This window comes from Pseudomonas sp. RIT-PI-S (assembly GCF_025642975.1).
GTDB lineage: Bacteria > Pseudomonadota > Gammaproteobacteria > Pseudomonadales > Pseudomonadaceae > Aquipseudomonas.
This window is the reverse complement of sequence record NZ_JANZKJ010000016.1, coordinates 1-57,671: the sequence shown is the minus strand read 5'-3', so window position 1 is coordinate 57,671 and position 57,671 is coordinate 1. Positions and strand designations below refer to the sequence as shown.

Here is a 57,671-nt window from a genome sequence, read left to right as displayed (position 1 = left end):
CGCCCGTAACCAAGGCGACGCGCTGGTGCATTCGACCCGCAAGATGGTCAGCGAAGCAGGCGACAAAGTGACCGCTGAAGAAAAAACGGCGATCGAGACCGCTGTTTCGGCACTGGAAGCGGCTGTGAAGGGCGACGACAAGGCCGCGATCGAAGCGCGTATCGAAGAGCTGTCCAAGGTCACCGGGCCGGTAGCGCAGAAGATGTATGCCGATGCCGATAAGCCAGAGGCTGCTGGTCAGCAGGCAGGCGAAGAAGCGCCTAAGCACGACGACGTGGTCGACGCTGAGTTCGAAGAAGTGAAAGAGACCAAGTAACTACTGCTTGTGATCGGCCGGTTTCCTGCGAGAGCGTGGTGACTGGTAGCATGTCGCCGCGCGGGGGCCTTGGTCCCCGCGTTGGCGTGTTTGGGATACAGGAATTTCAAGCACCTGGTTTGCCGGGTGCTCCGGCTGGTTCAGGGTGTGAAAAAACCATATGGCTAAGCGTGATTATTACGAGGTACTAGGGGTAGAGCGGGGCGCGAGCGAAGCCGACCTGAAGAAGGCGTATCGCCGCCTGGCGATGAAGCATCACCCCGACCGCAACCCGGGTGACAAGGCCGCGGAAGAGAGCTTCAAGGAGGCCAACGAGGCCTATGAAGTGCTCTCCGATGCCAGCAAGCGCGCTGCTTACGACCAGTACGGCCATGCCGGTGTAGATCCACAGATGGGCGGCGGCGGGCCAGGTTTTGGCGGTGCCAATTTCTCCGACATCTTTGGTGATGTGTTCAGCGACTTCTTCGGTGGAGGTCGTGGCGGCAGCCGAGGCGGCGCCCAGCGTGGGAGCGACCTGCGCTACACCCTGGAGCTGGACCTCGAAGAGGCGGTGCGCGGCACCACCGTCAGCATTCGCGTGCCTACCCTGGTCAATTGCAAGGTCTGCGAGGGCAGCGGCGCGAAAAAAGGCTCTGCGCCTATCACTTGCCCCACTTGCGCCGGCATCGGCCAGGTGCGCATGCAGCAAGGCTTCTTCTCGGTACAACAAACCTGCCCGCGCTGCCATGGCCAGGGCAAGGTGATTTCCGACCCCTGCGACGCGTGTCACGGCGAAGGTCGCGTGGAAGAATTCAAGACGCTTTCGGTCAAGGTGCCGCCAGGGGTGGACACCGGCGACCGTATTCGCCTGTCTGGCGAAGGCGAGGCGGGTGCGCAGGGCGGCCCAACGGGTGACCTCTATGTGGTGATCAATGTGCGTGAGCACTCGATCTTCCAGCGTGATGGCAAGAACCTGTACTGCGAAGTGCCCATCAGCTTCACGGACGCAGCCCTCGGCGGCGAACTGGAAGTGCCCACCCTCGATGGACGGGTCAAGTTGAAAATCCCGGATGGCACCCAGACCGGTAAGCAGTTCCGCTTGCGCGGGAAAGGCGTGGCCCCGGTTCGCGGCGGCGCCCCTGGCGATCTGTTGTGCCGGGTGGCGGTGGAAACGCCGGTCAACCTCGACCGTCGGCAACGGGAACTGCTCGAGGAGTTCCGTGCTTCGTTGGAAGGCAACACCACGAACTCGCCCAAGGCAAGCGGCTGGTTCGAGGGCATGAAGCGCTTCTTTGGCGACCTCTGAAGCGAACGATCAAAAGGATTCACGGATGCGACGTATAGCTGTGATGGGTGCCGCCGGCCGCATGGGGAAAACCCTGGTCGAAGCGGTGCAGCAAACCCCTGGCGCGGGGCTTACCGCGGCCATTGACCGGCCCGATAGCACCTTGATAGGCGCCGATGCGGGTGAGCTGGCTGCCCTGGGGCGGATCGGCGTGCCGGTCTCCGGGGACCTGGCCAAAGTGGCAGAAGAGTTCGACGTGCTGATCGACTTCACCCATCCGTCGGTCACCCTGAAAAATCTGGCGTTCTGCCGCAAGGCTGGCAAGGCAATGATCATCGGGACCACCGGCTTCAGCACCGAGGAAAAGGAGCGCCTGGCCGAAGCCGGCAAGGAAATCCCGATCGTGTTCGCGGCGAATTTCAGCGTGGGCGTGAACTTGTGCCTGAAGTTGCTCGACACCGCCGCGCGCGTGCTCGGCGACGAGGTGGATATCGAGATCATGGAAGCGCACCACCGCCACAAGGTCGACGCGCCCTCGGGTACCGCGCTGCGCATGGGAGAAGTGGTGGCCAATGCCCTGGGTCGTGATCTTCAGCAGGTGGCCGTCTACGGTCGGGAAGGCCAGACTGGCGCCCGTGACCGTCAGACCATCGGCTTCGCGACCGTGCGCGCGGGCGATGTGGTGGGCGACCATACCGTGCTGTTCGCCGCCGACGGCGAGCGCGTGGAAATCACCCACAAGGCCTCTAGCCGCATGACCTTCGCCAAGGGCGCGGTGCGTGCCGCGATGTGGCTCGATGGCCGCGCCGCGGGGCTGTATGACATGCAGGATGTGCTCGACTTGCGTTGAGCAGCCTGACCGCCTTGAATTTAAAGCGTTCAGGTGGTGGACCAAAATGTCGCTTTTCTGTAAGCTACAGCTTTAGTGTGTCCACTAAAAGCGCGCAGATAATTCGACGAAGAAGCGGGGCGACGTGTCAATACGTCTCTCCGCTTTTTTACAACCTGCGATCGCCCTTTCAGGCTTGATTTATCGGAGGTCTTCTTGACTAAGCCAGCCATACTCGCCCTTGCCGACGGCAGCATCTTTCGCGGTGAAGCGATCGGAGCCGACGGCCAGACCGTCGGAGAGGTGGTGTTCAACACCGCAATGACCGGCTATCAGGAAATCCTTACCGACCCTTCCTATGCCCAGCAGATCGTCACCCTGACCTACCCGCACATTGGCAACACGGGCACCACCGCGCTCGACGCCGAGGCCGACCGTGTGTGGTCCGCGGGCCTGGTGATTCGCGACCTGCCGCTGGTGGCCAGTAACTGGCGCAACACCCAATCCCTCTCCGATTACCTAAAGGCCAACGGTGTGGTCGCCATCGCGGGCATCGATACCCGCCGGCTGACCCGTCTGTTGCGTGAAAAAGGCGCCCAGAACGGCTGCATCCTCGCCGGTGACGACATCTCCGAAGAGGCAGCCATCGCCGCTGCCCGCGGCTTCCCTGGCCTGAAGGGCATGGACCTGGCCAAGGAAGTGAGCACCAAGGATTCGTACCAATGGCGTGAGGGTGTGTGGGCGCTGGCGACCGACACCCATGCCATTCTCAAGGACGAAGAGCTCCCTTATCACGTAGTGGCCTATGACTACGGGGTGAAGCTGAACATCCTGCGCATGCTGGTCGCCCGTGGCTGCCGCCTGACCGTGGTCCCGGCGCAGACGCCGGCCAGCGAAGTGCTCGCGCTCAAGCCCGACGGTGTGTTCCTGTCCAACGGACCTGGCGATCCCGAGCCCTGCGACTACGCGATCAAGGCTATCCAGGAAATCCTCGAAACGCCCACCCCGGTGTTCGGCATCTGCCTGGGCCACCAGCTTTTGGCCCTGGCCGCCGGTGCCCGCACCGTCAAGATGGAAACCGGGCACCACGGTGCCAACCACCCGGTCCAGGACCTGGACACCGGCGTGGTAATGATCACCAGCCAGAACCACGGGTTCGCGGTAGACGAAAGCACCCTGCCGGGCAATGTGCGGGCCATCCACAAGTCGCTGTTCGATGGCACCTTGCAGGGCATCGAGCTGACCGACAAGGACGCGTTCAGCTTCCAGGGCCACCCAGAAGCGAGCCCGGGCCCGACCGACGTCGCGCCGCTGTTCGACCGCTTCATCGACGCCATGGCCAAGCGCCGCTAACTGCCAACTGCCTGGCCTGCGCGGCCGGGCCCGGGCGGCCTGGCGCCGCCCTTGAATGTTCGAGGTGGCTCGCCCCGCCGGGCCCGCCGACCGATCCGCGGATTTGAGTGACAACCATGCCAAAACGTACAGACATCAAAAGCATCCTGATCCTCGGCGCAGGGCCGATCGTCATCGGCCAGGCGTGCGAGTTCGACTACTCCGGCGCACAAGCCTGCAAGGCGCTGCGTGAAGAGGGCTACCGGGTCATCCTGGTGAACTCCAACCCCGCCACCATCATGACCGACCCGGCCATGGCCGATGCCACCTACATCGAGCCGATCAAGTGGCAGACCGTCGCCAAGATCATCGAGGCTGAGCGCCCAGACGCCCTGCTGCCGACCATGGGCGGCCAGACCGCGCTCAACTGCGCGCTGGACCTGGAGCGCGAAGGCGTGCTGGAGAAGTTCGGCGTTGAAATGATCGGCGCCAATGCCGACACCATCGACAAGGCTGAAGACCGCTCGCGGTTCGACAAGGCCATGAAGGCCATCGGGCTGGCCTGCCCGCGCTCCGGTATCGCCCACAGCATGGAAGAAGCCAACGCCGTGCTGGAAACCCTCGGCTTCCCTTGCATCATCCGCCCATCGTTCACCATGGGCGGCACCGGCGGCGGCATCGCTTACAACCGCGAAGAGTTCGAAGAAATCTGCGCCCGCGGCCTGGACCTGTCGCCGACCAAGGAACTGCTGATCGACGAGTCGTTGATTGGCTGGAAAGAATACGAAATGGAAGTTGTCCGCGACAAAAAGGACAACTGCATCATCGTCTGCTCCATCGAGAACTTCGACCCGATGGGCGTGCACACCGGCGACTCGATCACCGTCGCCCCAGCACAGACGCTGACCGACAAGGAATACCAGATCATGCGCAACGCCTCGCTGGCGGTGCTGCGTGAGATCGGCGTGGAAACCGGCGGCTCCAACGTGCAGTTCGGTATCTGCCCAAACACCGGCCGCATGGTCGTGATCGAGATGAACCCGCGGGTTTCGCGTTCATCAGCACTGGCCTCCAAGGCCACTGGCTTCCCGATTGCCAAGGTCGCGGCCAAGCTGGCGGTGGGTTACACCCTCGATGAACTGCAAAACGACATCACCGGCGGCAAAACCCCGGCCTCGTTCGAGCCGTCCATCGACTACGTGGTCACCAAGCTGCCACGCTTCGCCTTCGAGAAGTTCGCCAAGGCCGACGCCCGCCTGACCACCCAGATGAAATCCGTGGGTGAAGTCATGGCCATCGGCCGAACCTTCCAGGAGTCCTTGCAGAAGGCCCTGCGCGGCCTCGAAGTGGGCGTGTGCGGGCTGGACCCGAAAGTCGAGCCGAGCAACCCGGAATTCCACAGCATCCTCAAGCGTGAGCTGACCGTGCCTGGTGCCGAGCGCATCTGGTACGTGGCCGATGCCTTCCGCGCCGGCATGACCTGTGACGAAATCTTCGCCCTGACCAGCATCGACCACTGGTTCCTGGTACAGATCGAAGACCTGATCAAGGAAGAAGAGAAGGTCAAGACGCTGGGCCTTGCCGATATCGACAAGAACCTGATGTTCCGCCTCAAGCGCAAGGGCTTCTCGGACCAGCGCCTGGCCAAGCTGCTGGGGGTCACCGACAAAAACCTGCGTCGTCATCGCCACAAGCTGGAAATCTTCCCGGTTTACAAACGCGTCGACACGTGTGCTGCAGAGTTCGCCACCGATACCGCCTACCTCTATTCCACCTATGAGGAAGAGTGTGAGGCCAACCCGTCCGATCGCGACAAGATCATGATCCTCGGTGGCGGCCCCAATCGCATCGGCCAGGGCATCGAGTTCGACTATTGCTGCGTGCACGCGGCCCTCGCCCTGCGCGACGATGGCTATGAAACCATCATGGTCAACTGCAACCCGGAAACCGTTTCCACCGACTACGACACCTCTGACCGCTTATACTTCGAACCGCTGACCCTCGAAGACGTGCTGGAAGTGGTGCGGGTAGAGAAGCCTAAAGGCGTTATCGTGCAGTACGGCGGCCAAACCCCGCTCAAACTCGCCCGCGCCCTGGAAGAAGCTGGCGTGCCGATCATCGGCACCAGCCCGGACTCCATCGACCGCGCCGAAGACCGCGAACGCTTCCAGCAGATGGTTCAGCGCTTGAACCTGCTGCAGCCGCCAAACGCGACCGTGCGCAGCGAAGAAGAAGCCATCCGTGCTGCCGGCTCGATCGGCTACCCGCTGGTAGTGCGCCCTTCCTATGTATTGGGCGGCCGGGCAATGGAGATCGTCTACGAGCTCGATGAGCTCAAGCGCTACCTGCGTGAAGCAGTGCAGGTATCCAACGACAGCCCGGTCCTGCTGGATCACTTCCTCAACTGCGCCATCGAAATGGATGTGGATGCGGTCTGTGACGGCACCGACGTGGTGATCGGCGCCATTATGCAGCACATCGAGCAAGCCGGCGTTCACTCTGGCGACTCGGCCTGTTCGCTGCCGCCGTACTCGCTGCCCGACCACGTGCAGAACGAAGTGCGCGAGCAGGTCAAGAAGATGGCCCTGGAATTGGGTGTCGTGGGCCTGATGAACGTTCAGCTGGCGTTGCAGGGCGACAAGATCTACGTGATCGAGGTCAACCCGCGCGCTTCGCGTACCGTGCCGTTCGTGTCCAAGTGCATCGGCACCTCGCTGGCGATGATCGCGGCGCGTGTGATGGCCGGCAAAACCTTGAAAGAGCTCGGCTTCACCAAAGAAATCATCCCCAACTTCTATAGCGTTAAAGAAGCGGTGTTCCCGTTCGCCAAGTTCCCTGGCGTTGACCCGATCCTCGGCCCAGAAATGAAATCCACCGGGGAAGTGATGGGTGTGGGCGACACCTTTGGCGAGGCTTTCGCCAAGGCGCAAATGGGGGCGAGCGAAGTATTGCCCACCGGCGGCACCGCTTTCATCAGCGTGCGCGATGACGATAAGCCCTTTGTGGCCAGCGTTGCTCGCCAGCTGATCGAGCTCGGTTTCGAGGTCGTGGCAACCAGCGGCACCGCCAAGGTGATCGAGGCGGCCGGGCTGAAGGTGCGTCGCGTGAACAAGGTGACCGAGGGCCGCCCACACGTGGTGGACATGATCAAGAACGATGAAGTGACCTTGATCATCAACACCACCGAGGGCCGCCAGTCCATTGCCGATTCGTACTCGATTCGCCGCAACGCCTTGCAGCACAAGATTTATTGCACCACCACCATCGCCGCGGGCGAAGCCATTTGCGAGGCACTCAAGTTCGGCCCTGAGAAGACAGTGCGCCGCTTGCAGGATCTACACGCAGGACTCAACGCATGATCAAATACCCAATGACCGTCCAGGGCGCGCGCGCCCTGGAGGAAGAACACGCACACCTGACCAAGGTTGTTCGGCCCAAGCTGAGCCAGGACATCGGCACTGCCCGTGAACTGGGAGACCTGAAGGAAAACGCCGAGTATCACGCTGCACGCGAACAGCAAGGCATGGTGGAGGCGCGCATCCGTGACATCGAAGGTCGCCTGCAGAATGCGGTGGTCATCGATGTGACCACCATCGAACCGACCGGCAAAGTGATCTTCGGTACCACCGTGGAGATCGCCAACACCGAGACCGACGAGCGGCTCAAGTATCAGATCGTGGGAGAAGACGAGGCTGACATCAAGGCCGGGAAGATCTCCGTAGGCTCTCCAATCGCCCGTGCTTTGGTGGGTAAAGAGGAAGGCGACATCGTCGTGGTGAAGACCCCGAGCGGCCCCGTCGAATACGAGATCGTTCAGGTAGAGCACCTCTGACCTTATAGCGGCCGGCCTTACCTGGGGTCGGCTGCTCCGCTATCGCCGAGCTAGCTCGTGGCAGGCCTTGAATCGGTATTGCGCCTGGTCGCGAGTCAGCCCGGCCGCTGGGGCATTAGGCAAGCCGGCTATGAGCGTATGGCTTGCCCCTGCCGATAGCGGGATCAGTGGAAGCGGTGAATATTGGACAGCTGCTTGTTGGGCTGAGGATTGCGCCGATAAACCAAGGCCATCTTGCCGATTACCTGCACCAGCTCCGCGCGGCCCGCTTGGCACAGGCTGGAAATCATCTCCAGGCGCTCCTCGCGATCCAGGATGTTGACCTTTATCTTGATCAGCTCATGATCGGCCAGGGCGCGCTCCAGCTCGGCCGCCACACCTTCGGTAATGCCATTGTCGGCGACGATCAATACCGGCTTTAAGTGGTGACCGATGGATTTGTATTGCTTTTTCTGCTCTGCATTGAGCGGCATAATCTGACCCTTTGATTGAAACCGTATGAAACGGCGGCCATTTTACCCGAGCGCCTGGTGCTAAGCCCAGCGACACGCAACGCCGCCCCATCCAGAGGTGCCCAGTGGCCCGTTCCAAGACAAGCCATAATTGGCTGAAAGAACATTTCAACGACCCCTACGTGAAGATGGCGCAGAAGGATGGCTATCGTTCGCGGGCCAGCTACAAGCTGCTTGAAATCCAGGAAAAAGACCGGCTCATTCGCCCCGGTATGTCCGTCATCGACCTGGGCGCGGCTCCCGGTGGCTGGTCTCAGGTCACCAGCCGGTTGATCGGCGGCCAGGGGCGGCTGATCGCATCGGACATCCTGGAAATGGACAGCATCCCCGATGTGACCTTCATCCAGGGGGACTTCACCCAGGAGGCTGTGCTTGCGCGGATTCTCGAAGCGGTCGGCAGTGACGAGGTAGACCTTGTTATTTCCGACATGGCCCCCAATATGAGTGGATTGAGCGCGGTGGACATGCCGCGGGCGATGTTTCTATGCGAACTCGCCTTGGACCTCGCTGGCCGGGTATTGAAACCGGGCGGCGATTTCTTGATCAAGATCTTCCAGGGCGAGGGGTTCGACACCTACCTCAAGACCGTTCGGCAGATGTTCGACAAGGTTCAAATGCGTAAACCGTTATCGTCACGGGATCGTTCCCGCGAGCAATACCTTCTGGCACGCGGATTCAAAGGCTGACGGCTACACTCAAGGCGCGCTTGCAGTAGCCGATAGGTTTTTTCAAATGGTGGTCGCCGTGAAGCATAAGCGAGTATTACGCAGTCAAAAGTTTCACAAAGCGTTACAAGCGGCGTCTGCGCATGCCTAGGGTTGTGTAGTAAGTTAGGCCGATGGACATCATACGAAGCCTGGCGCTAGGTCTCAGAGACTGGCTTCAGAGGGTAGCGAATTGAACGATATGGCAAAAAATCTCATCCTGTGGCTGATCATCGCCGCCGTTCTCGTGACGGTGATGAACAATTTCTCCAGCCCAAACGAGCCGCAAACCCTCAATTACTCCGATTTCATCCAGCAGGTGAAGGACGGCAAGATTGAGCGCGTGCAGGTGGACGGCTACGTCATCACCGGCAAGCGCAACGACGGTGACAACTTCAAGACCATTCGCCCAGCGATTCAGGACAACGGCCTGATCGGCGACCTGGTGGACAATCACGTTGTCATCGAAGGCAAGCAGCCTGAGCAGCAGAGCATCTGGACGCAACTACTGGTCGCCAGCTTCCCAATCCTTGTGATCATCGCCGTGTTCATGTTCTTCATGCGGCAGATGCAAGGTGGTGCGGGTGGCAAGGGTGGGCCGATGAGCTTTGGCAAGAGCAAGGCCCGGCTATTATCTGAAGACCAGGTGAAAACCACCCTGGCCGACGTCGCTGGCTGCGACGAGGCCAAGGAAGAAGTGGGCGAGCTGGTCGAATTCCTTCGCGATCCGGGCAAGTTCCAGCGCCTGGGTGGGCGCATTCCTCGCGGCGTGCTGATGGTTGGCCCACCTGGCACGGGTAAGACCTTGCTCGCGAAGGCCATCGCAGGTGAGGCGAAGGTCCCGTTCTTCACCATCTCGGGTTCGGACTTCGTCGAGATGTTCGTTGGCGTGGGCGCCAGCCGTGTACGCGACATGTTCGAGCAAGCCAAGAAGCACGCCCCTTGCATTATCTTCATCGATGAAATCGACGCCGTCGGTCGTCATCGTGGTGCTGGTATGGGGGGTGGCCACGACGAGCGCGAGCAAACCCTTAACCAGTTGCTGGTTGAAATGGATGGCTTCGAGATGAATGACGGCATCATCGTCATCGCCGCGACCAACCGCCCCGATGTGCTGGACCCAGCGCTGCTGCGCCCTGGTCGCTTCGATCGCCAGGTTGTGGTCGGCCTGCCAGACATCCGTGGCCGTGAGCAGATCCTCAAGGTCCATATGCGCAAGGTTCCGGTCAGCGAAGACGTCAATGCCGATGTGATTGCTCGTGGCACTCCGGGCTTCTCCGGCGCCGACCTGGCCAACCTGGTCAACGAAGCGTCGCTATTCGCTGCCCGCGCTGGAAAGCGTATCGTCGAAATGCGCGAATTCGAGCTGGCGAAAGACAAGATCATGATGGGTGCCGAGCGCAAGACCATGGTCATGTCGGACAAGGAGAAGCGCAACACTGCCTATCATGAAGCCGGTCACGCTATCGTGGGTCGCATCGTTCCTGAGCATGATCCGGTGTACAAGGTTTCCATCATTCCGCGCGGTCGTGCCTTGGGCGTGACGATGTTCCTCCCGGAAGAAGATCGTTACAGTCTGTCCAAGCGTGCCCTGGTCAGCCAGATCTGCTCGCTATACGGGGGTCGGATCGCCGAAGAGATGACTCTGGGCTTCGATGGCGTTACCACTGGCGCGTCCAACGACATCATGCGTGCCAGCCAGATCGCTCGAAACATGGTTACCAAGTGGGGGCTGTCGGAGAAGATGGGGCCGCTGATGTATGCCGAGGAAGAGGGTGAAGTGTTCCTCGGCCGCGGTGGTGGCTCGCAGAATGGCAGCGTCTCTGGTGAAACCGCCAAGATGATCGACTCCGAAGTTCGCAGCATCATTGATCACTGCTACACCACGGCCAAGCAGATCCTTGCCGATAACCGCGATAAGCTCGATGTCATGGCCGATGCCCTGATGAAGTACGAAACCATCGACGCCGACCAGATCGAGGACATCATGGCCGGGCGGCCGGTACGTGAACCTCGTGACTGGACTGGCGGCTCGGGCTCTTCGGGCACTGCGGCCAAGGGCAACGAACGCCCCGAAGCACCTATCGGTGGCCCCGCCGCTCAACACTAAGGCCTCGCATGAGTTCCTCGCTACACACGACCCGGTTGCCTTGCGGCAACCGGGTTCTTGATTTATCCAGTACCCACGTGATGGGTATTCTCAACGTTACCCCAGATTCTTTCTCCGACGGTGGCCGCTTCAAAGGGCTGGAGCGTGCGCTGGCCCATGCCCGCGGCATGGTTGAAGCAGGGGCCAACCTTATCGACGTTGGGGGTGAATCCACCCGGCCAGGTGCACTGCCTGTTTCGTTACAGGAGGAGTTGGACCGGGTTTGCCCGGTTGTAGAGGCGATCGCCTCGGAATTGAACGTCATCATCTCGGTGGATACCTCTACCCCCGAGGTCATGCTTGAGTGCGCCGGCCTGGGCATGGGGCTGATCAACGACGTGCGTGCATTGCAGCGTGCCGGTGCGCTAGAGGCCGCAGCGCAGACGGACGCCGCGGTTTGCCTGATGCACATGCTGGGCGAACCGGGCGATATGCAAAAAAATCCCCAGTACACCGATCTTGTCGGTGAAGTGACCGATTTTCTCGCGAACCGAATGCTCGCCTGTCAGAATGCAGGCATCGATGCGTCGCGGATTATCCTCGACCCAGGCTTCGGCTTTGCCAAAACTCATGCGCACAATTTGAGCCTGTTTAGGCGCCTAGAAGCGCTTGATGCGCTGGGTCGGCCGCTGTTGGTGGGAGTTTCTCGCAAGAGTATCGTCGGCCAAACCCTGGGCAAGCCGATTGACGATCGCCTCGCCGGCAGCCTGGCGCTGGCTGCTATGGCCATGTTCAAGGGCGCGAAGATCCTGCGCGTGCACGATGTTGCTGAAACTGTGGACGTGGTGCGCATGATTGCGGCGGTCAACGCGGCGGAATAAGAACGAACGGAGCACTTATGAGCAAAAAGTATTTTGGCACCGATGGCATTCGTGGCCGGGTCGGTCAGTACCCTATTACCCCCGATTTCATGCTCAAGCTTGGTTGGGCCGCGGGCATGGCATTCCGCAAGATGGGAGCCTGCAGGGTGTTGGTAGGCAAAGACACTCGTATCTCCGGTTACATGTTCGAGTCTGCGCTGGAAGCTGGCCTCTCGGCTGCTGGCGCGGACGTGCTGCTGTTGGGCCCGATGCCTACGCCCGCCATTGCCTACCTCACGCGTACCTTCCACGCCGAGGCGGGGATCGTTATTAGTGCTTCGCATAACCCGCACCACGACAACGGCATTAAGTTCTTTTCGGGGCAAGGCACCAAGCTTGCCGACGACATCGAACTGATGATCGAGGAGTTGATGGACCAGCCCATGACCGTGGCGGAGTCCGGCAGCCTGGGCAAGGTGTCGCGCATTAACGACGCGGCCGGCCGCTATATCGAGTTCTGCAAAAGCAGCGTACCTACCAGTACGGATTTCGCTGGGCTTAAGTTGGTGGTGGATTGCGCCCACGGCGCAACCTACAAAGTGGCTCCCAATGTATTTCGCGAGCTGGGGGCCCAGGTGACTGTCATCTCGGCCCAGCCAGATGGTCTCAATATCAATGAAAGCTGCGGCTCGACCCACATGGAGGCTTTGCAGGCGGCAGTATTGCTGGGCCATGCCGACATGGGCATAGCGTTCGATGGCGATGGTGACCGCGTGCTGATGGTCGATCATACCGGCGCCATCGTCGACGGCGACGAACTCCTGTTCATCATCGCCCGCGACCTTAAAGAGCGCGGGCGCCTCGAAGGCGGCGTAGTTGGTACGTTGATGAGTAACCTGGGGCTGGAGCTGGCCTTGCAAGACCAGGATATTCCTTTCACCCGCGCCAAGGTCGGCGATCGTTACGTCATCGCGGAGATGGCCGAACGCAACTGGCCCCTCGGTGGGGAAAATTCCGGCCACATCGTTTGTTCGCAGCACACCACTACGGGCGACGCGATCATCGCCGCGCTGCAAGTGCTGCTGGCGCTCAAGCGTCGTGGAGAGACGCTCTCCCAGGCTCGGCATGGCCTGCGTAAATGTCCGCAGGTGCTGATCAATGTACGCTTCGGTGGCGGTCATGACCCGGTCGAGCATCCTGCGGTGGAGCAAGCCTGCCAGCGCGTAACCGAGGCCATGGGAGGGCGTGGTCGGGTACTGTTGCGCAAGTCGGGTACCGAGCCGCTGGTCCGGGTTATGGTCGAGGGCGATGAAGAAGCTCAGGTGCGTCGTTACGCAGACGAGCTGGCCAAGCTTGTAGAGGAAGTTTGTGCATGAATGATTCGCCGAAGGCTTGCCACCCGCATTTGTTATGGGTAACATCTGCGCCCACTTTGACCGACGAGGTAAAGCATGCGTCGCTTGATGGTAGCTGGTAACTGGAAAATGAACGGTACCCGCTCCAGCGTGGCGGAGCTGCTCAAGGGGTTGAAAAGTCAGGAGTTTTCAGCGACAGTAGAGGTCGCGATTTTCCCGACATTCCTCCACGTCAGCGAAGCGGTTGAAGCGTTGCGAGAGGTGAGCATTGCGGTCGGTGCGCAGAACGTCGCGACCCAGTCTGGGCCTGGTGCCTTGACCGGTGAAGTGGCAGCGAGCCAGCTGGTTGATGTCGGTTGTTCTCTTGTCCTTATCGGGCACTCGGAACGCAGGCAGATTATCGGCGAGGACGAAAGCGTACTGGTAGCCAAGTTCAAAGCCGCGCAGGAAGCTGGGCTTACCCCGGTGCTCTGTGTAGGCGAAACTCTCGAGGATCGTGAGGCCGAGCGCACCTTTGATGTTGTTGGAGCGCAGCTTGACAGCGTCATCGACTCGCTTGGGGTAGAGGTTTTCTCCCGCGCAGTTATTGCTTATGAGCCGGTTTGGGCGATTGGCACAGGTTTGACCGCAACGCCCGAACAGGCGCAGGAAGTGCACAAGGCCATCCGCGCCAGGCTGGCGGCCAGTAATTCCGAAGTTGCACAAAGCGTGCGACTTTTGTACGGCGGCAGCGTAAAGGCGGCCAACGCGGCTGAGCTGTTCCGTATGCCGGATATCGACGGGGGGCTGATTGGTGGTGCCGCCTTGAATGCAGATGAGTTCGGTGCGATCTGTCGCGCCGCGGGAAGCTGACAAGATGCTGGAAAACGTCGTAGTAGTGTTTCATCTGTTGGGCGCACTTGGGGTAGTTGTACTCGTGCTGCTGCAACAGGGGAAAGGTGCTGAAGCAGGTGCATCTTTCGGCGCAGGAGCTTCAAATACTGTGTTCGGAAGCCAAGGTTCCGCTACCTTTCTGAGTAAGTTTACTGGTATACTCGCTGCATGTTTCTTCTTGACCAGCTTAGGGTTAGGTTACTTTGCTAAAGAAAAGGCTCACCAGTTGAGTCAAGCAGGTCTTCCTAATCCAGCGGTTCTAGAAGTGCCACAGCAAAAGCCGGCAGCAGATGATGTTCCGGTGCTTCAAGAGCATAAAAGCGGCGTGAACACTACTGATGTTCCTCCGGCTCAAGAGCAGAAGTAACAGGGTTTCAAAGAGTTTTGCCGAGGTGGTGGAATTGGTAGACACGCAACCTTGAGGTGGTTGTGCCCATAGGGTGTAGGGGTTCGAGTCCCCTTCTCGGTACCAACATACAAGAAGCCCGCATTTTGTGCGGGCTTTCTTGTTCTAGTGCTGTTGATTGACCGTTCAGGTCCGAAGCCGTATACTTTCGGGCCAGCTATGTCGCGGGGTGGAGCAGTCTGGTAGCTCGTCGGGCTCATAACCCGAAGGTCGTTGGTTCAAATCCAGCCCCCGCAACCAGTTTCAGCGGAGCCCCTGTTCAGGGGCTTTTTGTTAGCTGATCAGCACATGACGTCGCCTTCCGGCGACGTTTCCAGGGTGGGCGTTTCGCCCATTTTTTATTTGCACAGCATGCACGAGGGGGTTCAGGTGTCGAGCAAGCTAGAACAGTTGCAGGCCTTACTGGCCCCAGTGGTCGAGGCGCTTGGCTATCAATGTTGGGGTATAGAGTACATATCCCAGGGCCGCCACTCACTGCTGCGTATTTTTATCGATAAGGAAGGCGGGGTACTGGTAGACGACTGCGAGATCGTCAGCCGGCAGGTCAGTGGGGTGCTCGATGTTGAAGACCCTATTGCCGTGGAGTACACCCTTGAAGTTTCCTCCCCAGGCATGGATCGCCCGTTGTTCACGCTTGAGCAGTTCGCTGCCCACGCTGGCGACCAGGTGAAAATCAAGTTGCGCACGCCCTTTGAAGGCCGGCGCAATTTTCAGGGCCTGCTTCGCGGTGTGGAAGAACAGGATGTGGTGGTCCAGGTCGATGACCATGAATTCTTGTTGCCGATCGATTCAATCGATAAAGCAAACATTATTCCCAGTTTTGACTGAGACGTTTCGGGTTCCGCGCGAATAGCGGATCCAAAGGCTTGCGAAAGGCGAGGCGTACGATGAGTAAAGAAGTACTGCTGGTTGTTGAATCGGTATCCAATGAAAAAGGCGTGCCGGCGGGCGTAATATTTGAAGCGCTGGAAATCGCCCTGGCTACCGCGACTAAAAAGCGGTTCGAGGACGAAGTGGATCTGCGGGTGGAAATCAACCGCCATACCGGGAACTACGAAACCTTCCGGCGCTGGACCGTTGTCGAGGACGAAAACTTCGATGACCCTGCCATCCAGCTGGCCGTTGACCAGGCTCAGGCGCGCAAGCCCGATTCCGTCGCCGGCGACATCATCGAAGAGAAGATCGACTCGATCGAATTCGGCCGCATCGCAGCACAAACCGCCAAGCAGGTAATCGTGCAGAAAGTGCGCGAAGCCGAACGTGCTCAGGTTGTCGATGCTTACCGTGAAAAAGTCGGGGAGATCATCTCCGGCACCGTAAAGAAAGTTACCCGCGACAACGTGATCGTAGACCTTGGCAACAATGCCGAGGCATTGCTGGCGCGTGAAGACATCATCTCTCGCGAAACCTTCCGGGTCGGCGTGCGCGTTCGTGCGCTGCTCAAGGAAATCCGCAGTGAAAACCGCGGGCCGCAGTTGATCCTGTCTCGTACGGCGCCGGAAATGCTCATTGAGCTGTTCCGCATCGAAGTGCCAGAAATCGCCGAAGGGCTGATCGAAGTCATGGGCGCTTCGCGTGATCCAGGCTCTCGAGCAAAAATTGCCGTTCGCTCCAAGGACAAACGCATCGACCCTCAGGGCGCTTGCATCGGTATGCGCGGTTCCCGCGTACAAGCGGTGTCCGGTGAATTGGGTGGCGAGCGCGTGGATATCGTCCTGTGGGATGACAACCCTGCACAGTTCGTCATCAATGCGATGTCCCCGGCGGAAGTCGCGGCAATCATCGTTGATGAAGACGCGCATGCCATGGATATCGCCGTTGCGGCTGACAATCTCGCCCAGGCCATCGGCCGCGGCGGGCAGAACGTTCGCCTGGCCAGCCAGCTGACGGGCTGGACGCTCAACGTCATGACCGAGTCGGATATCCAGGCTAAACAACAGGCCGAAACCGGCGACATCCTGCGCAATTTCGTCGAGCAACTCGAAGTCGACGAAGAGCTTGCCCAGGTGCTGGTGGACGAAGGTTTCACCAGCCTGGAAGAAATCGCCTACGTGCCTTTGGAAGAAATGCTCAACATCGACGGGTTCGATGAAGAGATCGTCAATGAGCTTCGTGCTCGGGCCAAGGATCGCCTGTTGACCGCAGCCATCGCATCCGAGGAGAAGCTTGCCGACGCCCAACCGGCTGAAGACCTGCTTTCCCTCGACGGTATGGATGCAGACCTTGCGAAGGAACTGGCGGTACGCGGTGTGGTTAACCGCGAAGACCTGGCCGAGCAGTCTATTGACGATTTGCTCGACATCGACGGCATCGACCAAGAGCGTGCCGGCAAGTTGATCATGGCCGCCCGAGCCCATTGGTTCGAGTAACTGGCGCGGCCTGAGGAGAGAAGTGCATGACGCAAGTCACGGTGAAAGAACTGGCCCAAGAGGTCGCCGCACCGGTGGAGCGCCTGTTGCAACAGATGCGTGAGGCGGGGTTGCCGCATACCGACGCTGGCCAGGTTGTGACCGATACCGAAAAACAAGCGCTGTTGGCGCACCTGAAAAGCAGTCACAAGGCAAAAGTGGAAGAACCCCGCAAGATTACCCTGCAGCGCAAGACCACCAGCACATTGCGGGTGGCCGGCAGCAAGACCATCAGCGTCGAGGTCCGTAAGAAGAAGACCTTCGTCAAGCGCAGCCCTGAAGAGATCGAGGCCGAACAGCGCCGCGAACTCGAAGAGCGTCGTGCCGCTGAGAACGCCGCACGGGAAAAATCCGAGGAGCAGGCACGCCTGCGCGCCGAAGAGGAAGCTCGTAAGGCAGCTCCAGCTGGTGGCGCTACCAGCGCCGCGCCTGCCTCGGCAGCCGAGCCCGTGGCCGCGCCGTCCACCTACGTCGAGCCTGTGGCCGCCCCTGAGCGCCCCGCCGTTCCGACCCAAACGGTCGAAGTGCGCAAGCGCGACGACGCGCGTCGTCCGGATAAACCCAAGGCGAGCACCGACGACGATCGTCGTGGCGAACGCAAGGGCCAGCCGCACCGCGCCACCGTCAAGGAAAAAGCACCGACGCCGCGTGCTGCTCCGCGTACCACCGATGAAGAAAGCGACAGCTTCCGTCGTGGTGGCCGTGGCAAGTCCAAGCTCAAGAAGCGCAACATGCATGGCTTCCAGAGCCCGACCGGCCCGGTTGTACGTGATGTAGTGATTGGTGAAACCATCACGGTGTCCGACCTTGCCCAGCAGATGTCCGTCAAGGGCGCTGAAGTGGTCAAGTTCATGTTCAAGCTGGGCACTCCGGTGACCATCAACCAAGTGCTGGATCAGGACACTGCCCAGCTGGTTGCCGAAGAGCTCGGTCACAAGGTCAAGCTCGTCAGCGACAACGCGTTGGAAGAGTCCCTGGCCGAATCGCTTCGCTATGAAGGCGAAACCGTCGCTCGCGCGCCGGTGGTTACCGTCATGGGTCACGTTGACCACGGTAAGACCTCGCTGCTCGACTACATCCGTCGCGCCAAGGTCGCCGCGGGCGAAGCCGGTGGCATTACCCAGCACATCGGTGCGTACCACGTGGAAACCGACCGTGGCATGGTCACCTTCCTCGACACCCCGGGCCACGCTGCGTTTACCGCCATGCGTGCCCGTGGTGCCAAGGCGACCGACATCGTCATCCTGGTAGTGGCCGCGGACGACGGCGTGATGCCGCAGACCATCGAAGCCGTTCAGCACGCCAAGGCTGCGGGTGTTCCGCTGGTTGTCGCGGTGAACAAGATCGACAAGCCCGGGGCAGACCTGGACCGCATTCGAAGCGAGCTGTCGGTTCACGGCGTGACCTCCGAAGAGTGGGGCGGCGATACCCCATTCGTTCCGGTCTCGGCAAAAATGGGTACCGGTGTCGACGAGTTGCTCGAAGCCGTTCTGCTTCAGGCTGAAGTGCTCGAGCTCAAGGCGAGCCCAGCGGCACCAGGCCGCGGCGTGGTGGTCGAGTCCCGCCTGGACAAGGGCCGTGGGCCGGTTGCAACGGTGCTGGTACAAGACGGTACCCTGCGCCAGGGCGACATGGTTCTGGTCGGTTCGAACTTTGGCCGCATCCGCGCCATGCTCGATGAAAACGGCAAGAACGTGAAAGAAGCCGGGCCGTCCATCCCAGTCGAGATCCTCGGCCTGGACGGCACCCCGGATGCTGGCGACGAAATGAGCGTGGTGGCTGACGAGAAGAAGGCACGTGAAGTCGCCCTGTTCCGTCAAGGCAAGTTCCGCGAGGTCAAGCTCGCCCGTGCTCACGCTGGCAAGCTGGAAAACATCTTCGAGAACATGGGCCAGGAAGAGAAGAAGACCCTCAACATCGTGCTCAAGGCCGATGTGCGTGGTTCTCTGGAAGCGCTGCAAGGCGCCCTGGGTGGCCTGGGCAACGACGAAGTGCAAGTGCGCGTCGTGGCCGGTGGCGTGGGTGGCATCACTGAAAGCGATGCCAACCTGGCGCTCGCCTCCAGTGCCGTGGTGTTCGGCTTCAACGTGCGTGCCGATGCCGGCGCTCGCAAGATCGTCGAGCAAGAAGGCCTGGACATGCGTTACTACAACGTGATCTACGACATCATCGAAGACGTCAAGAAGGCCCTCACCGGCATGCTTGGCAGCGATGTCCGCGAGAACATCCTGGGTATCGCCGAAGTGCGTGACGTGTTCCGCTCGCCGAAGTTCGGTGCCATCGCCGGCTGCATGGTGCTCGAAGGCATCGTGCACCGTAATCGCCCGATTCGCGTACTGCGCGAAGACGTGGTGATTTTCGAAGGCGAACTCGAGTCGCTGCGTCGCTTCAAGGACGACATGTCCGAAGTGCGCGCCGGCATGGAGTGCGGTATCGGCGTGAAGAGCTACAACGACGTCAAGGTCGGCGACAAGATCGAAGTGTTCGAGAAAGTCCAGGTGGCCCGTACGCTCTAAGCTGTCTCAAGTCGGGAGTCGGCGTGTTCGCCACCCGCTCCCTCACGCAACGCCCGGTTCGGCCTCTCGCCGGGCCGGGCGTTTGCCGCTTTCAAGCCACCTGCGGTGCGGGTGGTCGATACAGGTAGTCTTGCCATGGCAAAAGAATATAGCCGTACCCAACGAATCGGCGACCAGATGCAGCGCGAACTGGCGCAGCTGATCCGCCGCGAAGTCAAAGACCCACGCGTTGGCCTGGTCACGATCACCGCGGTGGATGTCACCCGGGACTTGGGCCACGCCAAGGTGTATATCACCGTGATGGGGGATGACGGCGGCGAGCAGGTCGCGCAGAGCATCAAGGTTCTCAACGCCGCGGGCAGTTTCCTGCGCACCCAGCTGGGGCGTGAGATGAAACTGCGCAGCGTGCCGCAGTTGCACTTCCACTATGACGAAAGCGTGGCCCGTGGCGCTCATCTGTCGGCGTTGATCGAACGTGCTGTCGCCGAGGACAGCCAGCACGCGCCAGCGGCGCCCGAGCCGAACAGCACGGACGAGGATTGATCGGTGGCACAGGTCAAACGTATCCGCCGGAACGTCAGCGGCATCATCCTGCTGGACAAGCCCCAGGGCTTCACTTCCAATGCGGCGCTGCAAAAGGTCCGTTGGTTGCTTAACGCGGAAAAGGCAGGGCATACCGGAAGCCTCGACCCGCTGGCGACCGGAGTGCTACCGCTGTGCTTCGGCGAGGCGACGAAGTTTTCCCAGTACCTGCTCGATTCCGACAAGGGATACGAAACGGTCATGCAGTTAGGGGTTACCACCACGACGGCCGATGCCGAGGGCGATGTTCTGCTCGAGCGGGCGGTCACCGTCGGTCGTACCGATATCGAAGCGGTGCTTCCGAGCTTCAGGGGCCCTATCCTGCAGGTTCCGCCGATGTACTCGGCGCTCAAGCGCGACGGGCAGCCGCTGTACAAGTTGGCCCGAGCTGGGGAAGTAGTGGAGCGTGAGGCACGTTCTGTTACTATTGGCAGCCTTGAGTTGCTCGCAGTGGATGACACGCGGGCTACGCTGGCGGTGCAATGCAGCAAAGGCACCTATATCCGAACCCTGGTCGAGGACATCGGCGAGCGGCTTGGCTGTGGGGCCTATGTAGCTCAACTGCGGCGTACCCATGCCGGGCCGTTCCAGCTCGCTCAGACTGTCACCCTCGAAGCCCTCGAGCAGGCGCATGCCGAAGGCGGCAACGAGGCGCTGGACCAGTTCCTGCTTCCCGCGGACAGCGGCTTGCAAGACTGGCCGCTGCTGCAGTTCTCGGAACACAGCGCGTTTTACTGGTTGCATGGCCAACCGGTTCGTGCCCCGGAAGCTCCGGCTTTCGGCATGGTGCGGGTGCAAGATCACAATGGCCGCTTCATCGGGATCGGTGAAGTGAGCGAAGACGGGCGCATTGCGCCGCGTCGGCTGATTCGGTCTGAATGACCGAACGAGGGTGGCTGTCAGTAGGCGCGGTCATTCCTCTTATTAAACGACGGGGTTTATACCCTGGCCTATTGGAATCGCTTTGCGGTTCCGTGAAATGGAGACAGCCAAATGGCACTCAGCGTTGAAGAAAAAGCTCGTATCGTTGGTGAATATCAGCAAGCTGCTGGCGACACCGGTTCTCCGGAAGTGCAGGTAGCCCTGCTGACCGCCAACATCAACAAGCTGCAAGACCACTTCAAGGCCAACGGTAAGGACCACCACTCGCGTCGTGGCCTGATCCGCATGGTCAACCAGCGCCGTAAGCTGCTGGACTACCTGAAGGGCAAAGATGCACCGCGTTACAGCGCCCTGATCGGTCGCCTGGGCCTGCGTCGCTGATAGCGGCCCGGCCAGTGGTGTGCATGACCTCGGCAACGGTCGCGCTTCACGCGCAATCGTCGCCGGCGTCGTGCGACTCAATGAGGTTGGCGGCCCGCCTTCTCGAGCTCAGTGCTCGAAGGGGCGGGTTTCCAGCCTCAAGTTTTATCCGGACGTAGAACGGGCCGAATCCCGTTGGCGCCCAAACATTCAGAGGCTTTGTACGAAATCATCGGTACAGGGCCTAGTACAGATTTCCCCAAGTGAAATAGAAGGTAGGAAGCCGTGAACCCGGTAATCAAGAAGTTTCAATTCGGTCAATCGACCGTAACCCTCGAGACTGGCCGTATCGCCCGTCAAGCCAGCGGCGCCGTGCTGGTCACCGTCGATAACGACGTGACCGTGCTGGTAACCGTGGTTGGTGCTAAACATGCCGATCCAAGCAAGGGCTTTTTCCCTCTGTCGGTCCACTATCAGGAAAAAACCTACGCCGCCGGCAAGATCCCTGGCGGTTTCTTCAAGCGTGAAGGTCGTCCTTCCGAGAAGGAAACCCTGACCTCGCGCCTGATCGACCGGCCGATCCGCCCGCTGTTCCCCGAAGGCTTCATGAATGAAGTCCAGGTGGTGTGCACCGTGGTGTCCACCAGCAAGAAGACCGATCCGGACATCGCTGCGATGATCGGCACCTCGGCCGCCCTGGCCATTTCCGGTATTCCGTTCGAAGGCCCGATCGGCGCTGCCCGCGTTGCCTTCCACGAAAGCACCGGCTACCTGCTGAACCCGACCTATGAGCAACTGAAGGCTTCGAGCCTGGACATGGTCGTTGCCGGTACCTCGGACGCCGTGCTGATGGTTGAATCGGAAGCCAAAGAGCTGACCGAAGACCAGATGCTGGGCGCCGTGCTGTTCGCCCACGACGAGTTCCAGGTTGTCATCCAGGCCGTCAAGGAGCTGGCCGCCGAAGCCGCCAAGCCGACTTGGGAATGGTCCGCCAAGGCACAGAACACTTCGCTGCTCGATGCCATCCGTGGCGAATTCGGTGCCGCGGTTTCCGACGCCTACACCATCACCGTCAAGGCCGACCGCTATGCCCGCCTGGGCGAGCTGCGCGACCAGGTCGTTGCCAAGTTCTCCGGTGAGGAAGGCCAACCTACCGCCGGTGAAGTCAAAGAGATCTTCGGCGAGATCGAATACCGCACCGTTCGCGAAAACATCGTCAACGGCAAGCCGCGTATCGACGGCCGTGACACTCGCACCGTGCGCCCGCTGAACATCGAAGTCGGCGTTCTGCCGAAAACCCACGGTTCGGCCTTGTTCACCCGCGGTGAAACGCAGGCGCTGGTGGTAGCTACTCTGGGTACCGCTCGCGACGCACAGTTGCTGGACACCCTGGAAGGCGAGAAGAAAGACCCCTTCATGCTGCACTACAACTTCCCACCGTTCTCGGTAGGCGAGTGTGGCCGCATGGGTGGCGCTGGGCGTCGTGAAATCGGCCACGGCCGCCTTGCGCGTCGTTCGGTCCAAGCCATGCTGCCAAGCGATTCCGAATTCCCGTACACCATTCGCGTGGTCTCGGAAATCACGGAATCCAATGGCTCCAGCTCCATGGCGTCGGTCTGTGGTGCCTCCCTGGCGCTGATGGACGCCGGTGTGCCGATGAAGGCCCCTGTAGCCGGTATCGCCATGGGCCTGGTCAAGGAAGGCGAGAAGTTCGCGATCCTGACCGACATCCTCGGTGACGAAGACCACCTCGGCGACATGGACTTCAAGGTAGCGGGTACCGCCAAAGGCGTGACCGCGCTGCAGATGGACATCAAGATCAACGGCATCACCGAAGAGATCATGGAAATCGCCCTGGGCCAGGCCCTGGAAGCGCGCCTGAACATCCTCGGCCAGATGAACCAGATCATCGGGCAGTCCCGCTCGGAGCTGTCGTCCAACGCACCGACCATGCTGTCGATGAAAATCGACACCGACAAGATCCGCGACGTCATCGGCAAAGGCGGTGCCACCATTCGCAGCATCTGCGAAGAAACCAAAGCCTCGATCGACATCGAAGACGACGGTTCGATCAAGATCTTCGGCGAAACCAAAGAAGCCGCCGAAGCCGCTCGCCAGCGCGTTCTGGGTATCACCGCTGAAGCCGAGATCGGCAAGATCTACGTTGGTAAGGTTGAGCGTATCGTCGACTTCGGCGCGTTCGTGAACATTCTTCCGGGCAAGGACGGCCTGGTGCACATCTCCATGCTCAGCGACCAGCGCGTTGAGAAGGTTACCGATGTGCTGAAGGAAGGCCAGGAAGTGAAAGTTCTGGTGATGGACGTGGACAACCGCGGCCGCATCAAGCTGTCGATCAAGGACGTTCCGGCAGCGGAAGCATCGGGCGTTTAAGCTTTCGGCTTGCCGCAGCAGTGAAAAACCCCGCTCATGCGGGGTTTTTTTTATTCAAACGAAGCGATTCGTGCCCCTGCAACTTGCACGCAAATTTACATCACAAGTTGCATGTTGCACGATGGCACTACAACCATGTTTATGACAAGTCTTTGATTTTAAAAGGGTTTAAACAAAGCGAGACGTTGGCATGGGAGCTGCAACATTACTATCACTCAGTGGCCAACAGGCTACGGGCTTCCCAAAAGAACAGGAGTGACTCCCATGAAAAAATTCGCTATCGCTGCCGCCGCTGCTTCCGTCATGGCGATGGGCCTGACCACTGGTGCCTTCGCTCAAACCACCCAAGCTACCCAGTCGCCAATGATGGTAGCAACCGGGGAAGTGACCAAAGCTAAAGAAGCGACTTCGGACACCTGGATCACCACCAAGGTCAAATCTGACCTGGTAACCGAAAAAGGTATCCCAGGCACCGATATCAAGGTCGAAACCAACAAGGGTGTTGTCTCGCTGTCGTCGACCGTAGCGGTCACCGAAGCGCAGAAGCACACCGCAGTTGCTATCGCTAAAAAGATCAAAGGCGTAAGAGCTGTATCGGCTGATGGCCTGAAAGCCGAATAAGCCTGATCGGCATGAAAAGCCCCGCTTAGTGCGGGGCTTTTTTTTGTGCCAACGGTGGCTACGGCGCCACATCCAGATGCAACACGCTGCTCACCCGGCCGTTGGGTTGAGCGTCCGCCAACTTCGCGTCGATCAGGTAAATGCGGTCATCGGCCAACTTGCCTTGGTTGACGAGAAAGTCCTTGATGCTGCTGGCGCGAGCTTGCCCCAGTTGGCGCAGCAGTGCGTTGCTGTCACGCCACGAATCAATCACAGCGGCTAGTAGCCTGGCCTCGCGTTGGGCCGGTGCTAGGGCTTGCCACTGCGCCGGGGGCTGCTGTTTGAGGCGGGTGCGGTAAATGCCTTCGAGCAAAGCGGGCTTTTCTTCCTCTGGCACGCTGAGCTGGCTGGCCTGAGCCGGCACTTTGTCTCCACGCCGTTGCAGGATTTTGTACCAGATGGCCTGGTATTCGCGCTCCAGCCGCTGGGCGGCGATCAGCGGGCCGTCACTGCCCGATGCACTGGCCCCTTCGACCTCAAGGCGTAATTCCGGCTTCTGATTGAGCGCGGTAGCCACTTTCAACAGATCGGCCTGCCCCTGGCTATCGATCTCACTGCTGCCGGCGGCGAATCCGATCTTGCTCAGGTCTTCACTGCCACCCATGTGAGCCAGGTTGCCGAGAAGCTTGAATGGCGCCTGGGCCGTGCGAACCAAAAGGTTGCGGAAGGTCTGCCAAACCACCGGCATCACGCTGAACTGAGGGTTGTTGAGGTCGCCCGATACTGGGAGCGCAATGGAGATCCGCCCGTGGCTGTCCTTGAGCAGGGCAATGGCCAGCTTGATCGGCAGGTTGGTGGCGTCTGGGCTATCTACCTTGTCGCCGAGTTCCAATTGCTCAACCACCAGGTTGTTATCGGCTTGCAGCTGCCCTTTGTTGATCCGGTAGTGCAGGTCCAGGTCCAGGCGGCCCTTGCGGATCCGGTAACCGGCGAACTTGCCCGAGTAAGGCGTGAGCGTGGTGAGTTCGACCCGTCGAAAACGAGTGGCGATGTCCAGGCTGCCCAGTGGCTCGAACGGCGTGAGCTTGCCCTCGATGGTGACCGGCGCATAACGATCCACCCGGCCTTTTACGTCAACCTGCGCGGCCAGCGGCCGGCTATTGTCCAGCGTTCCGATGCTGCCGTTGAGCTGTTGTATAGCGGTTGCGAAGTTCGGCGTCAGGCTGAAATCGGCGAAGTTCGCCGAGCCGTCACTGAAGGCAATGCCGCCGATTTTTATCGCTAATGGTTTGCTCGGCGTTGGATCAGCCGCCTTTGCCTGCACCGGGCTCGCTGCCTTCGGGACCAGCAGGTCATCGATATTGGTAGTGCGATCCTCATTGATCATAAAGCGGGCATAGGGTTGGGCAATGGTCACCTGATCGATGCTCAGCCCGTCGTTATGCCGATAGCTGAGGCCGTCCAGGTTCAGCCGGGCCCAGCGGATAAAGTCACGGGACTTGAGGGTGTCCAACGTATGCAGCTGGTTTACCTGGGCCTTCCCGCCGACGCTGAAGGCGAGCGGCGCGGTATTGGTCAGATCTAGCGTGAGGTCGCTGTCGAGCATGCCGCTGCGCAGCTCTAGGCGGGCGAAGGGGGTGATGTAGGCCTGGGCGACGCGTAGGTCGATGTCCCGGGTCGTCAGCGCCAGATGTGCCGCAACCGGGCTCAGGCTTACCTCACCGCTCGCCTGGAGCTTGCCTTGGCGGCCGACGCCGCTGTCGAGTTCAAGCTTCAGGGGCTGGGCATCGAGAGAATCGTAGCCGGCCACATGAACGTTCAGCGGGGCCAGGTCAAGCGTTACCGGCTCAGCCGCGGCCTTGTCCTGCAGATGCACCCGCGCGTCGCTAAGCCGGGCTTCCTTTACAGTCACTTGCCAAGGTTGCGCTGGGGCTTGCAGGGGCGGCGCGGGTGCCGCCTGAGTTGGCGACGAGAACAGCGCCTGCCAGTCGATCTGGCCATCAGCCTCCCGGGCCGCCCAGGTTTCCAGTTGGCGCACCGCTACGCTGGGCAGGGTCAGGTTACGTTTAGCCAGATCGAACGAAGCGCCGCTGACTTCCAACCCTTCAAGGCGCAGCAGTGGTCGCCCGTTTTGAGTGCTCATGGCGAAGGGCGAAAGCGACAGGTGCGCGCCGCTCAGGCGCACATCGGCCTGGTGGGTCAGGTCTACGCTGTAATCCAGCTGAGCGCTGAGCTGGCCACGTTCCAGCTTGAGGGGGGCAACGCCCTGCACATAGGGCCACCATGTTTGCACCGGTGCATCACTGAGCGTCAGGTGGCCCTGGGATGTGAAGGGGAACAGCGAAAAGCGCCCGGCCCAATCGACCTTGCCCACCAGCGGCCCGCGTGCGGTTAGGGTCATCTCGGCATCGCCTTTGGGCAGGGTGGTCAGGTGGCGAAGCTGGAAGTCCAGTGCGTCATAGGTAAATTCCACCGGCGCATTGGAGCGTGAATCGCGAAAGTGCAGGTAGCCGTCGCTCAACGTGAGCGTGTCGATGGTGACTGGGAACGGCTTATCGTCGGCGCTGGGCGGCGGCTCAGGTTCGCTGGAAGGGCGGAACAACGCCGCCAGGTTCAATTGCCCTGCGGGAGAAATCAGCACCTGCACTTTTGGCTTGTGAAGGTTCAGGCTCGCCAGATGCACCTGGCGGCGCCACAAGCTGTCGATCTGCAGGTTGCCATCGAGCTGAGTGAAGCCCAGTTGCTCTGCACCGACGTCGCCAAACCTCAAGCCAAGCAATGTCAGCTCGAGGGTGAATGGGTTGAAGCGGATTTGCTCAAGGTGAGCAGGGCTGGTGGCGAGTGCTGCCAGCTGGTCGTTGGCTATCCGCAGAGCGATAACCGGCGCCAGCCAGAACCCCAGAAGGGCATACAGCGCGACGGCGACAAGCACCCCGGCTGCGACACGCAGCAATCCGTTCGGCAATCCGTTCGGCGATCCATTCGGCGATCCATTCGGCGATCCGTTCAGCAATCCCTTTGACATCCTCGGCTTCGCTTATTCATTGAAAGGTGCGTTGGAGTCCCTGGGCCGCCGCGGGTTCCCAGGCGCTACTGATGAGCCTTGACTGTATGCCGTACGCCCTGCGTGCGCTGATGAGGGGCACACAGAGCGCCGGCCGGCTTGATTAGGGCCGTTCGATCGCCAAGGCCACGCCTTGCCCACCGCCGATGCATAGCGTAGCCAGGCCCTTTTTCACGTCCCGGCGGATCATTTCATGCAGCAGGGTGACCAGCACCCGGCAGCCAGACGCCCCGATGGGATGGCCAAGCGCGATCGCGCCACCGTTAACGTTGACCTTGTTCATGTCCCAGCCCAGCTCCTGCGAAACCGCCAAAGCTTGTGCGGCGAAGGCTTCGTTGGCCTCGAACAGGTCAACGTCCTCTAGCGCCCAGCCGGCTTTCTCCAGGCAACGCCGGGTGGCACTGACAGGGCCGATGCCCATGATCGCTGGGTCTACCCCGGCGTTGGCATAACCGGCGACCCGCGCCAACACCGGCAGGCCCAACGCTGCGGCCTTTTCGGCGCTCATCAGGATGACCGCCGCGGCGCCATCGTTGAGCGAAGAAGCATTGCCGGCAGTGACGGTGCCATCTTTCTTGAAGGCAGGCTTGAGCTTGGCCAGGGATTCGACCGTGGTGCTCGCGCGTGGCTGTTCGTCATCGACGATTTGCAGAGCTTCGCCTTTGCGCTGCGGCACGTTCACCGGGGTGATCTCGCTGCGGAAGCGACGAGATTCGATCGCAGCCGCCGCCTTGTGCTGCGAGGCCGCCGCGAAACTATCCTGGGCTTCCCGGCTGATGTCGTATTTCTCCACCAGGTTCTCGGCGGTGATACCCATGTGATAGTCGTTGAAGGCGTCCCAGAGGCCGTCGCTGATCAGGGTGTCCACCATGGTGGCGTGGCCCATGCGCAGGCCGGTACGGGCCCCTGGCACTACATAGTTGGCCAGGCTCATGCTTTCCTGGCCGCCGGCGATGATCACGTCCGCGTCGCCGCAGCGAATGGCTTGGGTGGCCAGGTGCAGTGCCTTGAGCCCGGAGCCGCAAACCTTGTTCAAGGTCATAGCGGGCACCGCCGCTGGCAGGCCGGCCTTGATCGACGCTTGCCGGGCCGGGTTCTGGCCTGCACCAGCGGTCAGTACCTGGCCGAGGATCACTTCGTCGACGTCCGCGGGCGCTATGCCAGTGTCGCTGAGGAGTTGACGAATGACGGTCGCCCCCAGCTCAACGGCAGGAACAGTGGCTAGCGCGCCCTGGAAGCTTCCCACTGGAGTGCGCGTGGCTGCGACGATAACGACCTCTTTCATGCTCTTCGATCCTCGTTGTTATTGGTTGGCCGCTGGGTAAATGGGGCCTGGATACCGCAAGATGCGCGCATGTTGGCATATTTTCGGAAGGCGCGCCTATCCACCCAGCCGCATGCGCTGTCGCGCCCGATGTTGAGAACCATCGCGCACCGCCCAGCGCAATAGCGGGGTGCTGCAACCCAGGCCAAGGCTAACCACGCCGCGCTGCAGGGCACTCTGCTCCAGCGCAAGCATGGACGCCGCCCAAGGCGGCAACAGACCGATACCGGCATTGAGCATCAGTTGCCCCACCGGCCGCGCCAGCTGGCTAGGCGCGGGCGCCGCGCGCAGAAGCCTGGCTACCTCGTGGGTGCGCTCGTCGCAGCGCAGTTGCGGCCGCAGGCGCTGGAGATATTGCTCGACTTCCGCCCGGGACCGTGGCACCTCCCTTGCGCCCAGGCGCTCGGCTACCAAGGCGACCTCTGCGTAATACTGGTCTTGGGCTTGCCCGCTCAACAACGGATCGCGGTAGCGCAGATGCGCGGCAAGGAAACTGCTCATCTCCGCCACATGCACCCAGGTCAGCAAGGCTGGATCGCTGGCGGCATAGGGCTGGCCGTCCACGCTCCCGCTGACCTGTAGGTGAATGGTGCGCACTTTTTCGATCAGCCAGTTGGCATCGCGGGTGGAGCCGTAGGTGGTGCCGGAAACGAACTGCCCGGTGCGGCGCAAGCGCCCGAGCATATCGTCACGAAAATTGGAGTGCTCCCATACGCCGGCCAGGGCCAGGGGATGGAGCATTTGCAGCAGGAGGGCTCGGACCCCGCCAATGAGCATGGCGGTGAAGTCTCCGTGTACCTGCCAACAGACAGACCCCGGCCCAAAAAGGCCCGGGTCTCCCGGTGGCGACCGCAGGTCTAGCTGGCCTAGGGCCAGGCCCGTGAGGCCCAGCACCTGGCGTTCGACCCTGCGCCGGAACGCCTCGATCATCCGTTGGGCAAGCCTTGGGCTCAGCCGCGGTGGCGGCTACGGAAGAAGTCGATAAGGCCTTGGGTGGAAGCGTCCTCAGCCGGCTCTTCGACGTCGCCGATCAACCGCTGGTAAACGTTCTTGCCCAGCTCCTTGCCCAACTCCACCCCCCACTGGTCGAAGGCGTTGATGCCCCAGATCACGCTTTGCACGAAAACCTTGTGTTCGTACATGGCCACCAGCGCACCCAACCGGCGAGGGCTGATGCGCTCTACTACCAGCGTATTGCTCGGGCGGTTGCCAGGGATGACCTTGTGCGGCGCCAGGCGCTCGACCTCGGCTTCAGCCATACCCTTGGCGCGCAGCTCTGCTTCTGCCTCGGCGCGGGTTTTCCCCAGCATCAACGCCTGGCTTTGCGACAGGCAGTTGGCGAACAGCCATTGGTGGTGGTCGGCGACCGGGTTGAAGCTCACCACGGGGACGATGAAGTCTGCCGGGATCAGTTCGGTACCTTGGTGCAGCAATTGGTGGTAGGCGTGCTGGCCGTTGGCGCCCACGCCGCCCCAGATCACCGGGCCAGTGTTGGTCGTAACCGGGGTGCCATCCTGGCGCACGCTCTTGCCGTTGGACTCCATGTCCAGCTGCTGCAGGTGCTTGGTGATGTTACGCAGGTAGTGGTCGTACGGCAGGATCGCGTGGCTCTGCGCGCCCCAGAAATTCCCGTACCACACACCGAGCAGTGCCAGCAGCACGGGCATGTTGCGCGCGAAGGGCGCGGTCTGGAAGTGCTGGTCCATGGTGTGCGCACCGGACAGCAACTCCTTGAAGTTGGCGGTGCCGATGGACAGCGCGATCGGCAGGCCAATGGCCGACCACAACGAGTAGCGGCCGCCGACCCAGTCCCACATGGGAAAGATGTTCTCTTCCCGGATGCCGAACGCCACGGCCGCGGCATTGTTGCTCGATACCGCGATGAAGTGACGATGCAGCTCGGCTTCAGAGCCACCCTGGGCCAGGTACCAGGCGCGCGCGGCCTGAGCGTTCTTCAGGGTTTCGAGAGTGCCGAAGGACTTGGACGAAACGATGAACAAGGTGGTTTCGGCGCGCAGCTTGGCCGAGAGTTCGTGGAATTCACTGCCGTCGATGTTTGCCAGGTAGTGGCAGCGCACGCCTTTCTGACTGTAGGGCAGCAGGGCTTCGGAGACGAGTTCGGGGCCGAGGAAGGAGCCACCGATACCGATGTTCACCACGTCGGTGATGGGCTTCTCGGTGTAACCCCGCCATAGGCCGTCATGAATGCGGGTCACCAGTTCGGTGATCTGCCCCAGTACTTTGTGTACCTCGGGCATGATGTTGCTGCCGCCGACCTTGAGCTTGTCGCCGATCGGGCGGCGCAGGGCGGTGTGCAAGGCCGGGCGGCCCTCCGAGGCGTTAAGGATCTCGCCGTCGAACATCGCCTTGATCGCCTCGGAGAGCTTGACCTCATTGGCCAGCTGCACCAGCAGGTTGCGGGTGTCCTTGGTGATCAGGTTCTTGGAGTAATCGAGGAACAAGCCACAGGCGCTGAGCGAGAAGCTGCCGAAGCGCTCGGGGTCGGCGCTGAAGGCTTCGCGCATGCTGAACTGCTGCATGGCGGCACGGTGCTCTTTAAGCGCCTGCCAGGCGGGAAGGGCGGTCACGTCGTGAGGAGTGCGGTAGTACGCCATCTCTGCAAGTTTCCTTTTACTTGGTCAGCCTCTTGGACACTGTCAGGTCCGGCCAGGTTGCTTTGCGTTTTTATAGCCACCAGAGCACAAGGCGGCGCTTGGCCATAGCTTTCACGGTAACGCTTGCGTTGCCGGCTGTCTGCGCGTCAACGCAAGGGGTTTCGATACTATCTTATGTCTCATTTGCGGGCTGTGCCCGCCCTGCCCGGTCAAGCGGGTGCGTCGAGGTGCACCTGCAGGTTATCGATCAGCCGTGTAGAGCCCAGGTAGGCCGCAGCCAGGATGACCAGCTCGCGGTCTTGCGCCGTCGCCGCGCGCAGCGTATCGGCGTGGCGGATCTCGAGGTAATCCAGGCGCATGCCGCTGTCCACGATGCGCTTGCGATGCTCGGTCATCAGCGCCTGGAAGTTGCGCTCGCCTTTGCCCAGCGCGGCCGCAATGGCTTGCAGGCTGCGATAGATCGCTGGGGCGATCGCGCGCTCGGCCTGGCTCAGGTAGCCATTGCGCGAGGACAGCGCCAGCCCGTCGTCTGCACGCACAGTCGGCTCGCCGATCAACTGGATGGGCATGTTGAGATCGCGCACCATGGCGCGGATCACCGCCAACTGCTGGTAGTCCTTCTGGCCAAACACGGCGAGATCCGGCTGCACCATGTTGAACAGCTTGCTGACCACCGTGGCCACGCCTTCGAAATGCCCGGGCCGGCTGGCGCCGCACAGCTCCTGTGACAGTTCCGGAACGCTTACCCGGGTTTGCACGGTGGTACCGCCGGGGTACATCTCGGTAACCGCTGGGGCGAACAGCAGGTTGCAACCGGCTTGCAGAAGTTTTTCCTGATCGGCGGCCAGGGTGCGGGGGTAGCTGTCGAGGTCTTCGTTAGCGCCGAACTGAAGAGGGTTGACGAAGATACTGGAGACCACGAAATCAGCGCGCTGGCACGCCTTGGTCACCAGCGCCACATGGCCGCTGTGCAGGTTGCCCATGGTCGGCACGAAGCCAATACGCTTGCCCTCGGCGCGGGCACGGGCAACGGCTGCGCGCAGCTCGAGTACGGTTTTAACTGTGTTCATGCGTTGAATCCGTGTTCGCTGGCCGGGAAGCTCCCATCCTTGACGGCGCTTACATAGGCGCGAAGGGCACTTTGGATATCGGGTTGCCCCGTCATGAAATTCTTCACGAACTTAGGTACTCGCCCACTCAAGGACAGCCCCAGCATGTCATGCAGCACGAGTACCTGGCCGTCGGTCGCGGCGCCGGCGCCGATGCCGATCACTGGGATCCGTACGGCCTGGGTAATCTCGGTTGCCAGTTCACTGGGCACGCATTCGAGCAGAATCATCGCCGCGCCAGCATCCTGAAGGGCTACGGCATCGGCGCGCAGCTGGCGAGCCTGGTGTTCCTGGCGGCCTTGTACCTTGTAGCCGCCCAGCACGTTGACCGACTGAGGGGTCAGGCCCATGTGGGCGCACACCGGCACTCCGCGCTCGGTCAGCAGCCGGATGGTCTCGCCTAGCCAGGCGGCGCCTTCGACCTTGACCATGTTCGCGCCGGCCTGCATCAAGGCTGCACTGTTGGCGAAGGCCTGTTCCAGGGTGGCGCAGGCCATGAAGGGGAGGTCGGCAAGCAGGAGCGCGCCGGCATTGCCGCGTTTGACGCTGGCGGTGTGATAGGCCATCTCGGCATTGGTCACCGGCAGGGTGCTGTCATGGCCTTGCAAGACCATGCCCAGAGAGTCCCCGATAAGCAGCACCTCCACGCCGGCCTCATTGGCAGCGCGGGCGAAGGTGGCGTCATAGCAGGTCAACATTGTTATTTTTTCACCCCGGGCCTTTAGGCCGTTGAGGGTGGTCAGGGTGATCTCTGGCATGAATTCAAGTCCTCGGTCAGCCATCGCGCGGTTGGCGGGGGCTACACGTGTATCGCGGTAACGGCACGGAACTGCGTGGTGACACAGGGCAGGGCAGCCGCGCTTGCTACCGGTTTTGTGCCTGCCGGGGCCGGCAGGCCGCCTATAGTCGTGAGCCGCTCACGGGAAGTCAAATGTGGGGCGGCGGCCAGGCTGTTACCGCGTTGTTACCGGTGTGGTTACGCCAGCTCGCCCTGGCGCTCAAGGCCTTCGAACGGGCAGGCGTGCAGCAGTGCTTGCAGGCTACGGCCATCTGCCAGGATAAAACCCTCGCTGACCAGCTCGGCCAATGGGTAGAGGACGAACGGTCGGGCGTGAAGATGATAGTGCGGCACGCGCAGCCGCGGCTCGTCCAGCACCCGGTCACCGAACAGGATGATATCCAGGTCGAGGGTGCGGGCTCCCCAGCGCTCGGCACGCACGCGGCCCTGGTCGTTTTCGATGGCTTGCAGCGCATCGAGCAGCGTCAGCGGCGGCAGGGTAGTGTCCAGCGCGGCCACGGCATTGCTGTAACGAGATTGGCCAGGCAGCAGCGAGTCGCTTGCATACAGCCCAGACACCCCGACCCAAGCGCAACCGGGCAAGCGGCGAAGGCTGCCCAGGGCTTGGCGCAACTGTTCGGCCGGCTCGGTCAGGTTACTGCCCAGGCCGATGAACACCCGCTCCGGCCTGTTCATTCGGCGAAGCTGTCGCCTTTGCGGCGGCTGTTGCTGCGGCGTTTTTTACGCACCGGGGCGCCGGGCGTAGCGCTGTCTTCGCGGCTGCCCAGCTCGCGGATCAGCGTGCGGCGTTCGCTTTCCGAGGCCTCTTGGTAATCGGTCCACCATTGGCCCAGGCCTTCGGTTTCTTCCCCGGCGGTTTCGCGCAACAAGAGGAAGTCGTAGCCGGCTCGGAACCGCGGGTTGTCCAGCAATACGTCGGCGCGCTTGCCGCTGCGGCGAGGCAGCCGCTCTTGCATGTCCCAGATTTCCTTGATCGGCAGGGTAAATCGCTTGGGTATCGCGATGTACTGGCACTGCTCCGCGATCAAGTCGTGAGCCGCTTCTTGCATGGCTGGAATCGGCGGCATGCCCTTGGCTTGCAGCTCCAGCGCACGGGCGGGGAGGGCAGGCCATAGCAGCGCAGCGAACAGGAAGGCTGGGGTGACGGGTTTGCCTTGCTGAACGCGCAGGTCTGTGTTGACCAAGGCGTTACGGATCAGCGTGTGGGTATAGGTCGGGTTATGTTCGAGCGCTTCGGCACTGGCTGGGAACATCTGCTCGAACAGGTTCAGGTCCACCAGCATTTCGAAGGTGTCGGTCGCCTGGCCAGACAGGAACAGCTTGAGCACTTCCTCGAACAGCCGAGCGCCGGGAATACCCTGCAGCAGCCCTGCCAATTCGCGGATAGGCAGCATGGTGTGGCGCTCGATGCCGAAGTCCAGCTTGGCGGCGAAGCGCACGGCACGCAACATGCGCACGGGGTCTTCCTGGTAGCGCTGGCGCGGGTCCCCGATCAGCCGGATCAGCCGGTTGCGCACGTCATGCACACCGTTGGCATAGTCCAGAATGCGGTCGCTGACCGGGTCGTAGTAGAGCGCATTGATGGTGAAGTCCCGGCGTTGCGCATCTTCTTCAAGCGTGCCGTAAACGTTGTCACGCAGGATCAACCCGCTTTCGTTGCGCGAGGAGTGGTGGCTGGTTTGCTCTTCGTCTTCGGGGTGATTGGCCCTGAAGGTGGCCACTTCGATGATTTCGCGGCCGAAATGGATATGTACGAGCTTGAAGCGGCGGCCGATGATCCGGGCATTACGAAACTCGCCGCGGATCTGCTCGGGGGTGGCGCTGGTGGCGACGTCGAAATCTTTTGGCGGCAGGTTCAGCAGCAGGTCACGCACGCAGCCACCCACCAGGTATGCCTGGTAGCCGGCCTGTTGCAGGCGTTCGACGATGCTCACGGCATGGCGGCTGAACTGATGACGTTGCAGCGCATGGGCGCCGCTATTGAGCACTTCGGGGGTGCTGCGTTGATGATGGACCTGACGGGCCGGGGGACGGAAAGACTGGAACAGCTTCTTCAGCATGGGATGCACTGTATGAAGGGATGATCGGTCATACCAGGAGTGACCGCATGATGGGCGGGGATTCTAGCATTTAGTGACGAGATGGTGTAGGACGCCGCGAATGGGCTTGTAGGGAAACGACAAGGGGAGCCGAAGCTCCCCTGGAAAGTCGTTGCGTGCTCATTTTTGTTCTTGCGTGGGCTTTTTGTTTTTGTTGAGCGCCCGGCCCGTCAGGCGGTGTGCCTGGGGCTCTCCCAATTCAGGAGTAAAGAGCAAACGGATTGCTTTGAACGCCGTATTGTGCCGACCCGAAGGTCCAACCAGTTCAGGCACTGCTGCATCGCAGTTTTTGTTGTTCTCGGCCTGGTCGCGGGAAACCCGAAACAATACCTCTCCAAAAGAATCAGTTAGCTACGCCTCATGCCGTGTTGTTCTTGTTATGCGTGAGCCGATTCGTGTTGTTTTTATTGTGTTGTTAGCGCTTGTTGTTGTTCTTGTACCGTAGATATAGCAGGTGCTGTGCCAACTTTTAAAATTCTTTTATTTTCAAGGGCTTGCGATGGTGGGTAGTGGTTTTACAGCTGCGCTACACGAAAAAATCGTTACCGTATGCCCCGGCTTTGTTACAGCTGGGTAGCGGGCCGGTAACACCTGCTTACCCTTCGTTGGCCACGCTCGATTTACGCCGCGGAATTCCAAGCCGCTGACGGCGCTCCCAGAGGCATTTACGGCTCACGCCCAGCTTGCGTGCCAGCTCGGTTTCGGTCATGTGATCCTGATGTTCGAGCACGAAGTGCTGGAAGTAATCTTCCAGCGAAAGGTCTTCGGTGGGCTCGTGGTTGGCCGCCGGTTGGGCAGCCGGCGCGGTAGAAAAGTCATCGTCTTCATCGAGGGCGCCCAGCTCTATATCGATGCCCAGCAGGTCGGCGGTAATCTGTACGCTTTCGCTCAGGATCACCGCGCGTTCCACGGCATTTTCCAGCTCGCGGACGTTGCCCGGCCAGCCGTAGTGGCGAATGGCACTCTCAGCGTCCGGGCCGAACCGCATGCCCTCTCTCCCGAGCCTCGCCGCCTGGCGGGCAAGAAACACATTGGCGATTTCGATCACGTCGCTGCCGCGCTCGCGCAGGGGCGGCAACTTCAGCGCTATCACATGCAGCCGGTAATAAAGGTCTTCACGGAACTGGCCAACCTTGGCGAGGCTTTTCAGGTCACGGTGAGTGGCGGCTATCAGGCGAACGTCCACTTTTTGCGACTGCACCGACCCAACCCGGCGGATTTCACCTTCTTGCAACACGCGCAGCAGCCGTGCTTGAGCCTCGAGCGGCAACTCGCCGATTTCATCCAGGAACAGGGTGCCGCCATCCGCAGCTTCGACGAGCCCGGCGCGGCCAGCGCTGGCACCGGTGAAGGCGCCTTTTTCATGGCCGAACAGTTCGGACTCGATCAAGGTTTCTGGAATGGCCGCGCAGTTCACCGAAATCATGGTGGCCTTGGCCCGGCGTGACAGGTTATGCAAGGCGCGAGCGACCAGCTCCTTGCCGGTGCCCGATTCACCTTGGATCAAGACGTTGGAGTCGGTAGGTGCGACCTTGCGGATTTTGCCATAGAGGTCCTGCATGGGCGGGCAGGAGCCAATGATGCCGATCTCCCCTTGCGGGTTGGCCGCCGGCTTTTCACCGCTTTTCGTTCCCGGTTTTTCCCGCTCGCCCGCCGCGAACACCGGCTGGCGGTCTCGCAGGATACGGGCGACGGCCTGGAGCATCTCGTCGTGGTCGAAAGGCTTGGCAATGTAGTCCACCGCGCCCATTTTCATCGAGTCCACGGCCGAGCGCAGGCTCGCATAGCTGGTCATGATCAGCACCGGCTTGCCTTGGCCGAGCTTGATCAGCTCGGTACCGGGCGCCCCAGGCAAACGCAGGTCGCTGACGATAAGGTCGAACGAATGGATGGTGAAGCGCTCCTGTGCTTCCTGCACGGAGCCGGCTTCGCTGACCTGATACTGATTCCGTTCAAGCAGGCGACGCAAGGCAGAGCGAATGATGGTTTCGTCTTCGACGATGAGAATATGCGGCATCTGATTCGGTTCTCTCGACGGTCTCAGTTAACGGCGGACGTCGCTTCGACATGGCGGGGCAGGGTCACCCGAATACGGGTGCCAAGTTGCCTTTGTGCGTCAGCCGGGCTGTCGATGGTGATTTGCCCATAATGCTCCTCCACAATGGAATAGACCAGCGCGAGGCCCAGGCCTGTGCCTTCGCCGGGATCCTTGGTGGTGAAAAAGGGCTCGAACAGCCTGTCCATGATGTTTTTCGGTATCCCGCTGCCCTCATCCTCGACGATCAGGTCCACGGTGTGTTCGCTGCCTTCACTGCGCACCCGTACCGCGCTGCCGGCAGGGGAGGCATCGCGGGCATTGGACAGCAGGTTGATCAACACTTGCGCCAGCCGCTGCGGGTCCCCTTCAGCCCAATGGTCCGGGTCGCAGAGGTTGTAGAACTGCACTTCGAAATTGCGCCGGTTAAGGGCCAGCAGGCCGATGGCATCCTGGGCCACTTCGGCGAGGCTGACCGCTTCCTCGCTGTGCTGATGGCTGCCGGCGTGGGCGAAGCTCATCAAGGACTGCACGATGCGAGACACCCGCTTGGTCTGCTCGAGGATCTGGCTCGACAGTTCGGTGATTTCCCCATCGCCCTCGCGCTCTTCCCGCAGGTTCTGCGCCAGGCAGGCGATGCCGGTGATCGGGTTGCCGATCTCATGCGCGACGCCCGCGGCCAGGCGGCCAATGCTGGCCAGGCGCTCGGAATGGACGAGCTTGTCTTCGAGCATCTGCGTCTCGGTAAGGTCTTCGACCAGCAATACCAGCCCGCTGTTGCCGGGGGCCAGGGGTTCGTCGATGGCCGCCTTGTGCAGGTTCAGCCAGCGGGTCTGGCCATCGAGGCCCAGGCGTTGCTTGTGCAAATGCTCATCGGCCCCTTGGATGAAGCTCTGCAGCAGTTCTCGCCAAGGCTCGGCGATGGTCACCAGGCGGGAACCGACCACGCGCTGCGCGGAAATACCCGTCAGCTCCTCCATGGCCTTGTTCCACATGAGGATCTCGCGATCCTTGGCCAGCGAGCACACACCCATGGGCAGTTCTTGCAAGGTTTGCCGGTGATAGCGACGCAAGGCATCGAGTTCTGCGGCGAGGCCGGTGAGGCGCGAGTGATAGTCTTCCAGGCGGCTTTCGATGAAATGGATGTCCTCGGTCACATAGGTTTCGCCGCCCGATTTGTAAGGCAGGAAGGTTTCCACGATGTCCTGGGCAACGCTTGGGCCCATCAGCCCCGACAGGTTCGCTTCGATACGATCGCGCAACCTGCGCAGTGCATACGGCCGGCGTTCATCGAAAGGCAGGTAAAGGTCGCGCAGCGCTTGTTCCACTTCCTTCTGCGCCGCCCTGGCGCCCAGCGGCTTGGCCAGCTGGGTGGCGAACTCCTGCGGAGAGGCAGCGTGCAGCTCGCGCCGTTGCGGCCGGCGTACGTTATCCACGGCGCAGGCTTCGGCCGCGCTGCTTTCTTCAGTGCTGGCATCAGTGAACAGCGACACCAGGGTAAACAGCAGCACGTTGGCCGCGAGGGATGCGATCGCCGCCATGTGCCAACTGGTGTCGTCCAGCACGTAAATCATGTCCAGCACGGGAATATAGAAGCCGTCGACGTCGCCGATCAGCGGCATCAGCATGGTGACCGACCAGACCGCGACCCCTGCCAATAGCCCCGCGATGAACCCGCGCCGGTTGGCGGTCGGCCAGTACAGCACCGAAAGCACCCCCGGAAGGAACTGCAAGGTCGCGACGAAGGCGACAATGCCGAGGTGGGCCAGGTCCTGGCGGGTGCCAAGCATCAGGTAGAAGCCATACCCGGCCATGATGATCGCGACGATCAGGCCGCGGCGGGTCCATTTCAGCCAGCGATAGATACTGCCGCCGGCCGGCGGTTGGTACAGGGGCAACACCAGGTGGTTAAGGGCCATGCCTGAGAGCGCCAGCGTGGTGACGATGATCAGCCCGCTGGAGGCCGACAGCCCGCCTACATAGGCCAACAGCGCCAGGGCCTTGTTATTGGCAGCGATGCCTACGCCGAGGGTGAAATATTCAGGTGACGTGGTCGCGCCGAGGCGCAGCCCTGCCCACAGGATCAGTGGTACCGCCAGGCTCATCAACAGCAGGAACAACGGCAACCCCCAGCTGGCGCTGACCAGCGCCCGTGGGTTGAGGTTTTCGGTGAAGGCCATGTGGTACATGTGCGGCATCACGATGGCCGAGGCGAAGAACACCAGCAGCAGCGTACGCCAAGGCCCTTCCTGCAGAGGTGTGTGCAGCGCGGCCAGGGCCATCTGGTTTTGCAGCAGCCACAATTCCAGCTGGTGCGGCCCACCGAATACCCCATAGAGGGCATACAGCCCGAGCCCGCCCAAGGCAATCAGCTTGATGACCGACTCAAACGCGATGGCGAACACCAAGCCTTGGTGCTTCTCCCGGGTGGCGATGTGGCGGGAACCGAAGAAAATGGTGAACAGGGTAATGAGCGCGCAGAAGCTCAGTGCCACCCGATCCTTGACCGGTTCCTGGGTCAGGATGCTGATCGAATCCGCGACCGCTTGAATCTGCAGCGCCAGCAGCGGCAGCACTCCCACCAGCATGAACAGGGTGGTGAGTGCGCCGGCCCAGGTGCTGCGGAAGCGGAAGGCGATCAGGTCTGCGAGTGAGGAAAGCTGGTAAGTGCGGGTAATTTTGAGGATCGGGTACAGCAACACGGGCGCCAGCAGAAAAGCCCCGGAAACTCCAAGGTAGCAGGCCAGGAACCCATAGCCGTATTCATAGGCCAGGCCAACCGTGCCATAGAAGGCCCAGGCGCTGGCATAAACCCCCAGCGACAGTGTGTAGGTCAGGGGATGGCGAATGATCGACCGCGGGATCAGCCCGCGCTCGCTCACCCAGGCCACGCCGAACAGCACCAATAGATAGGCGGCGCTGATCAGGATCATCTGGGTCAGGCTAAAGCTCATCGGCATCTCTCTGGCTTTGCAGGATAAAAGTGACCACGATGAGAATCAGCCACAGCAGGTAGGGGCGATACCAGGCGCCGGTGGGTTCGATCCACCAGTCCATGATGGCCGGGGAAAACAGGTAGATGCCGACGACCAGCAGCAACACCAAACGATAGATATACATGCTGGCCTCATCGCCTCGCGGTCGGCTGGATGGCACGCCCCGTGGGGCTGCCCGGATGGTAGCGGATGCCTGTTCGGCTGCCTACCGGCGCCCGCCTCGAGTTCAACGAAGCTGCGCTTCGGCCAGGGTTCTGGCCCGAGGTAGCGCCTCGACCCGCCAGTGCCTGACCGCCCAGGCGAGGATGTCTTTGGGTGCGGCGCTGTCCAGGTCGGTGGATGGGCGCTGGCCAAGGGTGCGCAAGGCGCGCAGCAGCTGAGCCCGGGCGTCGTCCGTCGTGAGCGGCGCCGAGCGGTAGCGCTTGCCGAGCTTGTGGCCGTCGGGCTGCACCAGCAGCGGAACATGCAGATAGCTCGGCGCGGGCAAACCCAACAGCTCTTGCAAATAGAGTTGGCGCGGGGTCGAGTCCAGCAGGTCGGCGCCCCGCACGATGTCGGTCACCCCTTGCGCGCCGTCGTCGAGCACCACGGCCAGTTGGTAGGCATAGAGGCCATCTCGCCGGCGGATGATGAAATCCCCGACTTCGTTGCCCAGGTGTTGCTCAAAGCGGCCTTGCAGCCGGTCCTCGAAGCCATAACGTAGCTCGGGCACCCGCAACCGAATGGCGGCACCCTCAGGGGCGTGGCCCGCATCCCGGCAGAAACCTGGATAGATGCCGCCGAAGGATTCCAGGGTTTTGCGCGAACAGGTGCAGGCATAGGCGAGCCCTTGCTGCAGCCAGCGGTCTATCACAGCCTGGTAAAGCCCATGGCGCTCGCTCTGGTAGACCACTGGGCCGTCCCATTCGAAACCGTAGTGTTCAAGGGTGGTCAGGATGGCGTGCTTGGCGCCAGGCATTTCCCGTGGTGGGTCGATGTCCTCCATGCGCAGCAGCCACTGCCCACCTAGCGCGCGGGCATCCACGAAGGACGCAACGGCGGCAACCAGGGAGCCAAAGTGCAGCAGGCCACTAGGTGTGGGGGCGAAACGACCGATACGGGGGGAGGGCATCATGGGCAGGCCATAGGTATGCCGGCAACGCCAGCCAGGCAGGGGCGCGCGCAGAGGGCGCCCCGGCGCAGATCATTTGCCGATCTGCTTTTCCTTGATTTCAGCGAGGCTCTTGCAGTCCACGCACATATCGGCGGTAGGACGCGCCTCAAGGCGGCGGATGCCGATTTCGATACCGCAGGATTCGCACCAGCCGTAGTCTTTGTCTTCGATCAATTGCAGGGTCTTGTCGATCTTCTTGATCAACTTGCGTTCACGGTCACGGGCGCGCAGTTCAAGGCTGAACTCTTCTTCCTGGCTAGCTCGGTCAGCCGGGTCCGGGAAGTTGGCAGCCTCATCCTTCATGTGGTCCACGGTGCGGTCGACTTCCTGCATCAACTCCTGTTTCCATTGATTCAGGATTTTCGTGAAGTGAGCCCGCATCGCATCGTTCATGTACTCCTCACCCTTTTGTTCCTCATAGGGTTTGAAGCCGCGAACGAGCTCAGTGCTGTGTTGCTGGTTTTCATTGGTGGGCATGAATGACCGCCTCTCGCTCTTCTAATCCACTGCGCGGGATGATCCATCTCCGGCGCCCGCCGGCCCCGCGACTGCAAGCGGGCGAACTTACCAGATCGAATCGGGGTGCGCCACTCCCGGTTGTCTAGCCTGATTTGGCATTTGCAAGGGGGTTCGACATCCGCGGCAGCCATTCATTCAACGGCACCGGAAACCGCGCATTCCAGGGAATGGTTGCCGTAGAATCAGCCTTTGCCAGGCAACCCGAGATAGCCACATGGCCAAGCCTTACAGTGCGCGTAGCCGCGCGATCGAACCCTTTCATGTGATGGCCTTGTTGGCGCGCGCGAACGAGCTACAGGCCGCCGGCCATGACGTGATTCACCTTGAAATCGGCGAACCGGATTTCGTCACCGCAGCCCCCATCGTGGCGGCGGGGCAGGCGGCGCTTGCCGCTGGCCACACCGGTTACACCGCCGCGCGTGGCCTGCCAGCGCTGCGCCAGGCCATCGCAGGTTTTTATGGTCAACGCTACGGGCTGGACATCGACCCTGCCCGGGTGATGGTCACGCCAGGCGGCTCGGGCGCGCTCCTGCTGACCAGTGCGTTGCTGGTCGATCCGGGCCACCATTGGCTGCTGGCAGACCCAGGCTACCCCTGCAACCGCCACTTCCTGCGGCTCGTCGAAGGTGATGCCAAGCTGGTGCCGGTAGGCCCTGCTGATCACTACCAGCTCAATGCGCGCTTGGTTGCGGAGCATTGGGATACCCAATCGGTGGGGGCGCTCGTAGCATCTCCGGCCAACCCGACCGGCGCGGTGCTCGGCCTGGGCGACTTCAGGGCACTCAGTGATGCCCTCAAAGCCCGTGATGGCCATCTGGTGGTGGACGAGATCTACCACGGGCTGACCTACGGCATGGATGCACGCAGTGTGCTGGAAGTGGACGATTCAGCGTTTGTGCTCAATAGCTTCTCCAAGTACTTCGGTATGACGGGCTGGCGCCTGGGCTGGCTGGTCGCGCCGCCCGAGGCGGTTCCTGAGCTGGAGAAGCTCGCGCAAAACCTTTACATCAGCGCCCCGAGCATTGCGCAACATGCCGCGCTCGCCTGCTTCGAGCCCCAGACCCTGGAAATCCTCGAGCAGCGCCGGGAAGCGTTCCGGCAGCGGCGCGACTTCCTCTTGCCTGCGCTGCGCGGGCTTGGTTTCGATATCGCCGTCGAGCCTGAGGGGGCGTTCTACCTATACGCCGACATCAGCCGGCTAGGGGGTGATGCCTATGAGCTCTCCCGCTTCTTCCTTGAGGAGGAGCACGTTGCCTTCACCCCAGGGCTGGACTTCGGCCGCCACCTGGCGCGCCAGCATGTACGCTTCGCCTACACCCAAGCCCTGCCGCGCCTGGAAGAAGCGGTGGAACGTATCGCCCGCGGCCTGCAACGGTGGCAGGGCTGATGCAATTCGATCCTCCTCTAGAGGTGGGCATTCTGCTGCGCCGCTATAAACGCTTTCTGGCTGACGTGCAGCTTGCCGATGGCAGCGAAATCACTCTGCACTGCCCTAATACCGGATCCATGCTCAATTGCATGCAGCCGGGTAGCCGGGTGTGGTTCAACCGTTCCAACGACCCAGCGCGCAAGCTGCCAGGAACCTGGGAAATCGTCGAAACCCCTCAAGGCCGGCTGGCTTGCATCAACACCGGGCGCGCCAACCGAGTGGTGGAAGAAGCGCTACTGGCCAATGCGATCCCGGAACTGGCCGGCTTTACCGCGCTTCGCCGCGAGGTGCGCTATGGCGAAGAGAACAGCCGAGTGGATTTTCATCTGCAATTTCCTTCAGGCGAGGCATTCGTAGAGGTTAAAAGCGTGACCTTGGGGTTTGACGGCACCACCGTGGCCGCCTTCCCGGATGCGGTCACCCAGCGTGGCGCCCGTCATTTGCGCGAATTGGTTACGTTGGCCAAGCGCGGCACGCGGGCGGTCCAGTTGTTCTGTGTAAACCTGACAGGCGTGGAGGCGGTGCGTCCGGCTGACGAGATCGACGACGCCTATGCCCAGGCACTGCGAAATGCCGCTGCAGAGGGCGTCGAGGTGTTGGCCTATGGGGTTCACCTTACGCCCGAAGCGATTTTCATCGACCGCCGCCTGGCGCTTCATCTGGACGGATAACCTGCGCAGCGCAGGTGCCGAAGTAAATCGCGAGCAAAAAAAGACCCGGCAAGAGCCGGGTCAATAACCGTGATTAGCCTGATGAGGAGATAAGCTGAGTCCGAACCACCGGGCTGCTTATCGGCTGATCTCGCGATCAGTTGTGCTAATCATAACTATTCTCATTTGAGAGTCAAGTGCATTTTCAAATTCATTGCCCATCCAATCCCGGGCTGGTCAACTGACGATTCAACACATTGATTTTCTTCGCCATGCTTTCGATCAGGCTGTGCGCAATACGAGGGTTGGATTGGGTCATGGCAAGGAACTGATCCTTCGGAATCAGCATGACGGTGCACGCCGTGCTGGCGATAACGGTGGCGGTGCGCTTCTCTTCCGTGAACACCGCCATTGCGCCGAAGATTTCCTCTTTCGCGACGTCCCCTACCTTCAGGCCATCCACGAATACCTCCGCATGGCCATCGATAATGATGAACACATGGTCCGGCTCGTCGCCCTGGCGGATCAATACCTCTCCCGCGGCAACATGCTTGAAGCCGCTGGCGCTGCGATATTCAGGCTGTTTCAAGCGAGTCACCGCTTCGGCCAGCAGCCAGGCATGGCCTCCCAGGTAGTCTGCCAGCAGCGCACCTCGCCCGTTGGCACACACCTGCGCCAGGGCATTATCACGGTCATATGAAACCAGGCGCAGTGGCGCGGCTGCCTGGTATTGGCAGTTGAAGCCTACGGGCGCAGGGGCAAGGTTGAGCAGGTCGCCTTCGCTAAGGTAGAACAGGCTGCGTTCATTGAGGCTGACATGCACCAGCCCCGCCTCGATCAAATAAAGCCGCCCGGCCTCTAGATGCGCGTCCAAAGAGGTGCCGGCGGGCACCTCCAGCGCTTCGCCTTCAGGCTGCGTATCGTCCAGAAGCTGGGCCGGAATGCCCTGCAGCCTGTTGATCCATTCTTCGGCGTAGGCCGACTGCTCCCCAACTACATACATGATTCGGTCTCGGGCCTCGCAAATTAGCGCGGCGGGTCAGGTTTTCTGGCGCGCAGGTGATAGCGCCTCCAGCGCTTTGTTCAGCGCCTCTTTGCGCTCGAGCGGTACATCGTTCCAATGGACGCCCAGTAACGCGCCCTCAATGGCATACAGCAACACTTTCGAGGCCCGGAAGCCTCGGGTTTTCACTGCCCGGTAAGCGTCGACCGCGCCCAGACGACGTAGGTCGGCCGCGCTATGAATGCCAACGGCATGCAGCCATTGGGCGGACGTTTTACCGAGGTTTCGCAGGTCCTGTAGCTCGTCGTTCATCCACGCTCCTTACCGGGGCGGCCACGCTGCGGCCTAGCGCAGAAGTTTAGCGGCCCTGGATCATTTCGTTCGGTAGCGAAGCCGGGTACCGAAATTGACCGACATGAGAATCTCGTCGGCGCTGAGTTCTGGCGGAAAGTAAGCGCCCGAAATCTGTGCATGGGCCAGAGAAGCCCCTTCCAGGCGAGCGCCGCGAAAATCTATGCCGCGCAGGTCTGCTGAACGGAAATAGGCATCGCTCAGGTCCACGCCCTCGGCATCGAGATTGCGTAGATCCAGGCCGCGAAAGTCACCACCGGAGAAGTCCACCGCGCCGGCCCGGCGCTTTTCTTCGTTGAATGCCTGGATGTTTTCCTCTCTGACGAGCGCAAAAAGGGGCGAAGCAATCAGCCTGGGCTGGGTCATGGCAGCATCTCCGTTGAGAAAGTGGCGCCATCATAATGACACCACCCGGATTCCGAAGGTGTGGACTGGTTCACGCCCCGCTCAGATCAAAGCCCCGGTAGTCGCTGGCGGATGGTGTCCAGCAGGGCGTCGACGCTTTGGGCATCATGCGTGGCCACGCTTCGGGCTGCCAGCCGTTCCTCCCCGGAAAGCGGGTCGCGGTTGCGTTCCTGGGTGGCAATGACCTCAAGCGTTGCGTCCGAAGGGTCCCGCTCATGCAGCTGAGCTTGGCGCTGGCTCAGCCAGCTCTCGATAATGGCTTGCGGCGCTGCGCAGTCGAGGATGATGAACGGTACGCCACGAGCCTGTGCGATGGCTTGCGCCGCAGCGCGTTGGGGCTGCTTGAGGTAAGTTGCGTCCAATACCACGGGGAAACCAGCGCCCAATACCGTGCCCGCGAGTTGATGCAGCCGGTCATAAGTCGCTTCGCTGGCCTGCTCGCTATACAGGGCGTTGCTGTCTCCCGGCTCGCTTTCGGGGAACAGCCGCTTACGCTCCACATCGGAGCGAAGACGAATGGCACCCAACGCCTCTACCAGGCGCAAGGCCACATGGCTTTTGCCCACGGCGGATACACCGCTGGTGATCGCCAGAAAACGAGAAGGGATTGCGCTGTAGCTTTCCGCGAGGGTTGCATAGTTGCGGTATTGGCGCAGCGCGGTCTTGCGTTGCAAGCCGTCCGCGTTCGCCGGCATGCTGAACAGCGCTACCTTCGCACGGACCATCGCCCGATAGGCCTTGTAGAAATTAAGCAACGGCAGCCCGGCATAATCACCGGTCAGTTCCAGGTAGCGGGTTACCCAGCGGCGGGACAGGCACTTGAGGCCGCGGTCTTCCAAGTCCATGGCGAGGAAGCCGATGTCGGCGTACACATCCGTCATGCGGAAGGGTTCATTGAATTCGATGCAGTCGAAGATCACCACCTCGCCGCCTATCAAGGTAGCGTTGCCCAGGTGCAGATCGCCATGGCACTCGCGAATGTAGCCGCTGGCCTTGCGCTCCTGCAGCAAGGGCAGCAGGCGATCGTATTCGGCCCGGGCCCAGGCTTCGAGCGCCTCGAGCTGGGTCAGGTCGGCCCGATCGGAAAGGAAAGGCCGGATCTGTTCGAAGTTTTGCAGTACCGGCGCCATCACGCTTTCCGGCGAGCCTTCGCTGCGGTCGGCGGCTACCCGAGGGGCGGCCTGATGGAAGCGGGCGATTTGCCTGGCGATCGAGTCAATCTCCGTGCTACCTAGCTCGCCGTTCGCTTGCAGGGTGCTCAGCAGCTGGCTTTGGGGAAACTGACGCATTTTCAATACATAGTCGATCGCCGGGCCGTCCCCGCCAAGCACTGGCTCGGTCTCGCTGCCGGTGACCGCCAGGACTTCCAGGTATAAGCCGTGGGTCAGCCGTTGGTTGAGGCGCAGTTCTTCCTGGCAGAAATGCTCGCGCGCGGCCAGGGTGGTGAAGTCGAGGAAACCGAAATTGACCGGCTTTTTCACCTTGTAAGCGTATTCGCCCGTCAGGATGACCCAGGAAATGTGCGTTTCGATAAGCTCGAAAGCTTCAACCGGGTGCGGGTAAAGCGCCGGGTTCTGCAGCGCAGCTATGAGAGCTTGACTCACGGGAAATCCTTATGCGGTCGAGGGGCATTGCTGATCATTATGGCGGCTTGGGGCGGTGCTGCAAACCGCAACAAGGTTTCTGTTTGCAGGTGCGCAAACTGCGTATAATCCGCCGCCATGACACGTAGCCGATCCCCCCGCAAATCCTCTCGTTCCTCTGCAAGTCGTGCCCGTACCTGGCTCGGTTGGGCCTTGAAGCTCGGCCTGGTGGGCCTGGTCGCCCTTGCCGGGGTAGCTATTTACCTCGATGCAGTGGTGCAGGAGAAATTCTCCGGCAAGCGCTGGACCATCCCTGCCAAGGTATACGCACGGCCCCTGGAGCTGTTCGTCGGGCAGAAGCTGGAGCTCAAGGACTTCCTCACTGAACTGGACGCGCTGGGCTACCGCCGCGGCAACGCCGTCGACGGCCCGGGGCAGGTCGCGGTTGCAGGCAACACCGTTTCGCTTAACACCCGCGGCTTCCAGTTCTATGAAGGGCTGGAGCAGGCTAGGCCGGTGCGGGTGCGTTTTTCTGGCGACTATGTTGCCGAGCTCAGTGGCACCGGTGGCGACAAGCTTCCGGTGGTGCGCCTCGAGCCTCTGCTAATTGGCGGCATTTATCCCAAGAACCTTGAAGATCGCATTCTCATCAAGCTGGACCAGGTGCCGCCGTATTTGGTCGAAACCTTGGTGACGGTCGAGGACCGGGATTTCTATCACCATTTCGGCGTGTCGCCCAAGTCCATTGCGCGGGCGGTTTATATCAACGCGTCATCTGGGCAAATGCGCCAGGGCGGCAGTACGCTCACGCAGCAGTTGGTAAAGAACTTTTACCTGACTAACGAGCGCAGCCTGAGCCGCAAGCTGACTGAAGCGATGATGGCCATGCTGCTCGAGGTGCACTACAGCAAACAGGAAATCCTCGAGGCCTACCTCAACGAAGTATTTATCGGCCAGGACGGGCAACGCGCCGTTCACGGCTTCGGGCTGGCCAGCCAATTCTTCTTCAGCCAGCCGCTGTCGGAGCTCAAGCTGCATCAGGTGGCGCTGCTGGTGGGTATGGTCAAAGGGCCTTCCTATTACAACCCGCGCCGTTATCCGGACCGTGCGTTGGAGCGCCGCAATCTGGTACTCGACCTCTTGCAGGAGCAGGGGGTAGCCTCGGCGGACGCCGTGGCGGCGGCGAAGAAAATGCCGCTAGGTGTTACCCAGCGCGGCAGCCTCGCCGACAGCTCCTTCCCGGGCTTCCTCGATCTGGTCAAGCGGCAGCTGCGCGAGGATTATCGCGACGAAGACCTTACCGGCGAAGGCCTGCGTATCTTCACCAGCTTCGACCCTATCCTGCAGATGAAAGCCGAAGCGGCGGTCAGCGAGAGCTTCACACGGTTCTCCGCCCGCAAGGGGGGCGATGCGCTGGAAACGGCCATGGTGGTAACGAATCCAGAGAGTGGCGAGGTTCAGGCATTGGTAGGCAGCCGCCAGGCGGGCTTCGCTGGCTTCAACAGGGCGTTGGATGCGGTGCGGCCGATTGGCTCGCTGGTAAAGCCGGCCATTTATCTCACGGCGCTAGAAAAGCCCAGCCAATACACCCTGACCAGTTGGATCAAGGACGAGCCCTTCTCGGTGAAGGGCGCCGATGGCCAGGTGTGGACCCCGCAAAACTATGAGCGAGGCTCCAACGGAACCATTTTCCTCTATCAAGGCCTGGCTCACTCCTACAACCTGTCGAGCGCTCGGCTTGGCCTGGACCTGGGAATCCCCAATGTGTTCAAGACCCTCGGCAAGCTTGGCGTCGACGTGGATTGGCCGGCCTATCCTTCGATGCTGCTTGGGGCTGGGGCACTGACGCCGATGCAGGTGGCCACGGTCTACCAGACCATCGCCAATGGCGGCTACAACACTCCCATGCGCGGTATTCGCAGCGTGCTGACTGCCGAAGGTCAACCGCTCAAGCGCTACCCGTTCCAGATCCAGCAACGTTTCGATCCTGGCAGCATCTATCTCATCCAGACGGCCATGCAGCGCGTGGTTCGCGAAGGTACCGCGCGGTCGGTGTATAACGTACTGCCCTCGTCGCTCAACCTTGCCGGCAAGACCGGTACCACCAACGACTCACGCGACAGTTGGTTCGCAGGGTTCAGCCAGGACCTGTTGGCCGTGGTATGGATGGGCCGCGACGACAACGGCAAAACGCCTTATACCGGGGCGACGGGTGCACTGCAGGTGTGGACCAACTTCATGCGCAAGGCCGACCCGCTACCACTGAATATGGCGGTGCCAGACAACATCGTACTGGCTTGGGTGGATGCCCAGACTGGCCAGGGGTCGGCCGAAGGCTGCCCCAACGCGGTACAGATGCCTTATATTCGTGGCAGCGAACCCGCGCCCGGCGTGGCGTGTGGTGGCGGCACCGATTCCCCGGCCGCCCCAGTGATGGACTGGATCAAGGGTTGGTTGAATTGATTGAGGAGCTGACGTGAACAAGTGGTGGTTTCCAATGGTGACGGCGGCAGTGCTGTTGCAAGGCTGCGCCAGCGTCCCGCGTGGATCGATTCCCGTCGTCGACCAAGGGTCGGCGGTGTCCAACAGCGAGCGGGTGTCGGCGAAACGTAACGGGACCTATCGTGCGCCAGCCGCTCCTGCACCGGTGCAGGCGATGCCCGAAGACAGCGGCGTTACCGTGATGGTCCCAACGTCCAGCGCGCCTATACAGGCAAGCGCGGCCCCTATCAGTACCAGCCCAATCACTCCGGGCCCCGTCACCAGCGGCCCGGCCTATTCCGCTCCAACGCCGGCGCCGGGTGTTCCCTCGGGCAGCCTTTACAATTCCGCCAGCGTTGCGCCCAGTGGCATTCCCTCGGCAAGCCAAGCCAGTGGCGGTTTGGCCGCGGACGAACAGTTGGATGGGCCAGTGCTGGCATTGTTGACCACTGCCCAGCAGCAGCAAGGCGGTGGAGACCTCAACGGCGCGTCGTCGAGCCTGGAGCGGGCCCAGCGCATCGCACCGCGTGAGCCCCAGGTGCTGTTCCGCCTGGCGCAGGTAAGGCTTGCGCAAGGTGATGCGGCCCAGGCCGAGCAGTTCGCGCGCAGGGCCCTGAGCTACGCCAATGGCCGGCCAGACCTCCAAACACGACTCTGGGAGACCATCGCCCAGGCGCGGGAAAAGCAGGGCGACGCCGCCGGTGCTGCCCTGGCTCGCCAGAACGCACGGGGTTAGCTGCCATGGACAGTCGCCTTCCGGCAATTGCCGACCAGCTCTTGCTGATCGAGCAGGCGCTACGCCAGGCCGGTTGGTGGGCCGATTCGCCGCCCAGCGTCGAAGCCTTGGCCAGCCCCGAACCTTTCTGTATCGATACGCTGCAGTTCGAAGAGTGGCTGCAGTGGATCTTCTTGCCGCGGATGAAGCTGATCGTCGAGAACGGGCTAGCGCTGCCGGACGCCTCGGGCATCCTGGCGATGGCTGAGATGATCTATGTCAACCGGCCAGGCGAAGCCATTGCGCTGATGGCCTCGCTGCGGCGGTTCGATCTGCTGATCTCGGGCGAAACCCAAGCCTGATATAGCGAAGAACCCCAGGGATCAGTGGCACTGATCGGCGATTGCCTTGCGGGTTTCGCTGATTTTTGCCTGGCGCTCCTCTTCGGTGAGGCGCCGCAGTTCCCCATCAACCTCTTGGCGTACCCTCGGGTTGTTATTCAACTGGGCAAGATTCGTCCGTGCCTGCTCGCAGAATTCCTTGGTCTTTTCTTCCTGCTCGGCCACCTGCTCGCGGACCTTCGCATTCGCGTCCTTCTGCTCCGGATCGTTATCTACGTCGTCGTCATCTGCATTCGCGGGGGCCTTGCCAGGGCTGGCTGGCGGCGGAGCATGGGTGTCGATAGGCGTGGCGACCTGCCCGGTGGGTGGCTTGGCGTCAAAGTGGGGAATGCCGTTGGCATCGATCCATTTGTACACCTGAGCCGCTTGCAGCGACCCCATTGATACCAGCATCAGGCTGGCTACCAGGCATCTAAGGCGCATGACCGCTCCGTTCGTTCAAGGGGGCTTTGGGCAAAATTACCACAGAAGAAGAAAGGCAACAGATCACTTGACTTGAGAAAGGCTATTCACAACAATCCAAAGTCCGCTGTGAAGGTGCTGCCAGAAGCAGACCCGCTCAGCAGATCATGAGGCGCACACCCGCGCCGACCTGTTACACCCGCAACGCGTTACCTCGCGCTGGGTGGGAAACCCCCGCAACATTTGGGGAAGTCCCAATACTTGCTCAGTCAGTGCTGACGTAGTCGGCGACCACCGTCGCTCATGCTCTGCTTGGCAGTAAACCTAATGGACCCGCCTTCCTAGGCGGTATTCTGGCGTTTTAGAGGTGAACAACGTGGAGCTCTTATCCGGCGCTGAGATGGTCGTCCGCTTTTTGCGTGACGAAGGTGTCAAGCACATCTACGGGTACCCAGGCGGTGCTCTCCTTCATGTTTACGATGCCTTGTTCAAGGAACCCGATGTCGCGCACATTCTGGTTCGGCATGAGCAGGCTGCCACCCACATGGCGGATGGTTATGCCCGTGCTACCGGCAAGGCCGGCGTAGTACTGGTCACTTCCGGCCCAGGCGCTACCAACGCAATTACCGGTATCGCCACCGCTTACATGGACTCGATCCCGATGGTCGTGCTGTCAGGCCAGGTGCCGAGCACCATGGTCGGCACCGATGCTTTCCAGGAAACCGACATGATCGGTATTTCCCGGCCCATCGTGAAGCACAGCTTCATGATCAAGCATGCTTCGGAAATCCCCGAAGTGCTGAAGAAAGCCTTTTATCTCGCCGAGTCTGGCCGCCCTGGCCCGGTAGTGGTCGATATTCCCAAAGACATGACCAACCCGGCGGAAAAGTTCGAGTACGTATATCCCAAGAAGGTCAAGCTGCGTTCGTATTCGCCGGCAGTGCGTGGGCATTCCGGGCAGATTCGCAAGGCTGCCGAAATGCTTGTCAGCGCCCGGCGACCAGTCATTTATTCCGGTGGCGGTGTCATCCTGGGCGGTGCTTCGGCTCCGCTCACCGAACTTGCACGGCTGTTGAACGCGCCGGTGACCAACACCTTGATGGGCCTGGGTGGTTACCCAGGCACGGATCGCCAGTTCATCGGCATGCTGGGAATGCACGGCAGCTATACCGCCAACCTGACCATGCACCACGCTGATGTCATCCTGGCCGTTGGCGCGCGTTTCGATGACCGTGTTATCAACGGTGCCGCCAAGTTCTGCCCCAATGCCAAGATCATCCATGTGGATATCGATCCGGCGTCCATTTCTAAAACCATCAAGGCCGATGTGCCGATCGTAGGGCCGGTTGAAAGCGTGCTGACCGATATGGTCGCTGCCTACAAGGAACTCGGGCAGACCCCGGACAAGGAAGCGGTCGCCAGTTGGTGGAAGCAGATCGACGAGTGGCGCGGCGAGCGCGGCTTGTTCCCTTACGAACACGGCGACGGGCAGATCATTAAACCGCAGACCGTGATTCGTACGTTGTGGGAAGTAACCCAAGGTGATGCTTTCGTCACTTCCGATGTTGGCCAGCACCAGATGTTCGCGGCGCAATACTATCCGTTCGACAAGCCTAACCGTTGGATCAACTCGGGCGGCCTCGGCACGATGGGGTTCGGCTTCCCCGCCGCGATGGGCGTGAAGTTGAATTTCCCAGAGAACGACGTGGCGTGCGTTACCGGGGAGGGCAGTATCCAGATGAACATCCAGGAGCTGTCCACCTGTATGCAATACGGCTTGCCGGTGAAGATCGTCAACCTGAACAACGGCGTATTGGGCATGGTCCGCCAGTGGCAGGACATGAACTACAGCAGTCGCCACTCGCACTCGTACATGGAATCGCTTCCAGATTTCGTCAAGCTTGCAGAAGCCTACGGGCACGTAGGTATGCGTATTACCGACCTCAAAGACCTCAAGCCGATGATGGCCGAAGCCTTTGCCATGAAAGATCGCCTGGTGTTCCTGGATATCCAGGTCGATACCAGCGAGCACGTCTATCCGATGCAGATCAAGGACGGCGCTATGCGTGACATGTGGCTGAGCAAGACGGAGCGGACCTGACCATGCGGCATATTATTTCCCTGCTGTTGGAAAACGAGCCCGGCGCGCTCTCGCGCGTGGTCGGTCTGTTCTCGCAGCGCAACTACAATATCGAGAGCCTGACCGTTGCGGCCACCGAGGACCCTACGTTGTCGCGCTTGACGCTGACCACCATCGGTCATGATGAAGTCATCGAGCAGATCACCAAGAACCTCAACAAGCTGGTTGAGGTAGTAAAGCTGGTCGACCTTTCGGAAAGCGCACATATCGAACGCGAATTGATGCTGGTAAAGGTCAAGGCCACCGGCGCTCAGCGCGCAGAGGTCAAGCGCACTACCGATATCTTCCGCGGGCAGATCGTCGACGTCACCAGCAGCGTGTACACCGTGCAGCTGACCGGCACCAGCGACAAGCTCGACAGCTTCATTCAGGCCATTGGCACCGCGTCGATTCTCGAAACCGTGCGCAGTGGCGTCACCGGTATCGCGCGCGGCGACAAAGTCCTCAGCATCTAACCACCTATTTTGCAGATGGCCTCAGGGCCAGGATAACCAGGGGAATTTCATGAAAGTTTATTACGACAAAGACTGCGACCTGTCCATCATCCAGGGCAAGAAAGTCGCCATCATCGGTTACGGTTCCCAGGGCCACGCCCAGGCGTGCAACCTGAAGGACTCCGGTGTCGATGTCGTTGTTGGCCTGCGTAAGGGTTCGGCGACCGTCGCCAAGGCTGAGGCCCATGGCCTGAAAGTGACCGACGTCGCCAGCGCCGTCGCCTCCGCCGACCTGGTGATGATCCTGACTCCGGATGAATTCCAGTCGCGCCTGTACAAGGACGAAGTGGAGCCGAACCTCAAGCAGGGCGCCACGTTGGCCTTCTCCCATGGCTTCGCTATCCATTACAACCAGATCGTCCCGCGTGGCGACCTGGACGTGATCATGATCGCGCCGAAGGCTCCAGGCCACACTGTGCGCTCTGAGTTCGTAAAGGGCGGCGGTATCCCAGACCTGATCGCGATCTACCAAGACGCCTCCGGTAATGCCAAGAACGTTGCACTGTCCTACGCTGCGGGCGTCGGTGGCGGCCGTACCGGCATTATCGAAACCACTTTCAAGGACGAAACCGAAACCGACTTGTTCGGTGAACAGGCCGTACTGTGTGGCGGTGCTGTCGAGTTGGTAAAAGCTGGCTTCGAGACCCTGGTCGAAGCTGGCTACGCCCCGGAAATGGCTTACTTCGAGTGCCTGCATGAGCTGAAGCTGATCGTCGACCTCATGTACGAAGGCGGTATCGCCAACATGAACTACTCGATCTCCAATAACGCCGAATATGGTGAATACGTCACTGGCCCGGAAGTCATCAACGAAGAATCTCGCAAGGCCATGCGTAACGCGCTCAAGCGTATCCAGGATGGTGAATACGCCAAGATGTTCATCGCTGAAGGCGCTGCCAACTATCCGTCCATGACGGCCCGCCGTCGCAACAACGCGGCACACGGTATCGAAGTCATCGGCGAGCAGCTGCGCTCGATGATGCCTTGGATTTCTGCGAATAAGATCGTCGACAAAGCAAAGAACTGATTCAATTCAGTGACCCCGAAAACGCGGCCCCGGCCGCGTTTTTTCGTTTCGGCCGCAGCCTTCTGGTATAAAGCTGCAACGTTTGTGGGCGAACCCCCGTCCCAGACGCCTGTCGATATTTTTCACACGTTGCAAGGTACTGTTTATGAGCGAACGCCCCGAAGAGCCGAACACGGCCCCCGACGCCGATAGCCTGCTCCCTGTCGACGAGCACGTTGAAGAGGGACAGGATGCCGAAGGGCGCAAGGTCCGCCATCGTGGCATTTACTTGCTCCCCAACCTGTTCACTACCGCTAACCTGTTCGCCGGTTTCTATTCGATCATTAACTCGATCACTGCGCAGAGCGCATTGAGCGCTGGCAACTCAGTCGATGCCGTCAAGTACTTCTCATTTGCCGCCATCGCGATCTTTGTCGCCATGGTGCTCGATGGGCTGGACGGCCGCGTGGCGCGTATGACCAACACCCAAAGTGCATTCGGCGCCGAGTACGACTCGCTTTCGGATATGGTGGCCTTCGGTATGGCGCCAGCGCTCCTGGCGTTTGTCTGGGCGTTGGGCGCAATGGGCAAGGTCGGCTGGATGGTGGCATTTATCTACGTGGCTGGAGCGGCCTTGCGCCTGGCGCGCTTCAATACCCAGGTAGGCAAGGCAGATAAACGTTACTTCATCGGCCTGGCTAGCCCGGCTGCAGCGGGTGTAGTGGCCGGCACCGTATGGGCACTAAGTGACCTGGATATCCCGGGAGCCAAGCTCTCGTTCCTGGTTGCCATCCTGGTCGCGGGTGCGGGTATGTTGATGGTCAGCAACATCAAGTACAACAGTTTCAAAGAGCTAGACCTTAAAGGGCGCGTGCCTTTTGTAGCGATCCTGGCGGTTGTGTTGGTGTTCGCCGTCGTGTTTATCGACCCTCCGAAGATCTTGCTGCTCATTTTCGTTGTCTATGCAGCCTCGGGCCCCGTACAACATTTGTTGCGTCTCCGTCGGCACAAGTGAAATAAACCGAGGCACACTCCGTCTCACGGTATTGGAACTGTGTATGCGGAGTGTGCCCCATGATCTTCAAGGTTACCCCGGCGTCGGCTTGCCATGAATCCGATGTCACTCCCGAAGCTATCTATCTCTCCCGGCGCGCACTAATGGCCGGTGGGGTGGCGCTCGCTGCCGGGGCGGCGCTACCCGCCTGGGGTGATGCTGCTCAGCCTTCTGCCTATGAGGGTGTCGAGCCTGGTCGTGCGCCGGCCTGGTTTCAGGCCAAGCTCGACGACACCCGCTGGCAGGCCGTTACTGCTTCGGGAGAAAGCATCACTCCGTTCAAAGATGCCACTCACTACAACAACTACTATGAGTTCGGTACGGACAAAGGCGATCCGGCTCAAAATGCGGGTAGCTTGAAGACTGAGCCATGGTCCGTCGTGGTGGACGGGGAAGTGGGTAAGCCAGGCAGGTACAACCTCGAAGACTTCGTGAAGCCGTACCGGCTCGAAGAGCGGATCTACCGCCTGCGCTGCGTCGAGGCGTGGTCGATGGTCATTCCATGGTTGGGCTTTCCTCTGGCAAGCATCCTCAGCCAGGTCCAGCCAACTTCTCGCGCTCGCTATGTGCGTTTCGAAACGCTGCAGGATCCAGCCACCATGCCCGGTCAACGGTCGAGCTTCTCCTATATACAGTGGCCATACGAGGAGGGCTTGCGGCTGGATGAAGCCATGCATCCACTTACCCTGATGGCCGTGGGAATGTATGGCCGGGAACTGCCAAACCAGAACGGCGCTCCGTTACGTCTAATCGTCCCTTGGAAATATGGTTTCAAGGGGATCAAATCTATCGTTCGAATCAGTTTGGTTACTGAACAACCGCGCACTACCTGGCAGGGGATTGCACCTCAGGAGTATGGGTTCTACGCCAACGTCAATCCGCAGGTGGACCATCCGCGATGGACGCAAGCCCGGGAACGCCGCTTGCCGAGTGGGCTGTTCTCCCCAAATGTGCGAGAAACTCAGATGTTCAACGGCTACGCAGAAGAAGTGGCGCCGCTGTATGCCGGGCTCGACCTGAAGGTGAATTATTGATGCGTTATCCCTGGTTTCGACTAGTCATCTTTCTCTTCGTAGCCGTGTGGCCGGTGCTGTGGGTATATCAAGCCTGGATGTTCGCGCTGGGGCCGGACCCAGGCAAGGTTTTGCTTGAGCGGCTTGGCCTGGGCGCCCTGATCATGCTGCTTATTACGCTGAGCATGACACCGTTGCAGAAGTTGACCGGCTGGAGTGGCTGGATCGTGGTGCGGCGACAGCTGGGCCTGTGGTGTTTTGCCTACGCGGCGCTTCACTTGGTGGCCTACCTGTTTTTTGTCCTTGGCTTCGATCTCGGGCAGCTCACCGTTGAGCTTCGCAAACGGCCGTACATTATAGTAGGGGCGCTGGCCTGGCTGATATTGCTGGCCCTGGCGGTAACGTCGAATCGAGCCAGTCAACGCAAGCTTGGGAAAAAGTGGCTGAAATTGCACAAAGCTGTATATGCGGTGCTTGGGCTGGCCCTGCTGCATTTTCTTTGGGTGGTGCGCGCGGACTGGCGGGAATGGTCGGTCTATGCCGCTATTGGCGCTCTATTGATGCTGCTCCGCTTGCCCGCCATAGCTCGTCGGCTTCGCCGAAAGGCAAATAAACAGTCTATTTTCAAAACAAGCGCTTGACGCCCCTTCGAAAGCCCTTATAATGCGCCCCACTTCCAGCGACAACGGAACGGCAAACTCCTTGTAAATCAGAGGGTTG

The 57,671-nt window shown here is 60.9% G+C and carries 50 protein-coding genes and 2 tRNA genes (1 of these 52 running past the window's edge); 33 read left to right on the top strand and 19 right to left on the bottom strand.

The window, feature by feature from the left end; genetic code table 11:
• From dnaK to greA, 6 genes are all read left to right on the top strand, one after another.
• Positions 1–316 carry the final stretch of a molecular chaperone DnaK gene (dnaK, locus tag OGL93_RS19225; RefSeq protein WP_263264466.1) on the top strand. 1,601 nt of this gene lie to the left of the window's left edge, so the window shows 316 of its 1,917 coding nt (coding positions 1,602–1,917); its start codon lies off the left edge, out of view; it ends in the stop codon at positions 314–316.
• A gap of 160 nt (positions 317–476) precedes the next feature.
• Positions 477–1,601 (top strand): molecular chaperone DnaJ, encoded by a 1,125-nt coding sequence (dnaJ, locus tag OGL93_RS19220; protein WP_263264465.1) that lies wholly within the window; start codon positions 477–479, stop codon positions 1,599–1,601.
• A 25-nt stretch (positions 1,602–1,626) separates the two neighbouring features.
• The gene (dapB, locus tag OGL93_RS19215; RefSeq protein WP_263264464.1) at positions 1,627–2,430 is read left to right on the top strand and encodes a 4-hydroxy-tetrahydrodipicolinate reductase; all 804 of its coding nucleotides are present in this window, start codon (positions 1,627–1,629) and stop codon (positions 2,428–2,430) included.
• A gap of 195 nt (positions 2,431–2,625) precedes the next feature.
• The gene (gene carA, locus OGL93_RS19210; protein ID WP_263264463.1) at positions 2,626–3,762 is read left to right on the top strand and encodes a glutamine-hydrolyzing carbamoyl-phosphate synthase small subunit; all 1,137 of its coding nucleotides are present in this window, start codon (positions 2,626–2,628) and stop codon (positions 3,760–3,762) included.
• Between the two features lie 116 nt (positions 3,763–3,878).
• Positions 3,879–7,100 carry a carbamoyl-phosphate synthase large subunit gene (gene carB, locus OGL93_RS19205; RefSeq protein WP_263264462.1) on the top strand — a complete coding sequence of 1,074 codons (3,222 nt, stop codon included), beginning with the start codon at positions 3,879–3,881 and terminating at the stop codon, positions 7,098–7,100.
• A complete protein-coding gene (greA, locus tag OGL93_RS19200; protein ID WP_263264461.1) occupies positions 7,097–7,573 on the top strand; it encodes a transcription elongation factor GreA in 477 nt (158 codons plus the stop codon). Before carB ends, greA begins: the two co-directional genes overlap by 4 nt.
• A 164-nt stretch (positions 7,574–7,737) precedes the next feature.
• Here greA and yhbY read toward each other — a convergent pair whose 3' ends face one another.
• Positions 7,738–8,046, bottom strand: coding sequence for a ribosome assembly RNA-binding protein YhbY (gene yhbY, locus OGL93_RS19195; RefSeq protein ID WP_263264460.1), 309 nt, complete (start codon positions 8,044–8,046; stop codon positions 7,738–7,740).
• Between the two features lie 104 nt (positions 8,047–8,150).
• Here yhbY and rlmE point away from each other — a divergent pair, with 104 nt between their 5' ends.
• The 16 genes from rlmE to OGL93_RS19115 all read left to right on the top strand — a co-directional run bounded on the left by rlmE (position 8,151) and on the right by OGL93_RS19115 (position 24,132).
• The gene (gene rlmE / locus OGL93_RS19190; RefSeq protein WP_263264459.1) at positions 8,151–8,771 is read left to right on the top strand and encodes a 23S rRNA (uridine(2552)-2'-O)-methyltransferase RlmE; all 621 of its coding nucleotides are present in this window, start codon (positions 8,151–8,153) and stop codon (positions 8,769–8,771) included.
• 220 nt (positions 8,772–8,991) lie between these two features.
• The gene (gene ftsH, locus OGL93_RS19185; RefSeq protein ID WP_263264458.1) at positions 8,992–10,899 is read left to right on the top strand and encodes an ATP-dependent zinc metalloprotease FtsH; all 1,908 of its coding nucleotides are present in this window, start codon (positions 8,992–8,994) and stop codon (positions 10,897–10,899) included.
• A gap of 8 nt (positions 10,900–10,907) precedes the next feature.
• Positions 10,908–11,759, top strand: coding sequence for a dihydropteroate synthase (gene folP / locus OGL93_RS19180; RefSeq protein WP_263264457.1), 852 nt, complete (start codon positions 10,908–10,910; stop codon positions 11,757–11,759).
• Positions 11,760–11,776: 17 nt separating this feature from the next.
• Positions 11,777–13,114 carry a phosphoglucosamine mutase gene (gene glmM / locus OGL93_RS19175; protein WP_263264456.1) on the top strand — a complete coding sequence of 446 codons (1,338 nt, stop codon included), beginning with the start codon at positions 11,777–11,779 and terminating at the stop codon, positions 13,112–13,114.
• A gap of 75 nt (positions 13,115–13,189) precedes the next feature.
• Positions 13,190–13,945 (top strand): triose-phosphate isomerase, encoded by a 756-nt coding sequence (gene tpiA / locus OGL93_RS19170; protein ID WP_263264454.1) that lies wholly within the window; start codon positions 13,190–13,192, stop codon positions 13,943–13,945.
• Between the two features lie 4 nt (positions 13,946–13,949).
• Positions 13,950–14,333: a preprotein translocase subunit SecG gene (gene secG / locus OGL93_RS19165; RefSeq protein ID WP_263264453.1), complete on the top strand. Its 384-nt coding sequence runs from the start codon at positions 13,950–13,952 to the stop codon at positions 14,331–14,333.
• A 19-nt stretch (positions 14,334–14,352) separates the two neighbouring features.
• Positions 14,353–14,438 (top strand) — tRNA-Leu (locus OGL93_RS19160).
• A gap of 97 nt (positions 14,439–14,535) precedes the next feature.
• Positions 14,536–14,612, top strand: a tRNA-Met gene (locus tag OGL93_RS19155).
• A 129-nt stretch (positions 14,613–14,741) separates the two neighbouring features.
• Positions 14,742–15,200 carry a ribosome maturation factor RimP gene (gene rimP / locus OGL93_RS19150; protein ID WP_263264529.1) on the top strand — a complete coding sequence of 153 codons (459 nt, stop codon included), beginning with the start codon at positions 14,742–14,744 and terminating at the stop codon, positions 15,198–15,200.
• Positions 15,201–15,259: 59 nt separating this feature from the next.
• Complete coding sequence (gene nusA / locus OGL93_RS19145) at positions 15,260–16,741, top strand: transcription termination factor NusA (protein WP_263264452.1); 1,482 nt, start codon at positions 15,260–15,262, stop codon at positions 16,739–16,741.
• A gap of 26 nt (positions 16,742–16,767) precedes the next feature.
• Positions 16,768–19,296: a translation initiation factor IF-2 gene (gene infB / locus OGL93_RS19140; protein ID WP_263264450.1), complete on the top strand. Its 2,529-nt coding sequence runs from the start codon at positions 16,768–16,770 to the stop codon at positions 19,294–19,296.
• 135 nt (positions 19,297–19,431) lie between these two features.
• Positions 19,432–19,839, top strand: a complete 408-nt coding sequence (rbfA, locus tag OGL93_RS19135) for a 30S ribosome-binding factor RbfA (RefSeq protein WP_263264449.1) — start codon at positions 19,432–19,434, stop codon at positions 19,837–19,839.
• Positions 19,840–19,842: 3 nt separating this feature from the next.
• Positions 19,843–20,760, top strand: a complete 918-nt coding sequence (gene truB, locus OGL93_RS19130) for a tRNA pseudouridine(55) synthase TruB (RefSeq protein WP_263264447.1) — start codon at positions 19,843–19,845, stop codon at positions 20,758–20,760.
• A 111-nt stretch (positions 20,761–20,871) separates the two neighbouring features.
• Positions 20,872–21,141 carry a 30S ribosomal protein S15 gene (rpsO, locus tag OGL93_RS19125; RefSeq protein ID WP_263264446.1) on the top strand — a complete coding sequence of 90 codons (270 nt, stop codon included), beginning with the start codon at positions 20,872–20,874 and terminating at the stop codon, positions 21,139–21,141.
• 264 nt (positions 21,142–21,405) lie between these two features.
• Positions 21,406–23,511: a polyribonucleotide nucleotidyltransferase gene (gene pnp / locus OGL93_RS19120; RefSeq protein WP_263264445.1), complete on the top strand. Its 2,106-nt coding sequence runs from the start codon at positions 21,406–21,408 to the stop codon at positions 23,509–23,511.
• A 264-nt stretch (positions 23,512–23,775) separates the two neighbouring features.
• Entirely contained in the window at positions 23,776–24,132 is a 357-nt protein-coding gene (locus OGL93_RS19115) for a BON domain-containing protein (protein WP_263264444.1), read from the top strand.
• Positions 24,133–24,190: 58 nt separating this feature from the next.
• Here the strand turns inward: OGL93_RS19115 and OGL93_RS19110 are convergent, their stop codons facing one another.
• The 13 genes from OGL93_RS19110 to dksA all read right to left on the bottom strand — a co-directional run bounded on the left by OGL93_RS19110 (position 24,191) and on the right by dksA (position 41,782).
• Positions 24,191–27,076, bottom strand: coding sequence for a DUF748 domain-containing protein (locus tag OGL93_RS19110; RefSeq protein ID WP_263264443.1), 2,886 nt, complete (start codon positions 27,074–27,076; stop codon positions 24,191–24,193).
• Between the two features lie 202 nt (positions 27,077–27,278).
• Entirely contained in the window at positions 27,279–28,460 is a 1,182-nt protein-coding gene (locus OGL93_RS19105) for an acetyl-CoA C-acetyltransferase (RefSeq protein ID WP_263264441.1), read from the bottom strand.
• 96 nt (positions 28,461–28,556) lie between these two features.
• Positions 28,557–29,426, bottom strand: coding sequence for an oxygenase MpaB family protein (locus tag OGL93_RS19100; RefSeq protein ID WP_263264527.1), 870 nt, complete (start codon positions 29,424–29,426; stop codon positions 28,557–28,559).
• A 23-nt stretch (positions 29,427–29,449) separates the two neighbouring features.
• The gene (pgi, locus tag OGL93_RS19095; RefSeq protein ID WP_263264440.1) at positions 29,450–31,114 is read right to left on the bottom strand and encodes a glucose-6-phosphate isomerase; all 1,665 of its coding nucleotides are present in this window, start codon (positions 31,112–31,114) and stop codon (positions 29,450–29,452) included.
• 209 nt (positions 31,115–31,323) lie between these two features.
• The gene (gene panC / locus OGL93_RS19090) at positions 31,324–32,184 is read right to left on the bottom strand and encodes a pantoate--beta-alanine ligase (RefSeq protein ID WP_263264439.1); all 861 of its coding nucleotides are present in this window, start codon (positions 32,182–32,184) and stop codon (positions 31,324–31,326) included.
• The gene (gene panB, locus OGL93_RS19085) at positions 32,181–32,981 is read right to left on the bottom strand and encodes a 3-methyl-2-oxobutanoate hydroxymethyltransferase (RefSeq protein WP_263264438.1); all 801 of its coding nucleotides are present in this window, start codon (positions 32,979–32,981) and stop codon (positions 32,181–32,183) included. The genes panC and panB overlap by 4 nt, the downstream gene beginning before the upstream one ends.
• Positions 32,982–33,199: 218 nt before the next feature.
• A complete protein-coding gene (gene folK, locus OGL93_RS19080; RefSeq protein ID WP_263264437.1) occupies positions 33,200–33,697 on the bottom strand; it encodes a 2-amino-4-hydroxy-6-hydroxymethyldihydropteridine diphosphokinase in 498 nt (165 codons plus the stop codon).
• The gene (locus OGL93_RS19075; RefSeq protein ID WP_263264436.1) at positions 33,694–35,082 is read right to left on the bottom strand and encodes a polynucleotide adenylyltransferase PcnB; all 1,389 of its coding nucleotides are present in this window, start codon (positions 35,080–35,082) and stop codon (positions 33,694–33,696) included. The genes folK and OGL93_RS19075 overlap by 4 nt, the downstream gene beginning before the upstream one ends.
• A 634-nt stretch (positions 35,083–35,716) precedes the next feature.
• Positions 35,717–37,138 carry a sigma-54 dependent transcriptional regulator gene (locus tag OGL93_RS19070; protein ID WP_263264435.1) on the bottom strand — a complete coding sequence of 474 codons (1,422 nt, stop codon included), beginning with the start codon at positions 37,136–37,138 and terminating at the stop codon, positions 35,717–35,719.
• Positions 37,139–37,161: 23 nt separating this feature from the next.
• On the bottom strand, positions 37,162–40,116 hold the full coding sequence (locus OGL93_RS19065) for a sensor histidine kinase (RefSeq protein WP_263264434.1): 2,955 nt from the start codon (positions 40,114–40,116) through the stop codon (positions 37,162–37,164).
• A complete protein-coding gene (locus tag OGL93_RS19060; RefSeq protein ID WP_003250005.1) occupies positions 40,100–40,276 on the bottom strand; it encodes a hypothetical protein in 177 nt (58 codons plus the stop codon). Before OGL93_RS19060 ends, OGL93_RS19065 begins: the two co-directional genes overlap by 17 nt.
• A 102-nt stretch (positions 40,277–40,378) precedes the next feature.
• A complete protein-coding gene (gene gluQRS, locus OGL93_RS19055; protein ID WP_263264526.1) occupies positions 40,379–41,263 on the bottom strand; it encodes a tRNA glutamyl-Q(34) synthetase GluQRS in 885 nt (294 codons plus the stop codon).
• A gap of 72 nt (positions 41,264–41,335) precedes the next feature.
• Entirely contained in the window at positions 41,336–41,782 is a 447-nt protein-coding gene (gene dksA / locus OGL93_RS19050) for an RNA polymerase-binding protein DksA (RefSeq protein ID WP_263264432.1), read from the bottom strand.
• A 256-nt stretch (positions 41,783–42,038) separates the two neighbouring features.
• Between dksA and OGL93_RS19045 the strand changes: the two genes are divergently transcribed.
• Positions 42,039–43,211: a pyridoxal phosphate-dependent aminotransferase gene (locus OGL93_RS19045; RefSeq protein ID WP_263264431.1), complete on the top strand. Its 1,173-nt coding sequence runs from the start codon at positions 42,039–42,041 to the stop codon at positions 43,209–43,211.
• Positions 43,211–43,924, top strand: a complete 714-nt coding sequence (sfsA, locus tag OGL93_RS19040) for a DNA/RNA nuclease SfsA (protein ID WP_263264429.1) — start codon at positions 43,211–43,213, stop codon at positions 43,922–43,924. Before OGL93_RS19045 ends, sfsA begins: the two co-directional genes overlap by 1 nt.
• A 190-nt stretch (positions 43,925–44,114) precedes the next feature.
• On the opposite strand, the gene OGL93_RS19035 is transcribed toward sfsA, so the two are convergent.
• The 4 genes from OGL93_RS19035 to OGL93_RS19020 all read right to left on the bottom strand — a co-directional run bounded on the left by OGL93_RS19035 (position 44,115) and on the right by OGL93_RS19020 (position 47,266).
• Entirely contained in the window at positions 44,115–44,906 is a 792-nt protein-coding gene (locus OGL93_RS19035) for a cyclic nucleotide-binding domain-containing protein (RefSeq protein ID WP_263264428.1), read from the bottom strand.
• A gap of 36 nt (positions 44,907–44,942) precedes the next feature.
• Positions 44,943–45,218, bottom strand: coding sequence for a TfoX/Sxy family protein (locus tag OGL93_RS19030; RefSeq protein ID WP_263264427.1), 276 nt, complete (start codon positions 45,216–45,218; stop codon positions 44,943–44,945).
• Between the two features lie 60 nt (positions 45,219–45,278).
• The gene (locus OGL93_RS19025) at positions 45,279–45,623 is read right to left on the bottom strand and encodes a pentapeptide repeat-containing protein (protein ID WP_263264425.1); all 345 of its coding nucleotides are present in this window, start codon (positions 45,621–45,623) and stop codon (positions 45,279–45,281) included.
• Between the two features lie 86 nt (positions 45,624–45,709).
• On the bottom strand, positions 45,710–47,266 hold the full coding sequence (locus OGL93_RS19020; protein WP_263264424.1) for a bifunctional aminoglycoside phosphotransferase/ATP-binding protein: 1,557 nt from the start codon (positions 47,264–47,266) through the stop codon (positions 45,710–45,712).
• 117 nt (positions 47,267–47,383) lie between these two features.
• Between OGL93_RS19020 and mrcB the strand changes: the two genes are divergently transcribed.
• From mrcB to OGL93_RS19005, 3 genes are read left to right on the top strand one after another with little or no spacing between them, the layout of a single operon-like run.
• Entirely contained in the window at positions 47,384–49,708 is a 2,325-nt protein-coding gene (gene mrcB / locus OGL93_RS19015; RefSeq protein ID WP_263264423.1) for a penicillin-binding protein 1B, read from the top strand.
• A gap of 13 nt (positions 49,709–49,721) precedes the next feature.
• On the top strand, positions 49,722–50,462 hold the full coding sequence (locus tag OGL93_RS19010) for a tetratricopeptide repeat protein (protein WP_346659657.1): 741 nt from the start codon (positions 49,722–49,724) through the stop codon (positions 50,460–50,462).
• A gap of 5 nt (positions 50,463–50,467) precedes the next feature.
• Positions 50,468–50,803 (top strand): YqcC family protein, encoded by a 336-nt coding sequence (locus OGL93_RS19005; RefSeq protein WP_263264422.1) that lies wholly within the window; start codon positions 50,468–50,470, stop codon positions 50,801–50,803.
• Positions 50,804–50,824: 21 nt separating this feature from the next.
• Here OGL93_RS19005 and OGL93_RS19000 read toward each other — a convergent pair whose 3' ends face one another.
• Entirely contained in the window at positions 50,825–51,265 is a 441-nt protein-coding gene (locus OGL93_RS19000) for a DUF4124 domain-containing protein (protein ID WP_263264420.1), read from the bottom strand.
• Positions 51,266–51,620: 355 nt separating this feature from the next.
• On the opposite strand from OGL93_RS19000, the gene OGL93_RS18995 reads away from it, so the two are divergent.
• The 6 genes from OGL93_RS18995 to msrQ all read left to right on the top strand — a co-directional run bounded on the left by OGL93_RS18995 (position 51,621) and on the right by msrQ (position 57,592).
• Positions 51,621–53,345, top strand: a complete 1,725-nt coding sequence (locus tag OGL93_RS18995; RefSeq protein ID WP_263264419.1) for an acetolactate synthase 3 large subunit — start codon at positions 51,621–51,623, stop codon at positions 53,343–53,345.
• 2 nt (positions 53,346–53,347) lie between these two features.
• A complete protein-coding gene (gene ilvN / locus OGL93_RS18990) occupies positions 53,348–53,839 on the top strand; it encodes an acetolactate synthase small subunit (protein WP_263264418.1) in 492 nt (163 codons plus the stop codon).
• A gap of 49 nt (positions 53,840–53,888) precedes the next feature.
• A complete protein-coding gene (gene ilvC / locus OGL93_RS18985) occupies positions 53,889–54,905 on the top strand; it encodes a ketol-acid reductoisomerase (RefSeq protein WP_263264417.1) in 1,017 nt (338 codons plus the stop codon).
• Positions 54,906–55,050: 145 nt separating this feature from the next.
• Positions 55,051–55,899, top strand: a complete 849-nt coding sequence (gene pssA, locus OGL93_RS18980; protein ID WP_263264416.1) for a CDP-diacylglycerol--serine O-phosphatidyltransferase — start codon at positions 55,051–55,053, stop codon at positions 55,897–55,899.
• 59 nt (positions 55,900–55,958) lie between these two features.
• A complete protein-coding gene (gene msrP / locus OGL93_RS18975; protein WP_263264415.1) occupies positions 55,959–56,972 on the top strand; it encodes a protein-methionine-sulfoxide reductase catalytic subunit MsrP in 1,014 nt (337 codons plus the stop codon).
• Positions 56,972–57,592: a protein-methionine-sulfoxide reductase heme-binding subunit MsrQ gene (msrQ, locus tag OGL93_RS18970; RefSeq protein ID WP_263264414.1), complete on the top strand. Its 621-nt coding sequence runs from the start codon at positions 56,972–56,974 to the stop codon at positions 57,590–57,592. The genes msrP and msrQ overlap by 1 nt, the downstream gene beginning before the upstream one ends.
• Positions 57,593–57,671 lie beyond the last annotated feature (79 nt).

What these genes read in the sequence shown, in the direction of transcription:
- dnaJ (WP_263264465.1), top strand. Translation starts at nt 477, where the DNA reads ATGGCTAAGCGTGATTATTACGAGGTACTAGGGGTAGAGCGGGGCGCG.
- dapB (WP_263264464.1), top strand. Translation starts at nt 1,627, where the DNA reads ATGCGACGTATAGCTGTGATGGGTGCCGCCGGCCGCATGGGGAAAACC.
- carB (WP_263264462.1), top strand. Translation starts at nt 3,879, where the DNA reads ATGCCAAAACGTACAGACATCAAAAGCATCCTGATCCTCGGCGCAGGG.
- greA (WP_263264461.1), top strand. Translation starts at nt 7,097, where the DNA reads ATGATCAAATACCCAATGACCGTCCAGGGCGCGCGCGCCCTGGAGGAA.
- yhbY (WP_263264460.1), bottom strand. Translation starts at nt 8,046, where the DNA reads ATGCCGCTCAATGCAGAGCAGAAAAAGCAATACAAATCCATCGGTCAC.
- ftsH (WP_263264458.1), top strand. Translation starts at nt 8,992, where the DNA reads ATGGCAAAAAATCTCATCCTGTGGCTGATCATCGCCGCCGTTCTCGTG.
- folP (WP_263264457.1), top strand. Translation starts at nt 10,908, where the DNA reads ATGAGTTCCTCGCTACACACGACCCGGTTGCCTTGCGGCAACCGGGTT.
- glmM (WP_263264456.1), top strand. Translation starts at nt 11,777, where the DNA reads ATGAGCAAAAAGTATTTTGGCACCGATGGCATTCGTGGCCGGGTCGGT.
- tpiA (WP_263264454.1), top strand. Translation starts at nt 13,190, where the DNA reads ATGCGTCGCTTGATGGTAGCTGGTAACTGGAAAATGAACGGTACCCGC.
- secG (WP_263264453.1), top strand. Translation starts at nt 13,950, where the DNA reads ATGCTGGAAAACGTCGTAGTAGTGTTTCATCTGTTGGGCGCACTTGGG.
- nusA (WP_263264452.1), top strand. Translation starts at nt 15,260, where the DNA reads ATGAGTAAAGAAGTACTGCTGGTTGTTGAATCGGTATCCAATGAAAAA.
- infB (WP_263264450.1), top strand. Translation starts at nt 16,768, where the DNA reads ATGACGCAAGTCACGGTGAAAGAACTGGCCCAAGAGGTCGCCGCACCG.
- rbfA (WP_263264449.1), top strand. Translation starts at nt 19,432, where the DNA reads ATGGCAAAAGAATATAGCCGTACCCAACGAATCGGCGACCAGATGCAG.
- rpsO (WP_263264446.1), top strand. Translation starts at nt 20,872, where the DNA reads ATGGCACTCAGCGTTGAAGAAAAAGCTCGTATCGTTGGTGAATATCAG.
- OGL93_RS19115 (WP_263264444.1), top strand. Translation starts at nt 23,776, where the DNA reads ATGAAAAAATTCGCTATCGCTGCCGCCGCTGCTTCCGTCATGGCGATG.
- OGL93_RS19105 (WP_263264441.1), bottom strand. Translation starts at nt 28,460, where the DNA reads ATGAAAGAGGTCGTTATCGTCGCAGCCACGCGCACTCCAGTGGGAAGC.
- pgi (WP_263264440.1), bottom strand. Translation starts at nt 31,114, where the DNA reads ATGGCGTACTACCGCACTCCTCACGACGTGACCGCCCTTCCCGCCTGG.
- panC (WP_263264439.1), bottom strand. Translation starts at nt 32,184, where the DNA reads ATGAACACAGTTAAAACCGTACTCGAGCTGCGCGCAGCCGTTGCCCGT.
- panB (WP_263264438.1), bottom strand. Translation starts at nt 32,981, where the DNA reads ATGCCAGAGATCACCCTGACCACCCTCAACGGCCTAAAGGCCCGGGGT.
- folK (WP_263264437.1), bottom strand. Translation starts at nt 33,697, where the DNA reads ATGAACAGGCCGGAGCGGGTGTTCATCGGCCTGGGCAGTAACCTGACC.
- OGL93_RS19075 (WP_263264436.1), bottom strand. Translation starts at nt 35,082, where the DNA reads ATGCTGAAGAAGCTGTTCCAGTCTTTCCGTCCCCCGGCCCGTCAGGTC.
- OGL93_RS19070 (WP_263264435.1), bottom strand. Translation starts at nt 37,138, where the DNA reads ATGCCGCATATTCTCATCGTCGAAGACGAAACCATCATTCGCTCTGCC.
- OGL93_RS19065 (WP_263264434.1), bottom strand. Translation starts at nt 40,116, where the DNA reads ATGCCGATGAGCTTTAGCCTGACCCAGATGATCCTGATCAGCGCCGCC.
- OGL93_RS19060 (WP_003250005.1), bottom strand. Translation starts at nt 40,276, where the DNA reads ATGTATATCTATCGTTTGGTGTTGCTGCTGGTCGTCGGCATCTACCTG.
- gluQRS (WP_263264526.1), bottom strand. Translation starts at nt 41,263, where the DNA reads ATGCCCTCCCCCCGTATCGGTCGTTTCGCCCCCACACCTAGTGGCCTG.
- dksA (WP_263264432.1), bottom strand. Translation starts at nt 41,782, where the DNA reads ATGCCCACCAATGAAAACCAGCAACACAGCACTGAGCTCGTTCGCGGC.
- OGL93_RS19045 (WP_263264431.1), top strand. Translation starts at nt 42,039, where the DNA reads ATGGCCAAGCCTTACAGTGCGCGTAGCCGCGCGATCGAACCCTTTCAT.
- sfsA (WP_263264429.1), top strand. Translation starts at nt 43,211, where the DNA reads ATGCAATTCGATCCTCCTCTAGAGGTGGGCATTCTGCTGCGCCGCTAT.
- OGL93_RS19035 (WP_263264428.1), bottom strand. Translation starts at nt 44,906, where the DNA reads ATGTATGTAGTTGGGGAGCAGTCGGCCTACGCCGAAGAATGGATCAAC.
- OGL93_RS19030 (WP_263264427.1), bottom strand. Translation starts at nt 45,218, where the DNA reads ATGAACGACGAGCTACAGGACCTGCGAAACCTCGGTAAAACGTCCGCC.
- OGL93_RS19025 (WP_263264425.1), bottom strand. Translation starts at nt 45,623, where the DNA reads ATGACCCAGCCCAGGCTGATTGCTTCGCCCCTTTTTGCGCTCGTCAGA.
- mrcB (WP_263264423.1), top strand. Translation starts at nt 47,384, where the DNA reads ATGACACGTAGCCGATCCCCCCGCAAATCCTCTCGTTCCTCTGCAAGT.
- OGL93_RS19005 (WP_263264422.1), top strand. Translation starts at nt 50,468, where the DNA reads ATGGACAGTCGCCTTCCGGCAATTGCCGACCAGCTCTTGCTGATCGAG.
- OGL93_RS19000 (WP_263264420.1), bottom strand. Translation starts at nt 51,265, where the DNA reads ATGCGCCTTAGATGCCTGGTAGCCAGCCTGATGCTGGTATCAATGGGG.
- ilvN (WP_263264418.1), top strand. Translation starts at nt 53,348, where the DNA reads ATGCGGCATATTATTTCCCTGCTGTTGGAAAACGAGCCCGGCGCGCTC.
- ilvC (WP_263264417.1), top strand. Translation starts at nt 53,889, where the DNA reads ATGAAAGTTTATTACGACAAAGACTGCGACCTGTCCATCATCCAGGGC.
- pssA (WP_263264416.1), top strand. Translation starts at nt 55,051, where the DNA reads ATGAGCGAACGCCCCGAAGAGCCGAACACGGCCCCCGACGCCGATAGC.
- msrP (WP_263264415.1), top strand. Translation starts at nt 55,959, where the DNA reads ATGATCTTCAAGGTTACCCCGGCGTCGGCTTGCCATGAATCCGATGTC.
- msrQ (WP_263264414.1), top strand. Translation starts at nt 56,972, where the DNA reads ATGCGTTATCCCTGGTTTCGACTAGTCATCTTTCTCTTCGTAGCCGTG.